Source organism: Rhizobium pantanalense (genome assembly GCF_030182525.1).
In the GTDB taxonomy this organism is placed as follows: domain Bacteria; phylum Pseudomonadota; class Alphaproteobacteria; order Rhizobiales; family Rhizobiaceae; genus Rhizobium.
Genome location: NZ_JAQJCH010000020.1, coordinates 1 through 57671 on the forward strand (window position 1 = coordinate 1; position 57671 = coordinate 57671).

General features: G+C 60.1%; 49 protein-coding genes and 1 pseudogene (1 of these 50 running past the window's edge). 24 read left to right on the forward strand and 26 right to left on the reverse strand.

The window, feature by feature from the left end; all coding sequences use genetic code 11:
• The 7 genes and pseudogenes from PH558_RS32415 to PH558_RS32445 form a co-directional block, all read left to right on the forward strand.
• Positions 1-107, forward strand: a pseudogene (locus PH558_RS32415) (bifunctional methylenetetrahydrofolate dehydrogenase/methenyltetrahydrofolate cyclohydrolase); the annotation flags it as partial.
• A 113-nt stretch (positions 108-220) separates the two neighbouring features.
• Positions 221-1354, forward strand: coding sequence for an aminomethyl transferase family protein (locus PH558_RS32420; protein ID WP_285208336.1), 1134 nt, complete (start codon positions 221-223; stop codon positions 1352-1354).
• A gap of 10 nt (positions 1355-1364) precedes the next feature.
• Entirely contained in the window at positions 1365-1970 is a 606-nt protein-coding gene (locus tag PH558_RS32425) for a dimethylamine monooxygenase subunit DmmA family protein (protein ID WP_285208337.1), read from the forward strand.
• The gene (locus tag PH558_RS32430) at positions 1967-2932 is read left to right on the forward strand and encodes a PDR/VanB family oxidoreductase (protein WP_285208338.1); all 966 of its coding nucleotides are present in this window, start codon (positions 1967-1969) and stop codon (positions 2930-2932) included. The genes PH558_RS32425 and PH558_RS32430 overlap by 4 nt, the downstream gene beginning before the upstream one ends.
• Positions 2933-2961: 29 nt before the next feature.
• Positions 2962-4002, forward strand: a complete 1041-nt coding sequence (locus PH558_RS32435) for a heme-dependent oxidative N-demethylase family protein (RefSeq protein WP_113408598.1) — start codon at positions 2962-2964, stop codon at positions 4000-4002.
• A gap of 67 nt (positions 4003-4069) precedes the next feature.
• Positions 4070-5407, forward strand: a complete 1338-nt coding sequence (locus PH558_RS32440) for an NAD(P)-binding domain-containing protein (RefSeq protein ID WP_285208339.1) — start codon at positions 4070-4072, stop codon at positions 5405-5407.
• A gap of 116 nt (positions 5408-5523) precedes the next feature.
• The gene (locus PH558_RS32445) at positions 5524-6123 is read left to right on the forward strand and encodes a methyl-accepting chemotaxis protein (RefSeq protein ID WP_285208340.1); all 600 of its coding nucleotides are present in this window, start codon (positions 5524-5526) and stop codon (positions 6121-6123) included.
• On the opposite strand, the gene PH558_RS32450 is transcribed toward PH558_RS32445, so the two are convergent.
• The gene (locus PH558_RS32450; RefSeq protein ID WP_285208341.1) at positions 6120-8489 is read right to left on the reverse strand and encodes a trimethylamine N-oxide demethylase; all 2370 of its coding nucleotides are present in this window, start codon (positions 8487-8489) and stop codon (positions 6120-6122) included. The genes PH558_RS32445 and PH558_RS32450 overlap by 4 nt on opposite strands.
• 242 nt (positions 8490-8731) lie before the next feature.
• On the opposite strand from PH558_RS32450, the gene PH558_RS32455 reads away from it, so the two are divergent.
• Positions 8732-10516 carry a trimethylamine N-oxide permease gene (locus tag PH558_RS32455; RefSeq protein WP_285208342.1) on the forward strand — a complete coding sequence of 595 codons (1785 nt, stop codon included), beginning with the start codon at positions 8732-8734 and terminating at the stop codon, positions 10514-10516.
• Positions 10517-10609: 93 nt separating this feature from the next.
• Here PH558_RS32455 and PH558_RS32460 read toward each other — a convergent pair whose 3' ends face one another.
• The gene (locus PH558_RS32460; RefSeq protein ID WP_095438582.1) at positions 10610-12061 is read right to left on the reverse strand and encodes an MFS transporter; all 1452 of its coding nucleotides are present in this window, start codon (positions 12059-12061) and stop codon (positions 10610-10612) included.
• A 113-nt stretch (positions 12062-12174) separates the two neighbouring features.
• Between PH558_RS32460 and PH558_RS32465 the strand changes: the two genes are divergently transcribed.
• The 3 genes from PH558_RS32465 (at position 12175) to PH558_RS32475 (ending at position 14498) form a co-directional block, all read left to right on the forward strand.
• Positions 12175-13050 carry a helix-turn-helix transcriptional regulator gene (locus PH558_RS32465; RefSeq protein WP_285208343.1) on the forward strand — a complete coding sequence of 292 codons (876 nt, stop codon included), beginning with the start codon at positions 12175-12177 and terminating at the stop codon, positions 13048-13050.
• 366 nt (positions 13051-13416) lie between these two features.
• On the forward strand, positions 13417-13662 hold the full coding sequence (locus PH558_RS32470; RefSeq protein WP_285208344.1) for a hypothetical protein: 246 nt from the start codon (positions 13417-13419) through the stop codon (positions 13660-13662).
• Between the two features lie 98 nt (positions 13663-13760).
• Positions 13761-14498 (forward strand): molybdate ABC transporter substrate-binding protein, encoded by a 738-nt coding sequence (locus PH558_RS32475; RefSeq protein WP_285208345.1) that lies wholly within the window; start codon positions 13761-13763, stop codon positions 14496-14498.
• Positions 14499-14521: 23 nt separating this feature from the next.
• Here the strand turns inward: PH558_RS32475 and PH558_RS32480 are convergent, their stop codons facing one another.
• Entirely contained in the window at positions 14522-15412 is an 891-nt protein-coding gene (locus tag PH558_RS32480) for a LysR family transcriptional regulator (protein ID WP_285208346.1), read from the reverse strand.
• A gap of 173 nt (positions 15413-15585) precedes the next feature.
• Between PH558_RS32480 and PH558_RS32485 the strand changes: the two genes are divergently transcribed.
• Together PH558_RS32485 and PH558_RS32490 are read left to right on the forward strand one after the other, a co-directional pair.
• Positions 15586-16362: a class I SAM-dependent methyltransferase gene (locus PH558_RS32485; RefSeq protein ID WP_285208347.1), complete on the forward strand. Its 777-nt coding sequence runs from the start codon at positions 15586-15588 to the stop codon at positions 16360-16362.
• 10 nt (positions 16363-16372) lie between these two features.
• Positions 16373-17017 (forward strand): pyridoxine/pyridoxamine 5'-phosphate oxidase, encoded by a 645-nt coding sequence (locus tag PH558_RS32490; RefSeq protein WP_285208348.1) that lies wholly within the window; start codon positions 16373-16375, stop codon positions 17015-17017.
• Positions 17018-17110: 93 nt separating this feature from the next.
• Here the strand turns inward: PH558_RS32490 and dinB are convergent, their stop codons facing one another.
• Positions 17111-18208 carry a DNA polymerase IV gene (gene dinB, locus PH558_RS32495; protein ID WP_285208349.1) on the reverse strand — a complete coding sequence of 366 codons (1098 nt, stop codon included), beginning with the start codon at positions 18206-18208 and terminating at the stop codon, positions 17111-17113.
• A gap of 382 nt (positions 18209-18590) precedes the next feature.
• On the opposite strand from dinB, the gene PH558_RS32500 reads away from it, so the two are divergent.
• Complete coding sequence (locus PH558_RS32500) at positions 18591-18914, forward strand: hypothetical protein (RefSeq protein WP_285208350.1); 324 nt, start codon at positions 18591-18593, stop codon at positions 18912-18914.
• A gap of 38 nt (positions 18915-18952) precedes the next feature.
• Here PH558_RS32500 and PH558_RS32505 read toward each other — a convergent pair whose 3' ends face one another.
• From PH558_RS32505 to PH558_RS32535, 7 genes are all read right to left on the reverse strand, one after another.
• Positions 18953-19513 carry a GNAT family N-acetyltransferase gene (locus tag PH558_RS32505; protein WP_095438591.1) on the reverse strand — a complete coding sequence of 187 codons (561 nt, stop codon included), beginning with the start codon at positions 19511-19513 and terminating at the stop codon, positions 18953-18955.
• A 22-nt stretch (positions 19514-19535) separates the two neighbouring features.
• Entirely contained in the window at positions 19536-21893 is a 2358-nt protein-coding gene (locus PH558_RS32510) for an Orn/Lys/Arg family decarboxylase (RefSeq protein WP_285208351.1), read from the reverse strand.
• 166 nt (positions 21894-22059) lie between these two features.
• Positions 22060-23412, reverse strand: coding sequence for an NCS2 family permease (locus PH558_RS32515; RefSeq protein WP_285208352.1), 1353 nt, complete (start codon positions 23410-23412; stop codon positions 22060-22062).
• 45 nt (positions 23413-23457) lie between these two features.
• The gene (locus PH558_RS32520; RefSeq protein ID WP_285208353.1) at positions 23458-25236 is read right to left on the reverse strand and encodes an adenine deaminase; all 1779 of its coding nucleotides are present in this window, start codon (positions 25234-25236) and stop codon (positions 23458-23460) included.
• On the reverse strand, positions 25226-26224 hold the full coding sequence (locus tag PH558_RS32525) for a LacI family DNA-binding transcriptional regulator (RefSeq protein WP_285208354.1): 999 nt from the start codon (positions 26222-26224) through the stop codon (positions 25226-25228). The genes PH558_RS32520 and PH558_RS32525 overlap by 11 nt, the downstream gene beginning before the upstream one ends.
• A gap of 382 nt (positions 26225-26606) precedes the next feature.
• Positions 26607-28439, reverse strand: coding sequence for an ABC transporter ATP-binding protein (locus PH558_RS32530; protein ID WP_285208355.1), 1833 nt, complete (start codon positions 28437-28439; stop codon positions 26607-26609).
• A gap of 32 nt (positions 28440-28471) precedes the next feature.
• Positions 28472-29668 carry an aminotransferase class V-fold PLP-dependent enzyme gene (locus PH558_RS32535; RefSeq protein WP_095438597.1) on the reverse strand — a complete coding sequence of 399 codons (1197 nt, stop codon included), beginning with the start codon at positions 29666-29668 and terminating at the stop codon, positions 28472-28474.
• Between the two features lie 92 nt (positions 29669-29760).
• On the opposite strand from PH558_RS32535, the gene PH558_RS32540 reads away from it, so the two are divergent.
• Positions 29761-30594, forward strand: coding sequence for an IclR family transcriptional regulator (locus PH558_RS32540; protein WP_113408582.1), 834 nt, complete (start codon positions 29761-29763; stop codon positions 30592-30594).
• 67 nt (positions 30595-30661) lie between these two features.
• Here PH558_RS32540 and PH558_RS32545 read toward each other — a convergent pair whose 3' ends face one another.
• From PH558_RS32545 to PH558_RS32565, 5 genes are all read right to left on the reverse strand, one after another.
• A complete protein-coding gene (locus PH558_RS32545; RefSeq protein ID WP_483314220.1) occupies positions 30662-31174 on the reverse strand; it encodes a RidA family protein in 513 nt (170 codons plus the stop codon).
• Positions 31175-31192: 18 nt separating this feature from the next.
• The gene (locus tag PH558_RS32550; protein WP_113408580.1) at positions 31193-32401 is read right to left on the reverse strand and encodes an amidohydrolase/deacetylase family metallohydrolase; all 1209 of its coding nucleotides are present in this window, start codon (positions 32399-32401) and stop codon (positions 31193-31195) included.
• The gene (locus PH558_RS32555; RefSeq protein ID WP_285208357.1) at positions 32402-33280 is read right to left on the reverse strand and encodes an ABC transporter permease; all 879 of its coding nucleotides are present in this window, start codon (positions 33278-33280) and stop codon (positions 32402-32404) included.
• Positions 33280-34221: an ABC transporter permease gene (locus tag PH558_RS32560; RefSeq protein ID WP_285208358.1), complete on the reverse strand. Its 942-nt coding sequence runs from the start codon at positions 34219-34221 to the stop codon at positions 33280-33282. Before PH558_RS32560 ends, PH558_RS32555 begins: the two co-directional genes overlap by 1 nt.
• A gap of 81 nt (positions 34222-34302) precedes the next feature.
• Complete coding sequence (locus PH558_RS32565) at positions 34303-35829, reverse strand: ABC transporter substrate-binding protein (protein ID WP_113408578.1); 1527 nt, start codon at positions 35827-35829, stop codon at positions 34303-34305.
• Between the two features lie 178 nt (positions 35830-36007).
• Here PH558_RS32565 and PH558_RS32570 point away from each other — a divergent pair, with 178 nt between their 5' ends.
• Positions 36008-38428 (forward strand): glucan 1,4-alpha-glucosidase, encoded by a 2421-nt coding sequence (locus PH558_RS32570; protein WP_285208359.1) that lies wholly within the window; start codon positions 36008-36010, stop codon positions 38426-38428.
• 39 nt (positions 38429-38467) lie between these two features.
• Complete coding sequence (locus PH558_RS32575) at positions 38468-39208, forward strand: ROK family protein (protein ID WP_285208360.1); 741 nt, start codon at positions 38468-38470, stop codon at positions 39206-39208.
• A 92-nt stretch (positions 39209-39300) separates the two neighbouring features.
• On the opposite strand, the gene PH558_RS32580 is transcribed toward PH558_RS32575, so the two are convergent.
• Positions 39301-40218 (reverse strand): LysR family transcriptional regulator, encoded by a 918-nt coding sequence (locus tag PH558_RS32580; RefSeq protein ID WP_285208361.1) that lies wholly within the window; start codon positions 40216-40218, stop codon positions 39301-39303.
• 103 nt (positions 40219-40321) lie between these two features.
• On the opposite strand from PH558_RS32580, the gene PH558_RS32585 reads away from it, so the two are divergent.
• The 5 genes from PH558_RS32585 (at position 40322) to PH558_RS32605 (ending at position 44652) form a co-directional block, all read left to right on the forward strand.
• Positions 40322-40888: a chromate transporter gene (locus PH558_RS32585; protein WP_095438606.1), complete on the forward strand. Its 567-nt coding sequence runs from the start codon at positions 40322-40324 to the stop codon at positions 40886-40888.
• A complete protein-coding gene (locus PH558_RS32590) occupies positions 40885-41415 on the forward strand; it encodes a chromate transporter (protein ID WP_285208362.1) in 531 nt (176 codons plus the stop codon). The genes PH558_RS32585 and PH558_RS32590 overlap by 4 nt, the downstream gene beginning before the upstream one ends.
• A 264-nt stretch (positions 41416-41679) precedes the next feature.
• Entirely contained in the window at positions 41680-42576 is an 897-nt protein-coding gene (locus PH558_RS32595) for a sensor domain-containing diguanylate cyclase (protein ID WP_285208378.1), read from the forward strand.
• A 165-nt stretch (positions 42577-42741) separates the two neighbouring features.
• Entirely contained in the window at positions 42742-44160 is a 1419-nt protein-coding gene (locus PH558_RS32600; RefSeq protein WP_095438608.1) for an LLM class flavin-dependent oxidoreductase, read from the forward strand.
• Positions 44161-44349: 189 nt separating this feature from the next.
• On the forward strand, positions 44350-44652 hold the full coding sequence (locus PH558_RS32605; protein ID WP_112303620.1) for a hypothetical protein: 303 nt from the start codon (positions 44350-44352) through the stop codon (positions 44650-44652).
• An 80-nt stretch (positions 44653-44732) separates the two neighbouring features.
• On the opposite strand, the gene PH558_RS32610 is transcribed toward PH558_RS32605, so the two are convergent.
• From PH558_RS32610 to PH558_RS32635, 6 genes are all read right to left on the reverse strand, one after another.
• Positions 44733-45314 carry an NAD(P)H-dependent oxidoreductase gene (locus tag PH558_RS32610; RefSeq protein ID WP_285208363.1) on the reverse strand — a complete coding sequence of 194 codons (582 nt, stop codon included), beginning with the start codon at positions 45312-45314 and terminating at the stop codon, positions 44733-44735.
• Complete coding sequence (locus PH558_RS32615) at positions 45311-46720, reverse strand: FAD-binding oxidoreductase (protein WP_285208364.1); 1410 nt, start codon at positions 46718-46720, stop codon at positions 45311-45313. Before PH558_RS32615 ends, PH558_RS32610 begins: the two co-directional genes overlap by 4 nt.
• Before the next feature lies 1 nt (position 46721).
• The gene (locus tag PH558_RS32620; RefSeq protein WP_285208365.1) at positions 46722-48035 is read right to left on the reverse strand and encodes a cytosine deaminase; all 1314 of its coding nucleotides are present in this window, start codon (positions 48033-48035) and stop codon (positions 46722-46724) included.
• Positions 48035-48901, reverse strand: a complete 867-nt coding sequence (locus PH558_RS32625; RefSeq protein ID WP_285208366.1) for an ABC transporter permease — start codon at positions 48899-48901, stop codon at positions 48035-48037. Before PH558_RS32625 ends, PH558_RS32620 begins: the two co-directional genes overlap by 1 nt.
• A complete protein-coding gene (locus tag PH558_RS32630) occupies positions 48901-49725 on the reverse strand; it encodes an ABC transporter ATP-binding protein (RefSeq protein WP_285208367.1) in 825 nt (274 codons plus the stop codon). Before PH558_RS32630 ends, PH558_RS32625 begins: the two co-directional genes overlap by 1 nt.
• A gap of 148 nt (positions 49726-49873) precedes the next feature.
• Complete coding sequence (locus PH558_RS32635) at positions 49874-50890, reverse strand: ABC transporter substrate-binding protein (protein WP_095438614.1); 1017 nt, start codon at positions 50888-50890, stop codon at positions 49874-49876.
• A gap of 184 nt (positions 50891-51074) precedes the next feature.
• On the opposite strand from PH558_RS32635, the gene PH558_RS32640 reads away from it, so the two are divergent.
• A complete protein-coding gene (locus PH558_RS32640; protein WP_285208368.1) occupies positions 51075-52043 on the forward strand; it encodes a LysR family transcriptional regulator in 969 nt (322 codons plus the stop codon).
• On the opposite strand, the gene PH558_RS32645 is transcribed toward PH558_RS32640, so the two are convergent.
• The 3 genes from PH558_RS32645 to PH558_RS32655 form a co-directional block, all read right to left on the reverse strand.
• Positions 52031-52828, reverse strand: coding sequence for a creatininase family protein (locus PH558_RS32645; RefSeq protein ID WP_285208369.1), 798 nt, complete (start codon positions 52826-52828; stop codon positions 52031-52033). The genes PH558_RS32640 and PH558_RS32645 overlap by 13 nt on opposite strands.
• A gap of 223 nt (positions 52829-53051) precedes the next feature.
• The gene (locus PH558_RS32650) at positions 53052-53975 is read right to left on the reverse strand and encodes a response regulator transcription factor (protein WP_113407040.1); all 924 of its coding nucleotides are present in this window, start codon (positions 53973-53975) and stop codon (positions 53052-53054) included.
• Positions 53968-57357 (reverse strand): hybrid sensor histidine kinase/response regulator, encoded by a 3390-nt coding sequence (locus PH558_RS32655; protein ID WP_285208370.1) that lies wholly within the window; start codon positions 57355-57357, stop codon positions 53968-53970. Before PH558_RS32655 ends, PH558_RS32650 begins: the two co-directional genes overlap by 8 nt.
• Positions 57358-57586: 229 nt before the next feature.
• Here PH558_RS32655 and urtA point away from each other — a divergent pair, with 229 nt between their 5' ends.
• Positions 57587-57671, forward strand: partial view of an urea ABC transporter substrate-binding protein gene (gene urtA / locus PH558_RS32660; RefSeq protein WP_069613978.1) — the 5' portion only. The gene runs 1205 nt beyond the window's last position; 85 of the gene's 1290 nt are visible here — the first part of the coding sequence; its start codon is at positions 57587-57589; the stop codon falls past the right edge of the window.

The following is a 57671-nucleotide window of genomic DNA, read 5'->3' on the forward strand; positions in this document are numbered from 1 at the left end:
TCACGCCGGTTCCGGGCGGTGTCGGGCCGATGACGATCGCCATGCTGATGGCCAATACCGTCATTGCCGCTTATCGCGCCGCGAGTAAGAAGCCGCCGAGGTGTTAGAGCGAAACACCATCCGGATGGCCAAGAAAAACCCTTCGGATCGGCTTGCCAAGGCGCGAAAGACGATTATAGTCAGGAAATAAATATTCCGTAGAAGAAAAAGAGGGAACGAAATGGCATTATCATGGCGTTTCTCCGCGTTGGCGGACCGGCACCGTGCTCTCGGATCGAAACTCGAGGACTGGAGCGGCATGGGAACCGCCTGGACTTACGATAAGGACATGTCGCAGGAGCATGTCGCGATCCGTACCAAGGCCGGCATCATGGACGTTTCCGGCCTCAAGAAGGTGCATCTGGTCGGACCGCACGCCATTGCCGTGCTCGACTATATCACCACCCGCGACATGTCGAAGATCTATCCCGGCCGCTCGGTTTACGCCGCGATGCTGAACGATCGCGGCTACTTCACCGACGACTGCATCGTCTACCGCACCGGTCCAAATTCCTGGATGCTGGTGCATGGCTCAGGCTCCGGCCACGAGGAAGTGCTCAAGCAGGCGGCCGGCCGCAACTGCGCTGTCCTCTTCGACGACGATCTGCACGATCTGTCGCTGCAAGGCCCGGTCGCCGTCGATTATCTCGCAAAATATGTGCCTGGGATCCGCGATCTTAAATATTTCCATCACATGCAGACGACGCTGTTCGGCGCGCCTGTGATGATCTCGCGCACAGGCTATACCGGCGAGCGCGGTTATGAGATCTTCGTGCGCGGCCAGGATGCGCCAATGGTTTGGGACCGCATCGTCGCGGAAGGCGGGGAGATGGGGATCATCCCCTGCTGCTTCAGCGTTCTCGACATGCTGCGCGTTGAAAGCTATCTGCTCTTTTATCCCTACGATAACTCGCAGATGTACCCCTTCGCCGACCAGCCGCCCGGCGATAGCCTTTGGGAACTCGGCCTCGATTTCACCGTCAGCCCCGGCAAGACCGGCTTCCGCGGTGCCGAGGAACATGCGCGCCTCAAGGGCAAGGAGCGCTTCAAGATCTTCGGTATGCTCATCGATGCCGACGGTCCGGCCGATCTCGGCGACGAGGTGTATTATGAGGGCAAAAAGGTCGGCGTCATCACTTGCCCCTGCTATTCGACACTGACGAAGAAATCGATGGCGATCGCCCGCCTCGATGTCGACAAGGCCGTGCAGGGCACGAAGCTCGAAGTGCGCGGCAAGAGCCTGAAGGCGAGCGCGATTGCCCATACGCTGCCGTTCGATGACCCGGAAAAGAAGAAGAGGACGGCCATCGGTTAAGGAGGCGCTCATGCTTGTCGAAGGCATCAAGAGCCGACCGGTCTACAAGGGTCTCTCCATCCAGCCGCATGCCCGACGGCATCTCTTCGCGCTGGAAGGTGAGGGGGCCAATGCCCTCCTCGACCAGATGGTCGGGCTTGACGATACCATCCTGTCGCGCAGCGAAATCCTCTATGTCGCGCGCGGCTCACGGGGCAGGGACCATGACGAGACCCTGCGCGGGCTCGGCAGCGACATGTTCTTCACGGTGCCGACGATTGCGACATTGCTCTTCCGTCTGAAGGGTTCGCTTGCAACGGCAAATATGGGCACGCGGCTTTATATCGCCGGCACCGAGGGCTTTATCGGCCAGGCGATGATGGTGGCGCTCGACTACGGCATGGATCACGCCTCGATCATCACGGAGCATCGCGGCTCGCTTGCAAGACGGGTGCAATGCGTCCACTGCAAGGGCATCACTGACGATGTCACGCATAGTCCTTTTGCCTGCAGCCATTGCGGGCTTCCGCTATTGGTGCGCGACCACTATTCGCGCCGGCTCGGCGCCTTCCAGGGGGTCAACATCGATGCGGAAGAGCCGGGCACGGCGCCTGATCCCGAGGAGTTGTTCCTGTGAGCGGTGGTACGGAAATTCCGGTTCGTGTCGCGAAGGTGACGCCCGTTGCCGATCGCATCAAGCGCTTCCGCTTCGAGCGTCTCGATGGCACGCCGATGCCTTATTTTTCCGGCGGCGCCCATGTCATCGTCTCGATGAACGACGAGGGTCATGTTCGTCGCAATGCCTATTCGCTGATGTCGCCGCCGCATGATTGCTCGGCCTATGAGATCAGCGTGCTGCGCGTCGAGGAGTCGCGCGGCGGTTCCGCCTTCATGCATGAGAAGGTGCGGGAGGGCGATGAGCTCAAGGTCAGCTATCCCGTCAATCTTTTCCAGCCGGACTGGCGCGGGCGCAAGCATCTGCTGATTGCCGGCGGCATCGGCATCACGCCCTTCATCGCGATGATGCAGCAGTTCTCGCGCGAGGGCGCGAATTTCGAGCTACATTATGCCGTGCGTTCGATCGATCGCGGCGCCTATTGCCGGGAACTTGTCGAGCAATATGGCTCGCAGCGCGTGAAGATCTATTGCGACGCCGATCGCAATTTCATGCCCGTCGCACGTCTGCTCGAAAGCCAGCCGCTCGGCACGCATCTCTATGTCTGCGGCCCGGCCGGCATGATCGACGGCGTGTTGAAGACGGGCATCGAGGCCGGCTGGCCGGAACAGAACCTGCATTCCGAACGCTTCCTGTCGTCGCAGCCCGGCAAGCCCTTCTCCATCATGCTGACGCGGTCGGGCAAGACCGTTCACGTCGGCCATCACGAGAGCATGCTGGAGGCGATCGAGGCAGCGGGTGTCGATGCGCCCTTCCTCTGTCGCGGCGGCGCCTGCGGGCAGTGCGAGACGGGTGTTGCCGTCTGCGCCGGCAAGCTTCTGCACAATGACGTCTATCTGAGCGATGAAGAAAAAGCCTCCGGCCGAAAGGTGATGATCTGCGTCTCCCGCTTCGAGGGAAGCGCGCTGCATCTCGACCTCTAAGCATCCGGCCGATATCCAGGAGAATGGGCATGGCAATCGCCTTCAAGCAGGAAACGTTTCGGGACGACTTTACCTATCGCAACAGTCCGGAAAACATCCGGCGTTTTCCGTTCCCCTTCGATCGCGACGAATACATGTATTCAGTCAACATGGAGCCGCATGTGAAAGGGCGGAAGAACACGGTCTACGAAAGTCTGATCGACGTCGACGAGCACTATGTCGCCGAGATGCATGACCGGGCTCTGGTGCTGAAGGAAGATCCCTTACGCTATCAGGCGCTGCCGCACATGATGACAGCGCAATGGGACACGCTGGAACTGCTGATGGAAGAGCAGGCGGCCGGCTATCCCGAGCATTTCACGCTCACCAAGAACGGCGACCGGTGGCGCTGGATCAATAGGCCGCTCGGCATAGATGACACCTTCACCTTCGGCGATGCGTCGACGTTGCCTTACGAACCCTTCGAATACATCACCCGACAGGCACAGGGCGATTTCTGCATCGTCGACCAGCGCGATGGCAATCTCTGGATGGATGCCGGCATGGTGACGACCCAGGCCGATTGGTCGCTCGATTTCGATATCGGCATGAACTTCATGGAGTGGCACGGGCCGGTGCCGCTTGCCCACCAGATCGGCGTCTTCGACCGTGCGCTGAAGTTCCTCCTGAACCTGCAGCAGGGCAAGCCGACCCGCCGTTTCAACTGGACGATGACGATCAATCCACGCCTCGATACCAGCCCCGAAAACTACCCGAAATGGGGTCCGGATCGCACCACGGTTACACCGGAAAATGTTGGCGAGAAGGTGCATCTTCGCGTCGAGCTGCAGAGCCTGTGGCGCCTGCCGCGCTCCAACGCCATTCTCTTCGTCATCCGCTGCTATTTGATGAACATGAATGAGCTCGTCACAGTGCCGAAATGGGCGCGCCGTTTCCCGCGTGTGCTGAAGACCCTGCCGCCTGAGCTCATCGACTATAAGGGCCTGACGCGCTTCCGCCAGACCACGATCGACTGGCTGTCGAAATATGACGACGGCGCCCCGACCAGTCCCGGCATTTTTCCGGATTGATGCCGACACGGCGCGAAACGACTGCATGCCATAAAAACTTCGATACAATCGAGAAGGGGAATGCCACATGACACGAGTTGCCGTTATCGGTGCCGGCCCTTCGGGCCTTGCCCAGTTGAGGGCCTTTCAATCGGCCGCAAAGAAGGGTGCTGATATCCCGGAAGTCGTCTGCTTCGAAAAGCAGGCGGATTGGGGCGGCCTCTGGAACTACACCTGGCGTACGGGCCTCGATGAATATGGCGAGCCTGTCCATGGCAGCATGTATCGCTATCTCTGGTCGAACGGCCCGAAGGAGTGCCTGGAATTCGCCGACTATTCCTTCGAGGAGCATTTTGGCAAGCCGATCGCCTCCTATCCGCCGCGTGCCGTGCTTTGGGACTATATCAAGGGCCGCGTCGAGAAAGCCGATGTGCGCAAATGGGTACGTTTCAGCACGCCCGTGCGCATGGTGCGCTTCGATGAAGAGACGAAGAAGTTCACGGTAACCGCGCATGATCGGCCTCAGGACCGGATGTATGACGAGGTGTTCGACTATGTCGTCGTTGCCTCGGGTCATTTCTCGACGCCGAACGTGCCCTATTTCGAAGGGGTGAAGACCTTCAACGGCCGCGTGCTGCATGCCCACGATTTTCGCGACGCGCTGGAATTCAAAGGCAAGGATGTGCTGATCGTTGGCCACAGCTATTCGGCCGAGGATATCGGTTCGCAATGCTGGAAATACGGGGCGAAATCTGTCACGACGAGTTATCGCTCCAAGCCGATGGGCTTTAAATGGCCCGAGAATTTCGAGGAGCGGCCGCTGTTGACGCGTCTTGAAAACAAGACGGCCTACTTCCTCGACGGCTCATCGAAGGATGTCGACGCGCTGATCCTCTGCACAGGCTATCAGCACCATTTCCCCTTCCTGCCTGACGAGCTGCGGCTAAAGACTGCTAACCGCCTCTGGGCCGACCATCTCTACAAGGGCGTGATCTTCGACAAGAATCCGCAGCTCTTCTATATCGGCATGCAGGACCAGTTCTACACCTTCAACATGTTCGACGTTCAGGCCTGGTGGGCGCGCGATGTCATCATGGGCCGCATCAAGCTGCCACCGGAAGCAGAGCTGCAGGCAAACTTCGACCAGTGGCGTGCCCGCGAGGAGACGCTTGAGGATGCCGAACAGATGATCTGGTACCAGGGCGATTATGTGAAGGAGCTGCTCGCCGAGACCGATTATCCGAGCTTCGACATCGAAGGGACTAACAAGACCTTCATGGAGTGGGAGCATCACAAGGCGGAAAACATCATGGGCTTCCGTGACCACGCTTACCGTTCGCTGATGACCGGTACCATGTCGCCGACACATCACACACCCTGGGTCGACGCGCTTGACGATTCGATGGAGGAATATCTGCGCAATTGATCCGCGATCATTTCCCCAACTAACCGGCAAGGGAGGCGGAGAGCAGCCTTTGCCGGATTTTTATGCGTTGAGACGAAACGAGTTCATCCGCAACCTTCTCTTCGGGCATGGCTTCCATGGATTTTCAGACAAGCGTTCTTGGCCGTATGGCGGGTTTTCTCTATCGCTGCCGGGCGGACGAAAACTATACGATGCTTAAGATGACCGACGGCATCGAGCGCATCTTCGGCTATCCCGCCGATGAGATCATCGGCAACCGCGCGCGAACCTTTACTTCGATCATGTGCGAAGACGATATTCCGCTCATGGATGAGCTTGTCGGCAAGGCTCTGGAAAGCCGCACCGACTGGACGATGGAGTATCGCATCCGTCATCGCGACGGCCATTTCCTCTGGGTAACGGAGACCGGCGGCGGTGTCTGGGACGAGACCGGGGAGCTTCTTTATCTCGAAGGCAGTATCCTGAATATTGAATCGCTCTACCAGCGCCTCGACGAGCAGACCGCGGATATGCGGATCACGGCATCGAAGACCAACGAAATTCTGCAGTCGCTGCGCTACCTGAAGCTGCTTGCCGTCAATGCCGGCATCGAGGCTGCAAGAGCAGGCACGGCCGGATCAGGTTTTGCGGTCCTGGCGGCAGAGATGCGTACGCTTGCCAATTCCTCGGAAGAGGCGGCACGCGCAATCTCGGCCGCGCAGAAGAAGTCGGATTAGGATCGCGGCCGCGTCTTCTGCGGATCGTAGTGAGAAAGCGGCACGATGACAGCCGGAAGCCGCTTTTGCTGACCGTCCAGCTTGCCGATCTCGACCTTGATTCCAACAGCCGCATGCGTGACGTCGACACGGGCGAGCGCGATGGTTTTGCCGAGGATCGGTGAACGGGTGGCGCTGGTGACCACGCCGATCTGCGCGCGGCCGATATGGATGCAATCGCCATGTCCGACAGCCTCGTTGGCCTCGATATCAAGTCCGACCATCAGATGCCGTGGGTTTTCCTTTCGCCTGACCAACGCCTCGCGCCCGACGAAATCGTCCTGCTTGGATTTCAGCGGAACGGTGAAGCCGATGCCGGCCTCGAAGGGATCGGTCTGATCGTCGAATTCGTGATGGGCAAAGACCAGGCCCGCCTCGATGCGCACCATGTCCAGCGCCTCCAGGCCCATCGGCTTCAGACCATAGGGCTCGCCGGCTTTCCAGACCGCATCGAAGACGGTGGCCGCATCTTTCGGATGGCAGAAGATCTCGTAGCCGAGCTCGCCGGTATAGCCGGTGCGAGAGACGACGACCGGTGCTCCCTCGAAATGGCCGATGCGGCCGACAGTGAAGCGGAACCATTCCAACTCGCCGATCGTCGGCTGACGCGGCGCCGTCCAGATGATCTCCTTGAGGATATCGCGGCTCTTCGGGCCTTGCAGGGCGATATTGTGCATCTGATCGGTGGAGGAGCGCACCCAGGCCTTGAAGCTTTTCTTCTCCGCCTGCTCGCGCAGCCAGATGCCGCTATAGTCGTCACCGCCGATCCAGCGAAAATTCTTGTCTGCGAGGCGGAACAGCGTGCCGTCGTCGATCATGCCGCCATGTTCGTAGCACATGGCGGAATAGACGACCTGGCCGGTCGAGAGCTTGCGCACGTCCCGCGTCAGGCAATATTGCAGCAATTCCTCGGCATCCGGTCCTGTCACCTCGAACTTGCGCAGCGGCGAGAGGTCGATGACCACGGCGCGTTCACGGCAGGCCCAGTATTCCTCGACCGACCCTTCCGAGGAGAAGCGGTTCGGCAGCCAGAAGCCGCGATATTCGGTGTAGTCGCGCGTCAGGGCGGAGAGGCGCGGGTGAAACGCGGTTTCCCGCGTCAGTTCGGGATCGGCGTCTGGGGTCATGCGATAGGCCACCGCTCGTGTGAATTTTTCTTTGCCGGAAAAGGTGCGCACGTGGATATCGGTCGGGTCCCAGCCATTGGCCGCGTCGATGTCATCGGGACAAGATGAGGAGACACAGACAAGATCCGTCAGGGCGCGCATCAGGACGTAATCGCCGGGCCTGGACCAGGGCTCGTCGAGATAGAGCTGGTTATTGTGATCGACATTGGTGTTGTAGAAGTAGTTGAGCGCCTCCCAACCCTTTCGGCCGGCAATTCCATAGGGAGCGAGCGCCGCGTTGAAATTGTCGGTGCAGTTCACGTGACCGGGATAGCCCATGTCGTCATAGTAGCGGGAGTTGCAGGCCGTTGCGAAGGCGTCGTGGCGGCCAACCGTGTCCTGCACGATTTCCACCAGCGGCTCGAAATCACGGTCGAAGGCCTTGGAGGGAAGGCCGGGAGCCGGATAGCTGCGGCCGAGCAGGGTGCGGGTTACGGTTGAATCGAGCGCAAGGTCGAGGCCTTTGTCGACCTTGCGGGCGGAGAAGGCCTGGAAGTCGGTGCATTGCCGGCCGTAGACGTCGATGATCTGAATATATTCGCCGGCGCGGACGAAATAGGCCGAAGCGGTCGCTGCCTTGACGCGGATGTCTTCGATCGGATCGGCGAGCGGTTCGGGGAGTGCGGAAGCATAGTCTCGCAGGATCGTCGTGCGGCGTATTCTGAGCTCGATGGGCGTTGCCGTATCCTGCGTCTCGGGCGACATGGCCGTTCCCGGCGCACAGGCGATCAGCAGGCCCTTGGTCGCGATGGTGAAATCCGCGGTGTTGCCCGCCGGTGACGACGCCCCGAAGATACGAAGTGCTGCTGCGGATGCCAGATCGGCGCCTCGGCGCTCAAGCGCCGCCCTGACGCGAGCCGCACTTTCATCCCTCGAGGCAAGAATGGCTTTAAGACCTGTCGCTTCGCCGGTGAACGCCGACCCCAATCCTGCGGATTGAAAACGGCCCCTCTCGTCAAGGAAGGTCAGCTCGCAGATCTGGCCACCTTCGCTATCCGTCACCGAAACCCGGTCACCGGGCTCGACGCGTACGATCAGCGACCCACCGCCCTTGCAGCGATAACGCTCAGTGTCCGGCGGCAGCGCTGGAATGCCCGGATAGCGGATAATGCTCGCTGAGACGGGCCGTATTCCGGCGGTTGACGGATGGAGATCTCGCATAGAGCCCTCTCGGGAAATGAGGCGTGTCGGACACCGGAATCATGCTGACAAAATGCCGTCTGAAAGTAAAGGGATATTGACTAAAAAGAAAATATCTTCACTATGCATAAAGGGCATGCATCTGGAAATCCGCGCGCAGACTCGGCTCATGAAAACCTCCAGCAAGCCCCGCAACGCCATGGGAGGCACGTTCAGGGAGACGTACGAGAGATACGTCCGGAACAAAATGGGGAATATCACCAATGACTGACATCGTGGACGCCGGCGCTCCCGCCGGCACCGAAGGTAAGCTTATACGCGCGCTGGATTGGAAGGGCGCGTTCTGGGTGGCTGCGGGCGTGCCGCCGCTTGTTCTCTTCTCCATAGGCGGCATCGCCGGCACGACAGGCAAGCTTGCCTTCGTCGTGTGGATCATCTCGATGATCATGGGTTTCCTGCAGTCTTTCACCTATGCCGAAATTGCCGGCATGTTCGGCAACAAATCCGGCGGCGCCTCGGTCTATGGTGCGACCGCCTGGCTGCGCTATTCGAAATTCATCGCGCCGCTTTCGGTCTGGTGCAACTGGTTCGCCTGGTCGCCGGTGCTGTCTCTCGGCTGCGCCATCGCGGCCGGTTATATCCTCAATGCCTTCTTTCCCATCCCCGCGGCGGATTCACAGGCTGTGCTGAGCTGGATCAGCGCCCATGCGGCGTCGATCACCGCCGATAGCCCGCGTGTTGCCGAATACATCGCGGCCCATGCCGGTACATCGCCCGACGATGCGGTGAAAGCGCTACTCAGCGCTGATGGCGTTGCAGCTTTTACGCCGCCCATCCGCAACTGGTCTCTCGTCAGCTTCAACATTCCTTTCCTCGCGACCGCCAATATCAACGCTACCTTCTTCATCGGCGGCATCCTGATGCTGATCATTTTTGCGATCCAGCATCGCGGCATCTCCGAGACGGCCAGCGTGCAGAAGTGGCTCGCGATTATCGTGCTCGTGCCGCTTCTGATCATCGGCATCTATCCGATCGTCAGCGGCCAAATCCTCTCCGCCAACGTGACCGGCCTGCTGCCGCCGACAGCTGCCTATGCTGCGACCGACGGCAGCTGGAGCAATGGCGGCTGGACGCTTTTCCTCGGCGGTCTCTATATTGCCGCCTGGTCGACCTACGGTTTCGAAACTGCGGTTTGCTATACGCGCGAACTGAAGAACCCGAAGACGGATACCTTCAAGGCAATCTTCTACTCGGGCCTTGCCTGCTGCATTTTCTTCTTCCTTGTGCCCTTTGCATTCCAGGGCGTGCTCGGTCATGCCGGCATGCTGGCGCCTGGTATCGTTGATGGCACCGGCGTCGGTGAAGCGCTCGGCGGCCTGATCGGTGCCGGCCGTGTCGTCACACAGCTGCTCGTCGTCCTGATGATCCTTGCGCTGTTCCTGGCGATCATGACGGCAATGGCAGGTTCCTCGCGCACCCTCTATCAAGGCTCGAAGGATGGCTGGCTGCCGAAATATCTCGACCATGTGAACGAGAACGGCGCGCCGACGAGAGCGATGTGGACGGACTTTGCCTTCAATCTCTTTCTTCTCGCCATTGCGTCGGACACGAGCGGCTATTTCTTCGTGCTTGCGGTCTCCAACGTCGGATACATCATCTTCAATTTCCTTAACCTCAATTCGGGCTGGATACACCGCATGGACTCCGGCCATGTCGAGCGTCCGTGGAAGGCGCCGTCCTGGCTCATCGGTCTCAATACCGTCCTAGCTTTCGTCAATGCGCTTTTCCTGGGCGCGGGTGCCAAGGTCTGGGGCTATGCCAATGCGCTCTGGATCGGCTTTGCCTTTGCGGCTCTTATCCTGCCGGTCTTTGCCTACAGGCACTATGTTCGCGATGGCGGCAAGTTCCCGGCCGGCGCCATGGATGATCTCGGTCTGGTCGGCCAGGATCTGGGTGTCAGGAAGGCGGGTATTCTACCCTATCTGGCGCTTGCCGGCGGCCTCGCCATCGTGCTGATCGCCAATTGGTTCTTCCAGCTGCCGGCATAACGGTATCTAGTCGAAGACGAGGTTCATGCTTGCAAGTCCGGCCTGGTCACAGGCCGGACTTCGCTATGGCATCAACTTATCTGGAACTTCCTATCATTCGGGCGCGACGATGAGGGCGTCGTCGATCTCGACTTCTTCAGGTCGGCGGCGCTGCCGTGCCAGCCGCAGAAGCGTGGCCGCCAGGAGAATGGCCATCAGCCCGAGCTCGACGGCGATCGCCGTGACCCCGGCGGAGAGATAGGCGCTGGAATATTGCAGTACCTGGGCAAATACCGCCCCGAGGATTGCCGGTCCCAGACCTAATGACACCTGTTGCATCGTGGCGAGCATGGCGCTGCCGGCGCCAGCATGTTCATGCGGCACGTCCGCCAGCCCCAACCGGTAGAAGCTGTTGACGATGAGCGCCTGGCCGAAACCGATCAGCACTGTGGACGGAATGAGGTTGAGGACGCCTGGTTGCGGCCAGACCGTCTCGAGCGTCACGATGAGCAGCGCCAGCCCGCTCATCTGGATCACGCAGCCCGTTGCCAGCATGAGTTCACGCCGTATGTTTGCAAGGCGAGGCGTCACGAAAGCGGCCGAGACGAAATAGGAGCCGCCGAGCGCGATCAAGGCATTGCCTGACTGCAGCGGTGTCAGCCCGGCGCCCGCCTGTAAGGTAAGGGCGAAGACGAACATGAAACCGCTCCAGCAGGTGAAGAAGAGTATGGCGATCAGCCCTCCGAAGCGCATGCTGGAGATGCGCGTGAGCGACGGCGGCAAGATCGGGAAGGCTCCACGCGCCTCCTTGCCACGCTCGATGCGCCAAAGGAGTGCCACCAGCGGCAGGATCGGCACGAAGCCGAGCAGGCAAAGCCAGTTCCAGTGGAGCGACGGGCCGAGCGCGGTCGGCAGCAAGACCGAGAGCGTCAGCAGCGCCAGCGTGATCATGCCCGACCAGTCGACCGGAACCCTGCCTTGGCCACGCGTTTCTGGAACATGTCGCCACACGCTGAGCAGGATCAGGATGCAGACCGGCAGATTGATGAGGAAGATACTGCGCCAGCCGGAGCCGGCAATATCAGCCGAGATCAGGAAGCCGCCGAGAACCTGGCCGACGATGAAAGCGATGCCGCCGATCGCGCTATAGAGCGAGACGGCGCGGGCGTGATCGCGTCCGGTCAGGCTGACATGGATGGTCGCCAGTACCTGCGGGACCATGAGTGCGGCCGCAATTCCCTGCAGGGCGCGGGCAACGATGAGGAAGGCGACTGACGTCGCCACCCCGCATAGCAGGGAGGCGAGGCAGAACAATAGGACGGCCAGGCCGAACATGCGACGGCGGCCGAAATTGTCGCCGAGGCGCGCACCCATGGCCAGGCAGACGGCAAAGGCGACGCCATAGGCGGCGACGAAAAGTTCAAGTTCCGTTTCGCCGGCGTGCAGCGAGGCGGAGATGGCGGCAAGGCCGACATTGATGATGGAAAAATCGAGTTGCAGCAGCAATTGCCCGGCCAGCAGGATCAGCAGGCCGAACTGCCCGAGCCGGATTGGTGCGGAAGACATGGGGGACCTCAAAGTATTTTCAAAACTGAGTCCACAGCGTTTTACACCCATGTTAAACTGGTACAAGATACCTGTTTAGACTGGTATAAAAAGTATCAGGCTGGAGAATGGAAATGCACGGCACGCTCGATATCGTTCCCAATCAGATGCTTTCGCGGGCACAGGAACTCGGCGAGATGTTGCGAAGGCGGCGTGAATCCCTCGACCCGCAAAAATTGGGACTGGGCCGAGCAGGACGAATTCGTACACCCGGATTGCGGCGGGAAGAAGTGGCGTCGCGCGCCGATATCGGCATTACCTGGTACACCAAGCTGGAGCAGGGTCGCCCGATCCGCGTGTCGCCGCGCGTTCTTCTCTCCGTCGCGCATGCTTTGGAATTCAACGAAGTCGAGACGGAACACCTGTTCAGACTGGCCAATCTGCCGGTTCCGCCCCGGCTCGAAAATCCCCGCGTCTGCGAGCCGCTCACCAAGGCCAGCCAGCGCATTCTCGATCATCTCTGTCCCTACCCGGCTCTTATCCAGACGAAACGCTACAATATACGCGGCTTCAACGAGGCCTATCGCCGTCTCGTCGGCGTCGATCTCGATGCCGTCACGCCCGAGGACCGGAACTGCATCTATCTGTCCCTCGTCAATCCTGCCTGGCGCGCAAGCCAGGCCGATCCCGACGAGATGCTGGCCAATATGGCCGCGCTGTTTCGTGCCTCCATGGCCGAGCATCTCGACGATCCAAGCTGGGAGCGGCAATTGGAACGCTATATGAGCGCTTCCGATCAATTCCGCATCGTCTGGGATCGCTATCAGCTCAAGGGCATCGAGAATACCGTGAAGCGTTTCCGCCTGGCGGATGGTACGATCCTGCCGCTGCAATCCAACAATTGGTGGGCAAGCCCCAGCAATGACGACCGCATGATCGTCTATACACCCGTCGACGAAGCCGGGGCGGAGAGGCTGAGCGCGATGATGAAGCGCAGGCGGGCTTGCTGAGCGGTAAAACCGGCAGAACCCCAAAGGATCACCACGAACGAACTGGCGGCAACTTCCGCCCGTTCGTCGGGCATTGCGCGTTCCGGCACTGTCAAAAATGGACGTAGGCTTTAAACGGCAGCATGCCTAACGCGCCGGCAGCAGACATAAGCAATGGCCGGTTTGGCTGGCGGTTTGCCGTCAAGGATCGCCCATCGCGCGGAGTTGAAGTAACGGACTGCATAGTATCGGAGTGGTTTCACTTGCAAGAGCGAGTCCATCCGTGATGTCGCAGTATCAGTGGTCCTCGAAGGAGGCAGGATGTAACGCTTTCGCAACCTTATAGGAGGCAGCCTATCGCAGAAGCAAGTCACCACACTCCAGAAGGTGCTGGACAACGTCACCAGTCAGCCCTGGTTCGATAACAACGAGCATTGCCGTAACGTGCTGGCCGGGCGGCTGACTTTTCTCATAAAAGTTGGAATAGAAAACACCGCGCATCTTCAAACCATCGGTGTTTGCTGGGCGGTTAATGACTTCAACCGCGATGTGATGAAAACGAATCGAAGGAAGCCGGCAGAGATAACGGGGATAGGGAAGGGCGAGCAGCTTCGGCTTGAGGATTACCGGTAGTGTTCGCATCCCGAGGCCGACGTCAACGGACGTCTCGGCAAATTTCGATCTCCCGCCGCAGAGCACGATTTCATCTGAGACAGAAAAGGAAATCGAGCGTGAGCAATGCAGTTCAAGTCTTGTCGGCCGGCAGCCTGCGTCATGCTTTTCCGGCGATCATTGGCGCCTTTGGACGAGAATTCGGCATTGGCATCTCGCTGACGCTCGGACCCGCGGGGCTGCTGCGGGAAACGATCGAGGCAGGCATTAGTTTCGATCTTTTTGCCTCCGCCAATATGGCGCATCCGCGGCGGCTTGTTTCTATGGGTCTTGCAGAAGATGCGGTCTGCTTTGCCCGCAATCGGCTCTGTGTGCTCTCGCGTGCCGAGCTTGGCCTGACGACGGAGAATTTTCTCGCGGTGCTGGCCGATCCCGCCGTGAGGATTGGTACCTCCACGCCAGGCGACGATCCGGGCGGCGATTATGCTTTCGAGGTCTTCGACAAGATCGAAGCACGGTATCCGGGCAAGGGTGCGGCGATCAGGTCGCGGTCGCAGCAGTTGGTAGGTGGCCGCCATTCGTTGCCGACGCCAGCGGGCAAGGGCGGCGGCTATCTGATTACCGACGGCGTCGTCGATCTGATGATGAGCTATTCTTCGAACGCGCGTCTTCTGGCAGGAGATGCGGCTTTCAGCGTCATCGACATACCCGACGAATTTCAGCCGCTTATCGAATACGGCATGGCAATTCATAAGGGCGCTGATGATGAAACCAGGTGTCTGCGGGACTTCCTGTTATCGGAGACCGGGCAGGAGATCCTCAGCAAAGCTGGGTTTTCTCCGGTCGGTTCGTCTTGAAGGCCAACGGTGGCCATAGTCGTTCAGCCAGTGGGAGGCTTGCTGGAGCGCCCGTAGGCCTCTGCTTCGCTCTGCAACCATTCGCAGAAAAGAACGGATTTTCGGTTCCGGCGGGCTCGGCGCAGCGCCACATATTCGTGGCCACTTTCCAGAAAGCCATATGGCGCCATCAGCCGGCCGAAACGAATGTCGTCGCTGACATAGGGCCACGGGGCGACGCAGACGCCAAGGCCGGCACTGGCAGCCTCCAGCATGAAGTAAAAATGCTCGTATTCGACGCGTGGTCCGGCGGCGACCGATCTTTCCGAACGGGCAAGCCAGTCGCCCCATGCGCGCAGCCTTGTGCGCGTATGAAGCTGGGGCAGGCCGTCGAACTCGGGCGTCGACGCGGCAAAGAGCGACGGCGCCAGCACCGCGCCGGTTTGCTCCGGAAACAGGAAAATCACATCGGCGCCGGAAGGCCATGGCGCGATTCCGACGCGGATCGCCACATCGAAGCCGTCGCGGCTGAAATCGACGGGTTTCGACGAGGCCGACAAGCGCACTTCTATGTTGGGGTATTTCGCCTGAAACCGATAGAGACGAGGAATGAGCCAGCGCATTGTAAAGGTGCCGGGGCAGGAGACGTCGAGCTGACCGTCTTCGGTGTCGGCTACGGTTCGCACCGACAGATCCATCTGGTCGAATGCGCCCGTCAGCCCGGTCAGCAGGGTCATTCCGCCTTCGGTCAGTCTCAGCCGGTTTTTCGGCCCTTCGAACAAGGGAACGCCAAGTAACTCCTCCAGATGCTGGATCTGCCGGCTGACGGCGCTATGCGTCACATTGAGCTCGTCTGCGGCAAGCGTCATGCGGCCGAGCCGGCCGGCCGCTTCGAAGGCACGCAATGCGTTCAGGGAGGGTAACCGTCTGGCCATGTGCATTTTCCGAACATTGACTGTTCGAACATATCGTTTTTCTTCGGTAAAAATAACGTGTTTTTTTGACATCGAGAGAAATGGACAGCGCATTCATCGAACAATGACGCGACGATGCAATGGCATTTTCACGTCTGGCGAAGCTTTGTCCGACGAAGCAACGGAGACATGAAGTGCAAGGCAGATATCAGGACGGCAGTGCGGGCGATGCGGATTACGGCGTGATCGGATCGGGCTATACCAATTATCGCCAGCCGGACCCCCATATAGCCGAATTCATCCGTGCCGCTCTCGGCGATGCGAAAACTGTGTTGAATGCCGGTGCCGGCGCTGGTTCCTATGAGCCCGTCGACCGGCAGGTGACGGCCATCGAGCCGTCGGCCTCCATGCGCGCCCAACGGCCAGCGCATCTCCCGGTCGCGATTGACGGAACGGCGGAACATCTTCCTTTTGCCGATCGGAGTTTCGACGCGGCAATGGCGACCTTCACGGTGCATCAATGGTCTGATCTCGACCGAGGGCTTGCCGAGATGCGGCGCGTCACCCGCGGACCCGTCCTGGTGTTGAGCTGTGATCCGCATCTGCTGGAACGGTCGTGGCTACACACCTATGCACCTGAAATGATTGCGGTCGAGGCACGACGTTATCCGGAGATGGACAGGATCGCGACCGCACTCGGCGGCAATGTAGAGATCAAGGCGGTGCCGATCCCGCTGAATTGCCTCGATGGTTTCGGTGAGGCCTATTATGGCAGGCCGGAACGAATGCTTGATCCCGGCGCGCGGCTTGCCAATTCGGCATGGAGCTTTGTCGATGCCTCCATTGGCGAGCGTTTTGTCGCCGAGCTCGGTCGCGATCTCACCGACGGATCCTGGGATCGCCATTATGGTGCCCTCCGCACGCAGCCATTCTTCGAAGGCTCGCTGCGGCTTATCATCGCCAGACCATGAGGAGAGTGCCGTGAGAGACGAATTGCGCATACTCAAGTCCCTGGCCGGGCCGTTTCCCTCGTTCGAGGCGGATCTGACACCCGACAATCCGCGAGATCTGTTTTCCGACTGGCTGCGGGATGCCATCGAGGCTGATATCAAGGAGCCACATGCCATGGTGCTTTCCACGATCGACGAGGATGGCGCACCGGATGCTCGTGTTCTCATTCTGAAGAACCTTGACCAGCGTGGCTGGCACTTCGCAACAACAGGCAGCGGGCCGAAAGGCCGGCAGATCGCCGCCAATCCCTCTGTGTCACTCACCTTCTACTGGCCGCAGCTCGGGCGGCAGGTGCGGCTGCGCGGCATGGCGTTTCAGGCCGAGGCGCATGAGCGCTATGCCGATTTCCGTGCACGCGCGCCGGGCGCCAAGGCCATTGCCCTGACCGAGCGACAGAGCGAGGTTCTGGGGTCGTTGCAGGAGCTTGATGACGCATTGGCACTGCAGCATCGGCGGTTGCGGGACGAGCCCGATCTTGTCGCTGCAAATTGGGCGGTTTTCATCGTTATGCCGCATGAGGTTGAATTCTGGCAGGGTGACGCCGAGCGCCGTCACCATCGCTTGCGATACCGGCGTGAAAAGGCAGGCTGGCTGAAGGAGCGGCTCTGGCCTTGATGATTTTTCGCTTTGACGGCCGCGGTTGTCCGTTTCCGTTGCTTTGGGTGGAAAGATTAGACCGCCATTGTGACCGCTGAGGATCAGCATCCTTCAGATGCCGAGATCGAGCTGGGGCTGTAAGCTCCCGTCGCCGGCCTCTTCGTTCGTCAAAGACGAAAGCGTGATGCCGAGCAGCCGGATCGGCCGCGTAAACGGGTGGACGCTTGCCAGAAGCGCCGACGCTGTCTCGAGGACAGCGCCAGCGTCTGCGACCGGCAGCGAGCTTGTCCGACTGCGTGTCGCCTGGGTGAAGTCCGAATATTTGATCTTCACGGTCACCGTCTTGGCGCTGAAACCGCCTGTTTCGCAGTAGCGCCAGACCTTCTGCGCAAGCGGCCGCAGCTCCGCCGTCGCCAGCTCGAGATCGTCGATATCCTCGACGAACGTATCCTCTGCGCCTATGGATTTGCGGATCCGGTCGGGCTTCACCTGGCGTTCGTCGATGCCGCGGGCAATGCCGTAGAAATAGGGGCCGGCCTTTCCGAAATGCTCCTGCAGGAAGGCGAGGGATTTCGACTTCAAGTCCAGCCCGTTTTCGATCCCGTATTTGTGCATGCGCTCGGCCGTCGCCGGCCCGACGCCGTGGAACTTCTTGACAGGAAGCGTTTCGACGAAGGCGGGTCCGTTCTTCGGCGTAATGACGGCCTGGCCGTTGGGCTTGTTGAGGTCGCTTGCCATTTTGGCGAGGAACTTGTTGTAGGAAATACCGGCCGAGGCGTTGAGGCCGGTGACCTGCTTGATCTTGGCCCGGATCTCCAGCGCGATCTCGGTGGCGATTTTCATTCCCTTGTGGTTCTGGGTAACATCGAGATAGGCTTCGTCAAGCGACAGCGGCTCGATCATCGACGTATATTCGGCAAAGATCTCGCGGATCTGCTGCGACACCGCCCTGTAGACATCGAAGCGTGGCGGCACGAAAATCAGGTCCGGACATTTGCGTTTTGCCGTGACCGAAGGCATCGCCGAGTGAACGCCAAAGGCGCGGGCTTCATAGCTTGCGGCCGCCACGACGCCGCGTGCCGCCGACCCTCCGACCGCAAGCGGCTTGCCACGCAGCTCCGGATTGTCTCGCTGCTCGACGGATGCATAGAATGCATCCATATCCACATGGATGATCTTCCGGACAGGCTTTGCGTTGGCGTCGTTCATGGCGACCTCGGTCATCATGCAGATTTAAGCATGGACCCTTCAATTGCAGAATCTGAAACAAATACAGAACATATCATCCCTGATGATGATATCAAACCAGCTCCGTTGCCGTGCAGGAGAGACGAGGGCAAATCGCTCCGCGACAGTCATTCGCAAGTGCCACCTTGAGATGCCTTCGAGGCTTCTTATCTCTTGTCCGTCCCCCAATACGGAGCCTCAAGATGGGCCAGATCGCAACTGAACCACTTTCCGACCTGCTGATGGAGATCCTCCCGCCCGAGCGTGACGAGGAATCCCGAGCCGATGGCACGGCATGCCTGTGCTGTCGAAGGCTGCGATCGGCACGAAAGATGGATGAGGACGGCTGCGGCATATGTGACGAATGCCTGGCGCCATGACGGACGCCACGCCGCAGCTGCCGCCCGCCGAATTGTCGGACTTCGAAGCTGCGCTTGCAAAGCTGTCTGACGGCTATTCGGAGGAGTGCTTTCGAGGTCGCCCCTGGGGTGTGACGGTCAAGCGATCGGCTGACGGGAAACGGATCTGGCTCTATGGCGAGGAGCTTGGCGGGACCGATATCGTCAGCTTCAATCTCTATGTACTTTCCGGAACAGGCCTCACTCTCAAGCCCTGCGAAATGTCCTCGTCGAAGGTCATAGATTTCGTTTTAGGCTTCATGCCGGCTCCAATGCAGCAGCCTGTATAAGCCAGCAGCTTTGCCGGCCGGCAACAACCCCTTCTGCTTCAGCGGGTGGAGAGCGGCGGCGGAGGTGGCTGCGTGGTGGAGCCGGGACCGAGCGAGCGCTGGACCATCACCGTGTCAGCCCAGCGGCCGTAACGATAGGCAACCGCCGGCAGCAGGCCGACGCGAACGAAGCCGAAGCGTTCGTGCAAGGCGAGAGAGGCCGCATTGTCGGCGTCGATATAGCCGATCATCTGCCGGAAACCGGCCGCAGCACAGGCGTCGATCAGCCCGCGCATCAGCAGGCTCCCAACACCTTGACCGACATGGTCGTGATGCACATAGATCGAATGCTTGACGGTGTAGCGATAGGCCGGGCGCTTACGAAACAACACCACATAGGCATAGCCGACAACCTTCTCACCCTCGATCGCAACGACATGCGGGAAGCGTTTGTCCTTCAAATTTTTACGCCGCTCGCGCAGATCGTCCGGCTGCGGTGTGTCGCTATCATCAACTCCGGCCTCGACGCCGCGGTGAATATGGCGGCGATAGATAGCCAGCATGGCATCGACGTCGCTCTCGCGGGAGGGGCGAACGATGATTGTTTTATCCTGCTTCATGTCCGAACCTGAATTTCCAAGCCTATTCCGCGACGACGTAGGTATAGAGCCGGATTTTGCCGGATGCATCGATCTCGCGATAGAGGCCTTGAATCTCCACCTCGAAGCCGGGGAAGGTGTTGAAGCAGGTTTCGAACATTTTGAGATAGTCGATCATGGGCTTTGCCTGTTCCGTCAGGCGCTCGCCGGGCACGATGGTCGCAATCCCCGGAGGATAGACGACGAAGGGTGTCGTCGCGATGCGGCCGGCAATGGCGTCGATCGGCAGATAGTCGACATCGTTGCGAACAAGGCAACGTGCGGCATCATGCGGCGACATGGCGATCGGCGGCAGGTGTTCGGCGGAAAACTGCTTCGTCTGCAGGGCGCTGACATCGGCCTGGCGGAAGAAATTGTGCATTTCAGCGCAGAGATCGCGCAGGCGCACGCCCGCATAGCGGCCGGGACGGCGGCGGTAGAATTCCGGAATTGCCTCTTCCAGCAGCGCATTGTCGTCATGAAGCTTTTTGAACGCGACAAGGCCGCTGATCAGCGTGCCGGCCTTGCTGGCCTCGACACCGGGCGTGAGGAGGAACAGCAGCGAATTCAGGTCGTTCTTTTCCGCGACGATACGGTTTTCGCGCAGATATTGCGCGACCACCGGCGCCGGAATCCCATGCTCGGTGTATTTACCCGTGGCTCGGTCGAAACCGGGGGTAAGCAGGGTGAGCTTGTTGGGATCCGTCATGGCGAAACCCGGCTCCATGCCGGAAAAGCCGTGCCACGCCGCATCGGGCGTCAGGTGCCAGAAGGCGGGATTGGTGGCGAGCTGGTCGGTCGCGACGCTTTCCCACGGCACGTCGTGCACGGCGCCGGGGCTTGACACATCCGGGATCGTGACCCGATCCGGCACGAAGGGCTCGAAGAACCAGCGGCGTTCCGGGCGATGCTCCTTCTCCTCGAATTCGCGGCGCACGGCGCGGATTTTCTTGCGCAGCTCGATGCCGAGCCGGATCGTGTCGTCCCAAAGCACTTCGCCCGAACGGCCCTTCATCATCTGCGCGCCGACGTCCAGCGAGGCAAACAGCGGATAGAAGGGCGAGGTCGAGGCGTGCTGCATGAAGCTTTCGTTGAAGCGACGGTGTTCCACGCGGCGTTTCTGGCCGGTGATGTGCCTATCCTTCATGTGGATCTGCGAGGCCTGCGAGAAGCTTGCCAGCTGCTTATGGGTGGATTGCGTGGCAATGATGCCAGGCGCATCCGGGCCTAGGTCGGAAAGCCCCATGGCGAAGCGCCCGGCATAAAGCGGATGAAACTTCATGAAGCCCGCCCAGGCCTCGTCGAAGAGGATGTAATCGCAGAGATGCCCGATGCGCTTGAGGATCATCTCGGCATTGTGGATGGTGCCATCATAGGTGCATTGCTCCACGACAGCGACGCGGAACGGACGCGGCTTCTTGTAGGCCTCCGGATCCTTCACCAGCGGATGGGTGCGGATGCGCTCGCGCAGCGCGTCCTCGTCCATGGTGGCGAAATCCATCGGACCGATCAGGCCATAGAGATTGCGTCTGGTCGGCAGATAGATCGGAATGCCGCCCGAGATCATCAGGGCGCCGTGATGGGCGGCCTTGTGGTTGTTGCGGTCGAACAGCACGAGATCGCCGTCGGTGACGAGCGCTGAGAGCGCGACCTTGTTTGATGTGGAGGTGCCGTTCAGCACGAAATAGGTCTTCTCGGCGCCGAAAATCTTGGCCGCTTCCTTTTGCGCGGCAAGCGCAGGCCCCTCATGGGTCAGGAGGTCGCCGAGATCGAGCACGGAATTGTCAAGGTCGTCGCGGAAAACCGCTTCGCCCAGATGTTCCATGAAGACACGGCCGATGGGGCTGCGGCTATAGAAGATGCCGCCATTGTGCCCGGGGCAGGTCCAGAGGTGATTGCCCTCTTCGGCGTAATCGACCAGCGCGCCGAAGAAAGGCGTCTTCAGCGTCTCCGCATATTGCTTGAGCCGGCTGATGAGGCTTTTTGCGATGAAGGCCGGCGTTTCTTCCGACAGGAAGACGTAGCCGTCGATGAAATCGAGGACTTCCACCGGCACATCCTCGAAGCGCTTGCGCCGGATCAGCAGGATGATCGGGAATTCGAGGCCGCGCCGGCGCATGAGGTTGATGAGGGAGGCCGTCTTGCCTTCCAGGCCCTTCTTGCCCCAGTCGACCAGCATGCAGCCGATGGCAGCGTCGGTCTGGACGGCGATCTCGGCATCTTCGAGATTGCGCGCGCGCACCACCTCGAAACCAGAGCGTTCGATTTCCTCGACGATCTGATTGTAGCGGGCACCTTCCAGATCCTCATTGTCGAAGGTTGGCGTTGCGAACAGAAAGTTGAAACGTCTGAAATAATCCATATCGATACCCGCTCCTGATTTGGCATGAGGTGTCGAGGTATTTCATGACATGGATGTGACAGAATAGAGGGCGTCCCAAACCGTATCGATGGTCATCGGCGGTCAGGTCGCTGGCCCACAGCTTCATGCCGGATTACGGACGCGGAATTTATGGATTTGTGGCCGCTCAGTGAGCAGCCACGGTCCAGAAATAATAGGCAAGCGGGATGGCGAGAAGGTACATGCCAATGGACACCTGCCTCGCCTCTCCCGACAAGACCTTGACGATGACGTAGAATAGCAGTCCTCCGGCAATACCGGTGCCGAAGCTGTTGGAGACCAGGGTCAGAAGGACCATCATCAGAGCGGAAAGACCGTCGGAGAAATTCTCCAGGTCGACACGCTTCAGCGCGCTGAACATCGACATTCCGACGAGGATCAGGGCGGGTGCGGTGGCCGCGGCCGGGATCATCAGCGCGATCGGGGTAAAAAGCAAAGTGAGCGCGAAAAGGGCTGCCGTTGCCAGCGAAGCAAAGCCGGTGCGTCCGCCGGCTTCCGCGCCGGTGGCGCTCTCGACCAGCGCCGTGGCGGAGGGAATGCCGAGCAGCGGACTGATTGTGGCGGCAATTGAATCGACGAGGAACGGCTTGCCCAGATCCGCCATGTTGCCTTCCTCGTCGACCAGGCCGGCCTTTGCGCCGACAGCGAGCGTCGTGCCCAGGGTCGAGAAGAACTCGGATGCGAAGAAGGCAAAGAGATAGGGGAAATAGTCTATCCTCAGCGCACCAAGGAAATCGAGTTGAAGGCCGATCTCGGAGATGCCATGCGGCGCTCCGAAGAATGCGGCGGGCACCTTGGTGACGCCGAGCGGAATGCCGAGCAGCGTGCTGCCCAGGATGGCCCAGAGGATCGGTCCCGGCACCTTTCGCCCGCGCAGAAAGACAGCGAGGAAGATGCCGAAGACGGCGATGATCGCCTGTCCCGAGTTGAACGAGCCGAGCATGAGCGCGTGGCTCTTGGCGTTGACGTCGACGAGACCGGCATTCTTGAAGCCGAGAAGCGCGATGAACAATCCGATCGCCGCGCCCAGGCCAAGCTTGATCTGGGCTGGAACCATACGGGCGATGACCTGACGCACGCCAAGCACCGTCAGCAGAACGAAGATGACGCTCGACCAGAAGGAAATCGCAAGGCCCGTCTGCCAGGGAATATGCTCCACGGCGGCCATCGTCGGCCCCACCAGAACCGAGCCGCCGATGCCCGGCCCCACCACGAAGGGCATATTGGCATAGAGCGCCATGAACAGGGTCGCACCGATGATGACGAGAATGGTTGCCGTCGTTGCGGCGGCGCGGTCGATGCCACCGGCGGAAAGCAGGGAAGGGATCACGACAAGAAGATAGGCCGCCGCCAGGAAGGACGTCATCCCGGCAATGATTTCCGTCTTCGTATTGGTCTTACGCTCGCCCATGCGAAAATGGGTCTTCCACCGCGGCTCTGACGTATCACCCTGTTGCCCGACATTCGTATTTGAGGCCATTGTCTATATCTCCTAAGTCGGCAAATACCGCCGTGCGGGCTGACCTCAGTTTTGGCTTGCAGCCAGAAGCGGTCTGATGTCCTGAGTGGTTCCGTCGGTCAGCCCGAGATCGGTGACATGCGGGCCGGGGTTGCAGGCAAGGCTTGCCCCGACGACCGCCTTGAAGGTGCGAATGGGCGGCATCCAGTCGGCGATTGCATCGGCCGCGGCACGCAGCCTGGCGAAATCGTTGGCCACCTCCTTTGCGGGCGCATCCGACAGCAAGCCGCAGACGGGCAGGGGAAGCACTGCCGTCACCTTGCCATCGGCCGCCGTTGCCATGCCGCCGCCCGCCTCGATGGCGGCATTGGCTGCCGCAGCCATATCTGCGGGGTCGCGGCCGAAGACTATGAGATTATGGCTGTCATGTGATATCGTCGTCGCCAAAGCACCACGCCAATGGCCCCAGTCTTCCAGGATGCCGATGACGGGTGTCGGCTCTTTTCTTCCGTGGCGGTGAATAACAGCCATCAGCAGCATATTGTCAGGCAGAACGAGCTTGTCGTTTTCGACTTTGACGATTGCCTCTCCCCATTTCGTGAATCGTGGGCTGACAATCGTGTTGACGCGAGCATCAGTCATGCCCGGCAGCTCGATCTCGAAATCGGCGGCGGAAAGCTTCTCGAGCCTTACGGTGTCGCGATAGGCATCCGAGGGCATGCACTCGCTGGCTCCAACGAGGCTGCCGCTTCTTGCGACCTCCCGTCCCGATGCAAAGACACGGTCAACCGCAATCTTTTCGAGATCGGAGAGGATGACGATGTCGGCGCGGCGGCCGGGTGCCACCAATCCCAGATCATAGCGGTTCAGCCACATGGCGGCGTTGAGCGTAGCGGCGCGGATGGCATCGATCGGCTTCATTCCATAGCCGATCAGACGCCTGAGAACGGATGACATCGCTCCCTCATTCACGAGGTCGTCGGGGAAGACGTCATCGGTGCAGATCGTCAGCGTTTGCGGCAGATGCGGCAGCTTTTTCAGCACTTCGACGACGCCGGGCAGGACATAGTCGTGGGAACCGCGCAACTCGATGGTAAGGCCAGCCCGCAATTTCGCTAGCAAGTCCTCGCCCGAAGTAAGCTCGTGATCGGATTGGATGCCTGCGGCAACAAAGGCCTGCAATTCCGCGCCTTCGAGGCCGCGGGCATGGCCGCAGACGCGCTTGCCGCTCGCAAGTCCGGCTTCAAGGATGCCGCGCATCGGCTCGCTACGCTCAAGAACGCCGCGCATGTTCATCACTTCGGCGACACCGGAAATCTCCGGCCAGCTGAGCATGGTCGCCATTTCGCCTGAGCGGAACTCTGCGCCGGCAAGCTCAAGGCCAGGTGCCGAGGGGACACAGGAGGGCGCCAGGGTCAGGAAGCGCAGCGGCAATTGCCGTGTTTCTTCGAGCGCCCATCGAATGCCGTCGAGGCCGGCGACGTTGCCGATTTCATGCGGATCCCAGCAGACCGTCGTCGTGCCCTGGGGAACGACCGTTTCCGCGTATCGCCGTGGCGTCACCATCGAGCTTTCGACGTGCATATGCGTGTCGATAAATCCGGGCGCAATAAAGCGTCCTGAAGCGTCGATGGTCTGCTTTGAGTCCTTCCTTGTCCCCGATGCATGGACGCTTGCGATCAAGGGGCCGACAAGGCCGATATCGGCCGGCCTCATTTCCGAGGTTGCGACATTGACGAGCGTTCCGCCGCCAATCAGCACATCGAACGGCTCAAGACCCAATGCCGCCCGGACGGCGCGATCGCGCAGCTCGGGTGAATGGAGGTCGTGGGGTTCATTCGGCATGTCTGCCTCCCTTGGCAAAGGCGGATGGGCGCGCGGTGGATTGCCGCAAGACGAGTTCCGTCGGGAATATTCCGCTGGTCTCGGTTTCTCCGGCAACGAAGGCGAGCGCATGGTTTGCGACGGCTTCCAAGTCCTGCCGAACGGTCGTGAGCGGCGGAGAGACGATTTGAGCCCACATCAGATCATCAAAGCCGGTGAGCGACATGTCTTCCGGAATGTTGCAGCCTCTGTCTTTGACGGCAATGGCAAAGCCAATGGCGAGGGCGTCATAGGCGGCGGCGCAAGCTGTAAAGTGCTGTAGATCAAGCTCGCGGCCGAGAGCGCTGCCAGCTTCGAACGTCGCATCGCTGTGTCGCAATGCCGGTTCGACGGCGGCCTGCCGGAAGATTTCGCGCATTCCCTCGACGCGCTCGCGTGCCACCAGCGAATTCTCTGGGCCGGCGAGGATAATAAGCCGGTCATGACCAAGCTCGAGCAGATGGCGGGCGATGAGACGTCCACCCCCGCGGTGGTCGCTGGCGGCGACATTGCCGATCGTGGCAACGCTGTCGATGACGGCGACCGGCACTGGGACGTCCGTGGGTGCAATCGTCGTGCCGCGCGTCGGTATCACGATCAGCGCATCGACGCCGCGGGCGACCATGGTTCTGATTTCGAATTCCTGCTGTAGCGGCTCACCCTGACTGTCGCCAATCAGAACGGCAAGACCGCGCCGCTTGGCGGCTCGTTCGATGGCCTGTGCAAAGGCGGGAAACAAGGGTTGGCCGATATTCGGAACCAGCAGGCCGATCGTATTGCTCTTGCCAGTGCGTAGAGCCCGGGCCGCATGGTCAGGCACATAGCCGAGCCTATCCGCTTCCAGGCGAATCTGCTCCGCAAGGGCTGGCGACACCCGCCCCGTGCCGCGCAGGGCATTCGAGACCGTTGCCGTGGAGACACCCAGCTTGGTGGCGATTTCCCGAATCGAAGAAGGGCGTGTCTGGCTCATCCAAGAGCGCGCTCCGGTTTCTTTGATTAAACGATTAATCAAAGCAGTGTGCGTTTGCAAGGGCGTCCCGTTGCGTAGCAGGGCTATCGCATATGGACGGATGAGCACCGGAAGTTCCTTCTCCCCGGCGGGGAGAAGGTGGCCCGAAGGGTCGGATGAGGGGGCTGCCGGTTTGAATAGAGAGATTTTCGTGCTCTTGGCAGGCACCCCCTCATCCGCCTGACGGCACCTTCTCCCCGAGGGGAGAAGGCGGACGCGGCAACGACGTCATTTCATACGCGATAGCAGCCCTGCGTTGCGCAGGGGAAAGTAAGCTCCTGCAATGCCGGCGCCTGCTGCAGTTGCGGACGATGTGGCCGCTCAGCCTATCTGAATTGAAGTGTCAGACGGCAACCAGATGACTTGGAGAGACGGTTCGATACTCGCGCGGCTTGACGAGATAATCGACGGGCCGGATCGGGCTCTTCAATTCGTCGCTCGTCGCCATGCGCTTTTCGCGTCGGCGACCGGGGTCCGGCACCGGAACGGCGGCCATCAGCTTCTTCGTGTAGTCGTGCTGCGGATTGCCGAAGACGGCGGCACGCGGGCCGATCTCGACGATTTCGCCGAGATACATGACGGCGACGCGATGGCTGACGCGCTCGACCACGGCCATGTCGTGGGAGATGAACAGGAAGGAAAGGTCGAGGCTCTGCTGCAGGTCGAGCATGAGGTTGATGACCTGCGCCTTGATCGACACATCGAGCGCGGACACGCTTTCGTCGGCGACGATCACTTTCGGCTGTAATGCCAGGGCACGGGCGATGCAGATACGCTGGCGCTGGCCGCCGGAGAATTCGTGCGGAAAGCGGCTTGCCATGTCAGGCATCAGGCCCACCTTGCGCAGCATATCGACGACGACCTCTCTTGCCTCCCTTGCCGTTCCCATCCGGTGTTCGAGATAGGGCTCGGCGATCGCCTGACCGACCGTCATGCGCGGATTGAGCGAGGCGAATGGGTCCTGGAAGATCATCTGCACGGATTTGCGCATCTCGCGCATGTCACGCTTGCCAAGAGAGAGCACGTCGTGGCCGTCGACGATGACGGAGCCGGATTGCGGCTCGATCAGCCGCATGATCGCACGCCCCGTTGTCGATTTGCCGCATCCGGATTCGCCGACAAGCGACAATGTTTCGCCGGCAAAGAGATCGAACGAGACGTTTTCGACCGCATGCACCCGGCCTTTGAGCTTTCCGAAGAGACCCGAATGAATGTCGAAGCGCTTGGTGAGGTTTTTCACCTGCAGAACCGGCTTTTCCTTTGCGACCGTATCGGGCACTTCGGCTGGCGTGTCGGATTCTCCCGTTGCCGTATCGACGACGGGGAAGCGCAGTGGCCGGTCATAGGATTGCATCGAACCGAGCACTGGTACAGCCGACAGCAGCGCGCGGGTATAGGGATGCTGGCCGCGATGGAAGATATCGGCCGTCGCGCCTGTCTCCACCTGCTCGCCGCGATACATGACGACCGTGCGATCGGCGATCTCCGCCACCACACCCATGTCATGCGTGATGAACAGGACGGAAGTTCCTTCCTCATCCTGCAGCATCTTGATGAGGTCGAGGATCTGGCCCTGGATCGTGACGTCGAGAGCGGTGGTCGGCTCATCGGCGATCAGCAGCCTCGGCTTCGAGGCGAGCGCCATGGCGATCATGACGCGCTGGCGCATGCCGCCGGAAAAGCGGTGCGGATATTCGTCGAAGCGCGATGCGGCTGAGGGAATGCGGACCTTTTCGAGCAGCCGGATCGTCTCGGCCTTGGCGTCCGCAGTCGACATGTCCCTGTGGCAGAGCAAGGCCTCTGAAATCTGGTCACCGATGGTGAAAAGCGGATTGAGTGACGTCATCGGCTCCTGGAAGATCATCGACACGTCGTTGCCGCGCACCTTGCGCATCTCATGCTCGGGAAGAGAAAGCAGATTGCGGCCGCCAAGCATGATCTTGCCTTCGATGCGGCTTGAATCGCTCTGTAGCAGCCGCATGATCGAGAGCGAGGTGACGCTCTTGCCCGAGCCGCTCTCGCCGACGATCGCCACCGTCTCGCCCGGCGCGACCGAGAAGGAAACATTGCGCACGACAGGTCTCCATGCGCCATCCACCAGGAACGAGGTGGTGAGGTTCTCGACCGAGAGGATGGGTTCGGCGCCCTCTGTGGCCTTTGCCTGCGACGTGCTCATGCTTGCTCCCTTCTTGCAATTCCTGTCACAGCTCAGTCCGGCCAGTTCAGCACGCCGTCGAAGCGATGCCGGCTGCGGTTCTCGATCGGTGTCGCGATGATCTCGTTGGAGGCGCGCGCCTTGTCGAGCTCCTCGGCAAGCCTCGTCGCGACGATCGTCTCCTGGCCGGGATGCAGGTTGCATGGATCGAGATAGAAATAATGATGTTCCACCTCATGATCCCGGACGATGATCGGCGGATTGCCGCGGGCCAGCGCTGCGGCAAGATCCCAGGCGCTGATATGCGCTTCCGGCGCCGAGATGATGATGCGCATGCGATCGAGCGGGTTGTTGGTGGGATCGGGCTCGATCAGGGCAGTGACGCCGGGGCGGCCGTCGAGAGTTCGTTTCCACAGGTTCAAATAGCCGGTCTCGCGTTCGCGGATGCCGGCATGATCTCGCTTTTCCCAGGCCTGCAACGCCGCCATAGTGCCATAGATGCTTTCCTTGCCGACCTTCATGCCGCGGCCAATGCCCATATTCTGCAGGAAGGCGTTTCGCACCAGCTCTTTCTTGCCGGCGACGATGCCGGATGTCGGGCCGCCGAGGAACTTATGCCCGGAATAGAGAGCGATGTCGGCGCCCTGCGCCAGGAAGAGCTTGAGGTCGTACTCCGACGCGGCATCGACGATAACTGGCACGCCCTTGGCATGCGCGATCTCGACGAACTCGGTCAGGTGCAGCAGGCCGTAATCGACCACATGATGGGAGACGACATAGACGGCCGCTGCCGTCTTCTCGCTTATGGCGTTTTCCATGTGGAAGCGATGCGTCGATGTTGCCTGACCGATCAGCACGACCTTGCCGCCGGCAAGGCGGATCGCCTGATCCACGGGGGCGCCGTAGCTCACCACATGGCCCGTCTGCACGATGACTTCGTTCTTGTCCGGTGTGGCATCAGGCAGTCTCTCTATAGCGAGAAGGTTGTTGCCGGTGATGGTGCCGGCGACGGCGAGGCTGATGCCGGAGGAGCAGGATGCCGTCACGAAGCCTGCCTCGCCGCCCGTCAGCCGCGCGATGACGGCGCTTGCCTTGCGCTGGAGGTCGTTGATCTCAACGAATTGCGGCAGGATCGCCGTCATCGCCGCAATGGCTTCGGGCACGACGATCGATGCGCCGAGGCTCGTCATGGTGCCTGATACGTTGATGACGGGCCTCAGGCCGATCTTGCTACGGATATCATCGGACATTCTATCTCTCCAAAGTGACGACTGCCGATTGTCATCGACAGCTATGCCATAGTAATGTAATAGCTTCTCGAAATCTCACGAGGAGCGTTGATTTGGACGCCAAGACCCTACCCGCCGCACCCCCTGAAGGCGCCGATTCCATCGGGGAGGCGGAAACCAAAGGCGCGCGCCGTTCGCGCGTAAGCGGCATCGATCGTGCGCTGCAGGTCATCGATTATCTCTATGAAACCGGCGCGCCGGCTGGCGCCTACGCGATTGCCAAGGCGATCAAGGCGCCTCTTTCGACCGTCTACGTGATCATCGACGATCTGGTCGAAAAGAACATGCTTGGCCGCAACGCCGACGGTTCCGTCTGGCTTGGGGCGCGCCTTTACCATTATGGCCTCGCTTATGCCCGGTCGCTGGATTTCATGAGCGTTGCGACGCGCGAAATGCACGATCTTTGCCGGCAGGCGAGTGAGACGGTGCAAGTCTGCGGTCGCGACGGCGATGCCATGCTGGTGCTGGCGATGGCGGACGGACCGAGCCATTTCCAGGTCGCCTCCCGCGTCGGAACGCGCGTGCCGCTCAACTGGACTGCCTCGGGTCGATTGTTGGTCGGGCATTTGCCCGAAGAGGAAAGGATCGAACTTTTCAAGCACTGTGCCCGCACCTCGCCGACCGGTCGGGCCGAGGTCGATGCCGGCGTGCTTTCTGATGCTGCGGGCAAAGCCTTTGAAGAGCGCTTGTCCATCCAGGTCGCGGAGTCCGATTATGCGGTCGCTTGCATCGCCTCGCCGGTCGTTGACCGGGATGGTCAATGTGTCGCGACCATTTCGATCGTGCTTCCTGAACAGAAAGCCGTTTCCGACGGCGACCATTATGGCGAGCAGGTGCGCGCGGCTGCCGAGCGGATCGAAAAGCTGATGGGCTGGCGCAACCACTGAATTCGTCCTCCTTGGAGCAACTCCAGCAAAAGTGCGACGCAGTTTTGCGTCCGGAATTGCGCAAAAGCTAATCATTGAGCGATACGATCGCTTCGATTTCGACCGTGATGTTGCCGGGAAGCGAACCGAAGCCGACGGCCGAACGGGCATGCTGGCCCGCCTCGCCGAAGACCTCGATGAAGAGGTCAGAGCAGCCATTGATGACGCTCGGATGATCTTCGAAATGCGGCACGGCATTGACCATGCCGAGCAGTTTCACCACCCGCTTCACCCGGGAAAGATCGCCGAGCGCACCGTGCATGACGGCAAGCAGATTGATGCCCGTCAGCCGCGCATGCTGATAGGCCCGGTCGACGCTGACATCACCGCCGACCTTGCCGGAATGGAGGTGGCCGTCTGCTTCCCGCGGTCCTTGACCCGAGAGATAGAGCACGTTCCCTTCGCGAACATGGGTGACGAAATTGGCGATCGGCGGTGGCGGCGGCGGCAGCTCGATGCCGAGCGCCGCCAGTCGCTGGTAAGGTGTTTGCGCTGCTGAAGCGGCCTGTGTTGGGGACGTATTCACGTATGCTCCTGGCATTCAATCTTACTGTTTTGACTACCGCCACGAAAGGCCGTGGCTGTGACGGACAAGTTTGCGGGCGCGGGGAACGTAGCGGCTGGCGGTGATTGCCTCTGCGCCGATCACCGCGTAACGTGGCTCGAACAGCTTCTGAAGGCGCGAGACGTCGCCATTGGAATCGGTCGCCTCGAGGTCCGCATCCACCAGGTCGAAGATGGTGAAATCGGCCCGTTCGCCGACTGACAGCCGGCTGTCCATCGAAAGCTTGATGACCGAGGCCGGCGCATGGGTGACGGCGTCCACCACCTTGTCGAAGGGCATGCCGACCGAGAGCAGCTTGGACATGGTGGTCGCCAGATCCCAGACGGGGAAGTTCATGGAATGCCCATGCAGGTCGGTCGAGATCGAGTAGGGCAGCAAGCCGCGCCTGATCGCCGCTTCCGCGACCTTGAACGAGAAGGACGCGCCTCCATGGCCGATATCGAGCCGGATGCCTTCGCCGGCGCAGCGCTCGGCGAGATTGTAGAGGTCCTCATCCTCCATGATGCTGGAACCGGCCTTGCCGTTGAAGCAGTGCGTGACGACATCGCCCGGTCCGAGAATTTCAAGCACTTCGTCGTAGAGCGCCGGTGGCTCGCCGACATGCACCATCATCGGGACTTTCAGGATCTTGGCGATCTTCTTGCCGAGCTTGACGGGCGTTACCCCCCAGGAACCGGTGATCACATGGCTGGCACGCACCTTGATGCCGACGATGTGCTCGCTGTTCTCGGCATAGCATTCGAGGATGCGGTCGAGGTCGATATCCTTGATATCACGCAGTTCGGGGACGCGATTGCAAGCAACAAGGCCGATCGAACCGAGATTGAGGAAGGCTTTGATGCGTTCTCTGGATGGTTCGATGATATATTCGCGGAAACCATGAAAATTGGCTTCGCCGGCCGAACCCGCATCGACCAGCGTCGTAACGCCGCGCTCGGCGCCGCATTCGGAGGGGCGGATCGAGATGTCAGTGCCGCCATGCCAGATATGGACGTGCAGGTCGATCCAGCCGGGCGAGATCCAGGCGCCCTTGCAGTCGACGCGCTCGACATTGCCGGGAGCGGCAAGCTGGGGGCTGAAAGCGGCGATCTTGCCGTCGGCGCCGATAAGGATGTCGATGATGCCGGCGGCGGTATCGCTGCCGAAAGCCATGGGCTTCACATTGGTGAGGAGGAGCGGCTTGCCCGCTTTTTCACCGGTCATTTACAAGTCCTTTCGAAGTCTTGGATCGAGCATGTCCCGCAGGCCGTCGCCGACCATTTGCAGCGAGAGCACGGAGAGGATGATGGCAAAGCCCGGGAAGTAGGTCATCCAGTCGGCTTGGCCGATATATTGGCGGCCGGCGGCGATCATGGTCCCCCAGGTCGGAATTTCGGGGCTGACGCCGAGGCCGAGAAACGAGAGCCCGGCTTCGGCCAGCATGGCACTGGCGAAGAGAAACGACCCCTGCACCAGGATCGGCGACAGGAGGTTTCTAAGCACATGCCGCGTCATGATGTGGAACGTCGAGATGCCGAGAGCCTTAGCCGCCTCGACGTAAGGGAGCTCGCGGATGACAAGCGTCGAGGCGCGGACGATGCGGGCCAGCCGCGGTGCGTACACGATCGACAGCGCGACGATGACTGTCGTCAGCGACGGGCCGAGGGCTGCGACCAGCGCGATGGCAAGCAGGATATCGGGAAATGCCATCATCGCGTCGATGAGGCGGGCGATCGGCGTGTCGAGCCTTTGGAAGAAGCCGGCGAGCAGGCCGAGGGTAACGCCGATCGCCGCCGATAATGCCACAACGGCGGCTCCGACGAGCAGCGACAATCGTCCGGCATAGATGGTGCGCGAAAAGATATCGCGGCCGAACTCGTCGGTGCCGAACCAGTAGATCCCGTTTGGGGGCTTCAGTCGGTTGACGATCGAGAGCTTCGAGGGCGAATAGGGCGCGATCCACGGAGCGAGGATGGCAAGCACCACGAAGATCGTCAGCACGATCAGGCCGGCGGCGACGGTCTTGCGCTTCAGAAGCCGGCGAAGGAACTTGCTTCGTTTGCTCTGCGCCTGTTTGGGTGTGTCGGTTGCGATATCGGCCATCAGTAGCGTACCCTCGGATCAACCAGCAGGTAGAGCATGTCGATCGCAAAATTGATCAGCACGTAAAGGCCGGCGATCACGAGCAAGGCCCCCTGGATCACCGGATAGTCGCGGCGCAGCACCGCCGAGACGACGAGGCTTCCGACGCCTGGCAGGCCAAAGACGGTCTCGGTGACGACAGCGCCGGAAATCAGGACTGCGGCCGTCAGCCCCAGAACGGTCAGGATTGGAATGAGCGCGTTCTTCAGCGCATGTTTGAGAACGACGCGGCGCTCGATCAGCCCTTTGGCGCGGGCGGTGCGGATATAGTCGTCCCCGAGCACGTCGAGCATCGATGCGCGGGTGAAGCGCAGGATCAGCGCCGAGGAGACCAGACCGAGTGCTACGGCCGGCAGCGTTAGATGATACATGCGATCCAGGAAGCTTGCGCCTGGCCCGCCGTAGCCGGACACCGGGAACACTCCCAGGCGCACCGCGAAGACCTGCATCAGGATGAGGCCAAGCCAGAAGCTTGGAATGCTTGCAGCCAGCATGCCGATCGCCATCGAAGCCTGATCGACGAGCGATCCCCGCCGATAGGCGGCATAGATGCCGATCGGCAGCGCGATGACGCCAGCGATGAGGAGCGAAAATAGCGTCAGGAAAAAGGTCGGCTCGGCGCGTTCAAGAAGCGCGGAGGAAACCGGAATATTGAGGAAGATCGATTGGCCGAGATCGCCCTTCAGCAACTGCCCGACATAGAACAGGTATTGGACGACGATGGACTGGTCGAGGCCAAGCCGGGTTCGCAGTTCGGCAATATCCTGCGCGGTCGCATCCGGGCCGAGCATGACGGCGGCCGGATCGCCGGGGGTCACGCGCACGATCACGAAAACGATCGTGACGACGAGAAACATCACGACGATCATGCCCGCAAGACGTTGAAGGATGTATCGTATCATTGCGTCGGTTCCCGGGTCCGCAGACGGACAGGATCGGTAATGGGCGCCGGCCGCAACCGGCGCCCGAGCGCCTTGGGAGGCTTATTTCTTGATCGACGCGTTCCAGAAGTAGGGCCACGGCGCGGGGTCGACGCCCTGAAGCTTGGTGGAGATCGCTGCAACGGCGTTGAAATCGCCGATCTTCATCATGGGAGCTTCGTCATAGATGGTCTTTTGGACGTTCGCCCAAAGTTCGATGCGCTTTTTCGGATCGACCTCCGTGTTGAATGCGTCGATCGCGGCCTTGCTTGTCGGCGTGGTCCACCAGCCGGGCGAGCTTGGCGACAGCGTGCCGATCAGCGCCGGTTCCGGCAGGAAGGGGCTGTGGCTGATATAGATGTCCCACAGCGCCTTGTCGGCACGGCGCTGGGTCAGCGTCGCCCAGTCGACCACCTGAAGGTCCACCGTAAAGCCTGCCTGTTTCAGATATTCGGCGGCGACCTGCGCCATCTTGTAATGGAATTCGTACTGGCGGCTCGTCAGGATACGGATCGGTTCGCCCTTGTAGCCCGCAGCCTTGGCGGCCGCAGCCGCGCCTTCCGGATCGGCGACATTGTAATTCCCTTTGACGCCGGCATCCGTGCTCCAGGTGAAGGGGGCAGGGTACATGTTGCCGTCGACCGTATAGAAATTCGTGCTTCCAAAAGCGGCCGCCAGCATGTCCTCCATGCTGAGTGCTTGACGGATCGCCTTGCGGATCGCGACATTCTTCGTGATGCCGTCGGCGGTGTTGAAGACGAAGACCGGATAGCCGAACGGCTTGAGAAGCAACGGTTGGGTCGCCGAAGCGGATTTCAGCTTGTCGAAGGATTCGACCGGGAGGCTGTCGATATAGTCATACTGGCCGGAAATGGCCGCCTCCACGCGGGTATTGGCGTCGGGCACCGGGACGAAGCGGATTTCGTCGAGATATTGATGCCGGGCACCACCGTAACCGTTGCTTTCCCCATCGCGCGGCCTGTAGCCGTCGAAGCGCACCAGCTGGATATACTGGTCGGGCTTGCGCTCCTTCAGCATATAGGGACCGGTGCCGATGAAGTCGGTCATCGTATCCGCCTGCTTGCTGGCCGGAATGATGATGGCGGCGGAGTTGTTGAAGGCAAGCAGCGAGGTAAGGGGCGCGTAGGGCTGCTTCAGCTTGATGAGGACGGTCGCCGGATCCTGGGCGGTAATGGATTCGATGAAGCCGCCCGCCTGCTTGCCGCGCGACGCCAGCTTGATCCAACGGTTGAGCGAAGCGACCACATCATTGGAGGTCATGACGCTGCCGTCATGGAACTTGATGCTGGTCCTGAGCTTGATCGTGTAGGTTTTGCCGTCGGCGCTGATTTCGGGCAGGCTCTCGGCAAGAAGCGGCGTGACGTTCCAGCCCTTGTCGAACGTATAGAGCGTTTCGAAGATATGTTGGGTGACGATACCGACGAGATCGGCGGTGGAGGTCATGGGATCGAGCGTCGGCGGCTCGCCGATCGTAGCGACATTAATAACGCCACCTTTTTCCTGAGCCATCAGCAGCGAGGGCGCCGCAACCAAAGCAGCCGCAATTAGGAATCCGAGTCTGAACTTCATCGATACACTCCCAATTATGTTCCACAATTATGTTATATAGAATTTTATAACAGAATACAGAACGAGTGGAGGCTGTCAATGGCAGTAAAACCTGGGTGTATCGGCTTGAATGCGCATAGGTTCCGTCTTGCCGAAACATTTTGCCGGGAGCAGATTGCAGCGACAGAGGAGATAGTGCATGGCGCCTTACGATGCTTCCGGCCCCAGCGTGAACGGTATCGAACCTCGCTGGACGTCCAGTGCAAAGAGCGGAGTCGGCACAGCCCTTTCGCCAGCCTGCCGCATCTGGTTCACTCTCAGCCACGGCATCCTGAACGAAATCTATTATCCCCGCGTCGACAGCGCCTGTACCCGCGACATCGGATTGCTCGTCACAGGTCTCGACGGTTATTTTTCTGATGAAAAGCGCGATACGGAAAGCGTCGTCACTACGGTCGAGGATGGCGTTCCGGCCTATCGGTTGATCAATACCGCAATCGATGGCCGTTATCGGATCATCAAGCGCATCATCGTCGATCCGATGCGCAGCAGCTTGCTCCAGCAGATATCATTCGAGCCGCTTGAGGGAACGATCCACGATTATCGCCTCTACCTGCTGGCCGCTCCGCATCTGGTCAACGCCGGTTACGGCAATACCGGATGGGTGGAAGACTATAAGGGCACGCCGATGCTTTTTGCGACGGGCACAGGCGGCGTCTCTCTTGCGCTTGCCGTCAGCGGCGGTTGGCGGACGGCATCTGCCGGCTATGTCGGCATTTCCGACGGATGGCAGCAATTGCAGAAAGAGGCCCGATTGGACCCGGCCTTCGCGCATGCCGCCGACGGCAACGTCGCACTGACCGGCGAGATCGATCTCACTGGTGGCAGCGACACTGTCACCGTATCGCTCGGTTTTGGAAGTCACGCCAAGGAAGCTGGCTACAATGCCCTTGCCAGTCTGCAGGCCGGTTATGAGAATGCGGAGCGCAGCTACGTCTCCGACTGGCGAACATGGCAAGACGGATTGCTGGCTTTGGATGAACCGAGAGCACCGCCGCCCGAAGTCAATCGCTATCGGATATCGACAGCCGTTTTGGCAACGCACCGGCCTCTTTCTTTCGAGGGGCCGGCCGTTGCTTCTCTCTCCATTCCCTGGGGTTTTGCCAAGGGCGATGAAGACCTCGGCGGCTATCATCTGGTATGGCCGCGTGATCTGGTCGAGACCGCTGGCGGCTTCCTAGCTGCGGGCGCCTCGCAGGATGCGCTGCGCATCCTGGCCTATCTGCGCGTGATCCAGGAAGAGGATGGGCATTGGCCGCAGAATTGCTGGCTGGACGGCGAGCCTTACTGGACCGGTATACAGATGGATGAATGCGCTTTCCCGATCCTGCTTGCCGATGCGCTGCGCCGCGAAGGAACCCTCACGGGCGATCTGCTACTGTCCTACGTGCCGATGGTCGAAAGCGCGGCGCGCTATGTCGTGGTCAACGGTCCCGTTACCGGTGAGGATCGTTGGGAGGAGGATGGCGGCTTTTCTCCCTTCACGCTGGCGGTTGAGATCGCTGCGCTATTGGCGGCGGCTGATATTCTGGAAATCGCCGGCCAAATGCACAATGCGGATTATCTGCGACAGACCGCGGATGCCTGGAACGATCAGATCGAGCGCTGGACCTATGTCAGCAGCGATGCGGAAAGCGCCACTCTGGGGGTGAAGGGCTATTATGTCCGCATTGCGCCGCCTGAGATCGCCGACGGAAGCTCGCCCGCCGATGGTTTCGTGCCGATCAAAAATAGGCCACCTGCTGAATCCTTCCTGCCGACCGCTCGAGTCGTCAGTCCCGATGCCCTGGCGCTGGTCCGGTTCGGATTGCGAGCCGCCGACGATCCTCGCATCCTCGACACCGTCAGGGTGATTGATTCCCAGCTCAAATGCGACCTGCCGCAAGGGCCGCTATGGTATCGCTATACCGGCGACGGCTATGGTGAGCATGAAGATGGCGGCCCGTTCGACGGCACGGGCATTGGGCGGCCATGGCCGTTGCTTGCAGGCGAACGCGCCCATTATGAGCTTGCGGCCGGCCGACCGGATGTAGCTCTTGAGTTGCTCAAGACACTCGAGCAGTCCGCCGGTCAAGGCGGATTGCTGCCGGAACAGGTGTGGGACCAGCCCGATGTGCCGGAGCGAGGGCTTGTCCTCGGAAAACCCTCCGGCAGCGCCATGCCGCTCGTCTGGGCTCATGCGGAGCATATCAAGCTCCTGCGCTCGCTGAGAGACGGCGTTGTTTTCGACATGCTGCCGCAGGGTGCCGAGCGTTACGTGACAAACAAGGTGACGGCACCCTTCGTGCCGTGGCGTTTCAACAACAAGCTGTCGCAGCTTGCCATCGGCAAGCGCTTGCGGATTGAGGTCATGGCGCGGGCGATCATTCGCTGGAGTTTCGACGGTTGGGCCAGCGTCACCGATACCGAAACGAACCAGAACGGCTTCGGCATACATGTTGGCGAGCTTTCATGCGAACGCCTGCCCAAAGGCGGGTCGATTGCCTTTACCTTTTACTGGCCTGACGCCGATCATTGGGAAGGAGAGGATTTCTCCGTCTCGGTCGTTGAAGCGCCATAGTAGGATTTGTGCCGTCGCGGATAGAGAGTGTGAACGAATATGAGTCAGGCATTAGAGAGCCGCAAAACGAACGTAAAACTGAAGAAAGCCGTCGCACCAGCTGCGACGGAAGAGCTTGTCGTCTTGGCGATCGATCTCGGCGGTTCGCATGTCAAAATGCGCCTCAGCTCCGGCAGCGAGCGCCGGGCGGCCGTCTCGGGGCCCGCAATGTCGGCGAAACAGATGGTCCAGGCCGTCAAGGACTTGACGAGTGATTGGCAATACGACGTTATCGGCATGGGATATCCAGGCCCGGTTTCCAACAATAAACCCGCCATGGAACCGCACAATCTGGGAAGTGGCTGGCAGGATTTCGACTTTTCCGCCGCTTTCGGCAAGCCGGTCAAGCTTGTCAATGACGCCGTGATGCAGGCAATCGGCAACTACAAAGATGGCAATATGCTGTTTCTCGGCCTCGGCACCGGATTGGGTTCGGCGATGATTGCCAATCACGTTTGCCTGCCCATGGAGCTCGCTCATCTGCCCTACAAGAAGCGGGGTACCTTCGAAGACTTCATCGGCGAGCGTGGCCTTAAAAAATACGGCAAGAAAAAATGGCGGCAGTCGGTCGAGGATATCGTCGAAAGATTGAAGGCGGCCTTGCTGCCGCATGAAATAGTCATCGGCGGTGGCAATGCCGAAAAGCTCAAGGAGCTGCCTCCCGGCTGCCGTATCAGCGAGAACGAAAATGCGATTCTCGGAGGATTTCGCCTTTGGAAGGATGGGACTTTGAGCTTCTAGGCGGCACCTGTGTGCTCGAATGCGGTGACATGAGGATCAGTCCTAGGTCGCTCGATCTTTGTGAACACCAGCAGATAACCGGCTTAATTTTTCTATTTCAACGAGGTTTTCTCGTGCTGAACAATATCGGCAAATAGCTGCAGCGCACCGCTTGGCTGCTCATCTTTTCGCGCGAGATAAAGCGGCGCCACGAGATTGGCACCCGGGTCGAGCCTTAGATAGGTGATGCCATTCGTCTCCAGCTGCGCGATCGATCCTGGAATGATGGAGATTCCCAGGCCGGCGGCGACCAGACTGAGCGTCGACAGCAGACGGGGAGCTTCATGCCGTATTTTCGGGCTGAAGCCCGCACCAAGGCAGGCCGCTATGATGCTGTCATATAGCCCCGGTCCCGACGGACGGCGGTAAAGTATGAAAGCTTCGTTTGCGAGCTCCGACAATCGAATGCGCCGAGGCTTCTCTCCTTTCGCTATCACCAGGGGATGACGATCTGGAAGAGCGACCAGCATCTCTTCATCGAGAATCCGGGAAATCACCAGGCCGCCCGACTGTGCAACGGGAGAGCGCACGAGCGCGACGTCGAGAAGGCCGGAATGCAGCATGGCGATCAAATCGGGCGTACTGGCTTCCTCAAGCTTGAGCGCGACATCCGGCGACGCCTCGCCGAGCGAGCGGACGGCTGAGCTGACCAGCGGATGAAAGGCCGCTGAACTGGTAAAGCCGATGGCGAGGCTTCCCTCCTCCCCGCGGGCGTTGCGTCTCGTCGCCTCTAGCGCAAGATCGACATCGTTGAGGATGGTCCTGGCTCTCTCTACGAACGTCCGCCCCGCATCCGTCAGCTCGACACCTCTCGGCAGGCGTTTGAAGAGCGAGGCTCCAACGATCGCCTCCAGCTTGGCTATCTGCTGGCTGAGCGGTGGCTGCTGGATGCCGAGCCTTTCGGCAGCGCGGGTCATATGGGCCTCATCGGCAACGGTTACGGCATAACGGAGGTGTCGAAGTTCGATCATGGCATATCTCAAACATATGAATGATGTTAAATCCATATATTGGACGCATAATCGGTAAAAGCCTATTTTGACGGTCTATTCGACATAAGACACAGGCCACGATATGGACGCTATTTCTCATTCCAATGCTGCTCAACGCGAAGGACCAGCGGTCGCGGAGCTCTTTTTCGGCTTTTTCAAACTCGGCCTCATTGGTTTTGGCGGGGTTCTGCCGCTCGCACGCCGCATGGTGGTCGAGGATCGCAAGTGGTTGACTGGGGAGGAGTTCACCGAACTGCTCGGGCTCTGCCAGTTCCTGCCGGGCGGCAATATCATCAATATGGCGGTTGCGATCGGCTCCAAGTTTCAAGGCGTGGCGGGGGCTTTCTCGGCTCTTCTCGGCCTCATTGTCGCGCCGACGGCGATCGTGATCGGCCTTGGCGTCGTGTACGATCAGTTCAACAGCGATCCACGCATCCAGCACATGTTTGCAGGCCTTGCGGCGGCCGCGGCCGGTCTGCTGATCTCAATGGCCGTCAAGATCGTCCTGCCATTGCGCCGCAGGCCTGTCGCCCTGGTCATCGCGGCCATTTGCTTTGCCGCCATCGCCATCATCGGGCTGCCTTTGCTGCCGACCATGCTGGTTCTTGCGCCCCTCAGCATTATCGCCACCTGGAAGCTTGAAGCATGACCACGACCCTGCTTTCTCTCGCAATCATTTTCACCCAGCTTTCGCTGCTGGCTTTCGGTGGCGGCAATTCCATTCTCCCCGAAATGCATCGGCAGGTCGTCGATGTGCAGCATTGGATGACGGCGCAGGAATTCGGTGCGCTGTTCGCCTTGGCCCAGGCGGCTCCCGGTCCTAATCTGATGGTCGTGCCGCTGGTCGGCTGGCACGTTGCCGGATGGGCTGGAATGCTGGTGACTTCGGTGGCAAAGTTCGGTCCTTCTTCGGTCCTGACTTATCTGGTGCTCCATCTGTGGAACCGCTTCAAGGACAGGCCGTGGCGAAGGATCGTCCAGGCGGGATTGGTGCCGATGACCGCCGGGCTCGTCACCGCCAGCGCGGCCGTCATCACCGAAGCATCAACCCAGGGCTGGATTCTGGCGGTCATAGCGGCAGTCGGCGCACTTGTCCTTTCGACGACGCGCGTCCATCCGCTCATCGTTCTGGGCATCGGCGCGTTGATCGGGTTAAGCGGTATTGGCCAGGTGTGAGCCGGAGTCGTCGAGTATCTGGTTTGAGGCGGAACACCCTTCTTGCCCTTGAAGCCGGTCTCCAAATCGGGCCGCTGACATCAATGATAATCGCAGCGCTCTTGCATTTGGAAACCAATATGCAAACAATCCATGTCATCATTCAACTGGGAAAGATCACCGGCGATAAAGCTGGTGAGGTCCTTTTGATCAGCTGGTGAGGCCCCGGTGTCCTGCGATGGAAATGGAATACTTGATCCCCAGGCAATCGCCTCCCGCCAGTTCATGCATTTGCGTGAATTGTTTGATCGATCGTTCAAGGCAGCTCGCATCGGTGTATGGGAATGCAGCCTGCCCGACCAGACGCTCAGCTGGACGGATATGGTCTATGAGCTCTTCGATCTCGCGCCGCAAACGCCGTTGACGAGGGAAGAGATCCTTAAACTTTATACCCCGGAGACCAGAAAACGTCTCACTGAGGTGCGCGAGAAAGCAATTCGCACCGGCGAGGGCTTCAGCCTGGATGCACAGATCATTACCGCAAGGGGCAATCACCGGTGGATCAGAATAACCGCCTGTGTCGAGTTTGCGAACGGAGCCGCCACCAGAATTTTCGGGATGAAACAGGATGTCACCGCCGAAAAGACGATGGTCGAGCAGCTTCGTCAACTGGCCGAATATGACATGCTCACAGGGCTGACGTCTCGCACCAGATTTGAAACATTCTTCAACGAAATATGTGCAGCCGAGGGGCGAACCGGCAGAGCGCTCCTGCTGGTGGATCTTGATGGCTTCAAGTCCGTGAACGATACTCTCGGGCATCAGGCGGGGGATGATTGCCTCAAAGCGGCAGGGCGCAGGCTTTCGCGTGCGGTCCCAAAGGCCAACATGGTGGCGCGAATTGGCGGGGACGAGTTTGCCGTCATCCACGAATGTCTCTCGATCGAGCATCTTGCAAAAATTGCTGACCGCGTTGTCAGGGGATTGAACTGGACCGTCTCCACGCCGGCAAAGACCATCCGTATTGCGACCTCCGTTGGCGCGGCGATAATCGTGCCCGGCCATTCTTCCAAGGACATATTTGCGAAAGCGGATCGTGGCTTGTACGAAGCGAAGTCGTCAGGCAAGAATGGCTTCCGGATCGCGCCACCGACATGGTCTGCATACAACGCTGCTCTTTAGATCACGCCTGCCAATCGCTCACCAATCCAAGCATCGAATGGCGAATTGCTGGCGAGCGACGAGGAAAAATATTTCTCCATAGAGTACATAGACATTATGTAATTACTTTTCGAACAGCATTGCCGCCCCTAGCTTGATCGCCGGTCTAATTCGTCCGGAGCTGACATGACAAGGCATATTCGATTCAATGCGTTCGACATGAATTGCGTCGCGCATCAGTCCCCCGGACTATGGAGGCATCCGCACGATAAGTCGTGGAAATACAAGGATTTGGACTACTGGCAGGATCTAGCGCGGACACTGGAACGCGGCATTTTCGACGGCATATTCATCGCCGACGTCATCGGCTATTACGATGTCTACAAGGGCTCGAACTACCATGCGATCGAGCAGGCCGCGCAGATACCGGTCAATGATCCGATCCAGCTCGCCGCGCCGATCGCGCTCGCGACCGAACATCTCGGCATAGGAATAACCGCCTCCACCTCTTTCGAACATCCCTATACTTTTGCCCGCCGGCTCGCCACCGCCGATCATCACACCAAGGGCCGTGTCGGCTGGAATATCGTGACCTCCTATCTGGAGAGCGGCGCGAAGAATATCGGTCAGGGCGGCCTGAAGACCCATGACAATCGTTATGAGGTCGCCGCCGAATATGTGGAGGTCCTCTACAAGCTTTTCGAAGGAAGCTGGGAGGAGGGCGCCGTGCTGCGCGATGCCAAGCGCGGCATTTTCACCGACCCTACCAAGGTCCACGAGATCGGTCACAAGGGCAAGTATTTCGACGTTCCCGGCTACCATCTCTGCGAGCCATCGCCGCAGCGGACGCCCGTGCTTTATCAGGCAGGCGCATCAGGGCCTGGCAAGGCCTTCGCAGCCAGCCATGCCGAATGCGTCTTCGTCGCGGCTCCGACCAAGAGTCTGCTGCGCGCCTATGTCGCCGATATCAGGCAGAGGGCTGCAGCTGCCGGCCGCGATCCACGGAAGGTGCTGATCTATAATCTCACGACGCTGATCATCGCGGAGACCGACGCGAAGGCCCAGCAGCTGTTCGAAGAGTACCAGAGCTACGCGTCCTATGACGGCTCGCTTGTCTTCATGTCCGGCTGGAGTGGCATCGACTTCGGCCAATATGCGCCGACCGACGAGTTGAAGAAGGTCGAGACCAATGCCATCGTCTCGATGATCGAGCATTTCGGCGGTAAAGACCGGGTGTGGACTGTCGAGGAACTCGCCAAATGGGGCGGAATCGGCGGGACCGGGCCGGTATTCGTCGGATCGCCCTCGACTATCGCCGACATCCTGCAGGAATGGGTCGAAGAGACGGATATCGATGGCTTCAACCTGGCCTATGCGGTGACACCCGACAGCTTCGAGGCGGCGGTCGATCTGCTCGTTCCGGAACTACAGAAGCGCGGAGTGTATCCCACCGCCTATCGTCCGGGCACCCTGCGCGAAAAGCTCTTCGGTGAGGGACCTTATCTGCCGGCGACCCATCCAGCCAATGCCTATCGCGATATCGAGGCAGTTAAGCGTCGGGATGCGGAAGTGGCCACACCGTTGCGCCAGTCGGCCGGCGTCTAGGTTTTGCCATATCACCGATTCGGTTGAAGCATGCGCATATTCGGCCCACTTTGACGATGCTCTCAGGGCCGACGAGCCGGATGGATTTCAGAAATATTCCGTGCAATCAGCTATTTAAGGTAGCAATGTGTTAACGTTCTGTTCACCTTAAGATTACTAAGGTTTCCCGATTAAAAGGAAGGAAGCCCAATGAAAAAGATCTTTGTTCTCGCCATGGTTGCTGCAACGCTGGCAGCGCCCTTTGCCAATGCGCAGGAATGGCCCCGTCATCATCGCGATCGTCCCGACGAAGTTCATCGCAAGATGCCGCCGCGGGGACCGGGACGCCCTGGATGGGGGCCATATCGGGGCAAGGACCGTTCGGGTTACTATCACGGCTACAGAGGTTACCACGATCGCCGCCCGGGCTATCGCCGTCACAGCGATGGTCTTTGGTATCCTGCCGCAGCCTTCGCACTTGGCGCCATTATCGGCGGCGCTTTGAACAATTAAAGCGCGTCGCGATCGCTCCGAAATGGTGGGGTCGTCCGTTGGACAGTCGTAGTCATTCCGACCGCTAGAAAAAGCCGCTTTTAAAATCGCTCCATCTCGCGGCCGACCTTCGTCAGAAATTGGCTGCGGGAACCTTCCGTCGAGCGGTTCATGTCGTAATGGGCGAGGAAGACCACCGGGGCGAAAGGCTTGATTTGCGCGCGCAGCACGCGCTTGACGATCTTCTTCGGCGGATTGCCGGCGACGAAGGCGCGGAATGGGTCCGCACCGTAGGTCAAGACCGCTCCGAGCTTGCGGATATGCTGCAGCTTTGAGCGCACCTTGCCGTTGACGAGTTCGAAGGAAACGCCCGGAAGCCAGACCCGATCGAAATAGCCCTTGAGAATGGCCGGAAAGCCGAAGTTCCAGACCGGAGTGACGATCACAAGAGCCTCGGTGCGTTCCAGCCGTTCGACATAGGGCTTCAGCGCCTCGGTATTTTCGGGATAGTCGTGATATATCAGCCGGTCGCGGCGCGAGAGCACGGGATCGAAGCCCTCGGCATAGAGATTGCAGTCGTCGACCTCATGCCCCGCACGTTTCAGGCTCTCGATGGTCTGGCGATGCAGCGCGCCGCCAAAACTTTCCTCGACCGGATGGGAATGAAGGACGAGAACCTTCATGAGGCCTCCATCAGGGCCGCAAGGCCGGGGAAGAGATAGTTCTTGCCGGATTTGAAATCGAAATTCGGGTCGTCCCAGGCGATCATCTTGCCGGGATTGAGCAGACCCTTTGGATCGGTTTCCTTCTTGAAGGCAAGCTGAACCGCATCCGTCTGCTTCATGCCGCCTTCCTCCAGCGTATAGCGGTGCGGATTGAAGATCGGGCAGCCATGATCCTGGTGAATCCTAATGATCTCTTCAAGCCTTGCTTCGGTCGTATAGCGCACCAGCGGCAGGCCCGAGCATTGGATCTGCCCGTCGAATTTGATGAATTCGAGGTGGCCGGGCACCTCGTCGCCGAAGATTTCCACCATCTTCTGAACCTTGGCGACATGATCCGGCCCCGGATACTGCACCTGCAGATAGGTGATGGATGGATCGACCTTCAGGGCGCGCAATGTGGTGTGGTTCCAGGCGAGCTCATAGGCATGCGGTATGCCCTTCATGCTCTCGACCTTGTCGGAGCGGAAGGTGATTTCGCCCCTCTGCTGCATGGTGAAGGCGACGAAAGGGTCCATCGAATGCGGCGCGATCATCAGCGCCACGATCGATTGCCCTTGACGGATATAGGGCTTGTGGCGGGTAAAATAGTCTTGCGGAATGGGGGCTGCGATCGGGGCGATTTCCTTGACCAGAATGCCGTTGCACTTGGCAAGCGCGTCCGAAAAGCGCACGGCATCCATGAAGTCGTCATAGCCGACCAGCACGTCTACCCAATCATAAGCCGGCGCCAAAGGCATTTCGATCTCGGTGATGATGCCGTTGGTGCCATAGGCATGGCTGACCTTGGTCAGGTCCCAGCCGGTGAGATCGAGCGCGCGGGGTTCTGCTTCCATCGTCACGACGCGGAGCCGCAGGATATTTCCGAGATCGCGCAGGCCGCCCCAAGTGATCGATCCGACACCGCCCGAGCCGCCGGCGATGAAGCCGCCGATCGTCGCCGTCTGCGCGGTCGAGGGATGGAAGCGCAGTTCCTGGCCCGAATGGGCCTTGGTCTGACGGTCGAGTTCGGCAATAACGATGCCGGGCTCGCAGACGACGCGGCCGGGATGGATCTCCTTGATTCTGTTCATGGCGGCGAGATTGAGCACGATGCCGCCGGAAAGCGGCATGGCCTGGCCGTAATTGCCGGTGCCGGCGCCGCGCGGCGTGACGGGAACGTCGTGCGCATAGGCGACCTTCAACGTGCGGATCACCTCTTCCTCGGTTTTCGGGGTGACGACGAGATCGGCCGTGACATTGTCGAGCTGGGCCTTGAGGATCGGCGAATACCAGTAGAAGTCACGGCTTTTCTGGCGCACCAGCGCCGGATTGTCTTCGACGGCGATGCCTTCGAGTTCTTTCTTGATGCGCTGGTAATCCGGCATGTCAGGCTCCAATAACGCTGTCGAGTTCACGATAATCCGGCAGGCTGCGATCGATCACCTTGCCCTTGCGAAGGACGACGCGATCGGACTGCGGACGGGAAAGGAATTCGCTCCAGCGCCTGGCGCTGAAAAGCACGAGATCGGCGGGGCTGCCGACGGTGATCCGCCCGATATCCGGGCGGCCAAGTATCTCTGCGGGCGAGGTGGTGATGACCCTGGCGGCCGTATCCAGCGGATGGTCGAGATGCAGGATGCGCACGGCCTCGCGGAACACCTCGACCGGATCGAGATCGCCATAGGCGTAGAAGGGGTCGCGGGTATTGTCGGAGGCGACGGCGGTTGGAACACCGGCTGCGGCAAGCTCGTGCAAAAGGGTGACGCCGCGCCAGCGCGGTGTGCGCCCGGCATGGCGGTCCTGAAGATACATGTTGCACATTGGTAGCGAGACGACGGAGATCCCGGCCTTGGCGACGAGATCGATGGTGGCGCGGGCAATATTCTCGTCCTGCCGGGCAAGCGAGCAGCAGTGGCCGGCGGTCACCTTTCCGGTGAAGCCGTTGCGAAGCACGGCTTCAGCGATCGCCTTCAGCGTCAGCACTTCCCTGTCCTCGGTCTCGTCGACATGCAGATCGATGTCGAGGTCATTGTCGGCAGCAGCGCGGATCAGTTTGTCCAGTTGCGCGTCGATGTGCGGGTTCATTTGTGTGACGCCGCCCATCAAGCCGCCGGCGTCGCGAACGACGCGGAGCAGATCGGCAAAGAAGGCATCGTCCACCATGCTGTCGAGCGGGAAGAGGGCGACGGCCTGCAGCGCGATCTTGTCCTTCCAGGCCTCGCGGACCGAGGCGAAGACCTCGAAAGAGATGCGATGCTGCGGCGCCAAGGAATCGAGGTGGGTGCGGATCAGGCCTGTGCCGTGGGCATAAGCCGAACGTAGCGAGAATTCCATGCGTCTGCGCACGTCGTCGGCCGACCAGTTAGCTTCGCGGTCAGTGCGTACAGCATCGAGCGCACCCATGAAACTGCCGTCCGGGTTCGGCCGTCGTTCCCAGATGTGCCCCTTGTCGAGATGGGTGTGCATGTCGACGAATGTCGGCCAGACCATGCCGTCGCGCATATCCACCCGGGGATATTCGGCTGGCGCGGTTCCAGGCGCGACGATGTCGCTGACAAGGCCATCGGCGACGACGATATCGGCCTTGACCAGGCCCTCGTTCGAGGGCGCCTTAAGGCCGGAGAGCGTCACGGCTGGAACGGTGGCATTGCTCAGCACGAAGCGGGCGGCATTCGGCGGCGACATGAAAGCGTGGGACATCAGTTCTCCCGCTTGAGGCTGCTCTCATGCCAGCGATGCAGGCTCAGCCATGAGATGAAGGAGGTAAAGGCGAAGATGGCGACGCCGAGCGCCGACAGGAGAAGCAAAGCTGCGAAGAGCCGCGGCATGTTCTGGCGGTATTGCGCTTCCAGCAGGCGGAATGCCAGGCCGGAGTTCGGACCGCCCGAGCCGGCGGCGAATTCCGCGACCACCGATGCGATCAGCGACAGGCCGCCGCCGATCCTCAAGCCTGTCATGAAATAAGGCTGGGCGGCGGGCAGCTTCAGATTCAGCAAGGCCTGCCAGCGCGAGGCGCCATAGAGATCGAAGAGGTTGAGCAGGTTATGGTCGACGCTCTTCAATCCCTGCACCATGTTGGAGAGGATCGGAAAGAAGGCGACGAGGAAGCCGCAGATCAGAAGTGCGGCCTCGCGCGTCGGTGCATAGATCAGGATCAGCGGCGCGATCGCGACGATCGGCGTCACCTGCAGGATGACGGCCAGCGGATAGAAGGCGAGTTCGATCCAGCGGGACTGCACGAGGAAGATCGCAAAGCCGACGCCGCCGATCAGCGCCAGGATCAGCGATATGAAGGTGATCTCGGTGGTCACCCACAGAGCCGGCCACAAGATGCCCCAGTCGGAAACGAGCGCCTTGGCGACGGCGATCGGGCTTGGCAGAATATATTGCGGAATGCCGGTGCCGACGACCAGAAGCTGCCAGAGGACAAGAAGGACAAGGACGGTCAGGATCGGCACGAAGATGCCGAACGCGCGTTCTAGATTGCGCTGTCTGACGGCGGCGGTAGCCGGCGCATCGACTGTTTCACCGGAAAGAGTGGCGGGCAGGCTGGTGCTGTCGCTCATCAATGCGCCTCCGGCCAGCCGATGGCCTCGATCAGGGAACGGGACACTTTTTCGCACACCTGCCGATATTCTTCCGACGAACGATAAAGCGGATCGCGCTCGCCGCTGGTTTTCAGCGGAAAATCGCTATGAACGCGGCCCGGCCGTGCCTTCATGACGACGATGCGGTTGGAGAGATAGGCGGATTCGTAGACGGAATGCGTGACGAAGATTACGGTGATGCCGGTCGTCTGCCAGAGGCGCAAAACGTCATCGTTCAGCTTCTGGCGGGTGATTTCATCGAGGGCCGCAAAGGGCTCGTCCATCAAAAGCAGCTTCGGTTTGGTTACCAGAGCGCGAGCGATCGAAACCCGCATCTTCATGCCGCCGGACAATTCGCGCGGATAGGCTTGCGCAAAATCCTGAAGGCCGACGGTTGCCAGCGTCTCCATGATCTGATCGTACGCCGCCGCTTTCGACACACCCCGCAGCTTCAGCGGCAGATGGACATTGCCAAACACAGTCTTCCAGGGAAGCAGCGTCGGCTCCTGGAAGACGAAGCTGATATCGCCCTCCGGCAGACCCTTGGCGTTGATGCGCGAACTGGGCCAATCGATCCTGCCGCTGGAAGCACCGCCAAGGCCTGCGATGATGCGCAAGGCCGTCGACTTACCGCAACCGGACGGGCCGAGCAGGCTGATGAACTCGCCGCTTTCCACATGGAGCGACATGCCCGATAGCGCCAGCGTGCCGTTGGAGAAGACCTTGGAGACCTGTTCCATGACGACGAGCGGCCGCTTGCGTGTCTCGGTTTGAGTGGATTTGGTAGCTTCGGACACTGGCATGGTTTAGCTCTTTGTTGATCCACCCTCCCCTTGAGGGGGAGAGTCGGAGCGAAGCTCCGGGGCGGGGTGATTTGTTGCTATCTCAGGCTATCACCCCCACCCGCCGCTTTGCGGCGACCTCCCCCCCTCAAGGGGGAGGTGCCTAGGCTTACTTCTTCAGCGACATGCCGATGCCCTTGCAGACGAACTGCGTGTCGAAGGCCTTCTTGTAATCGATGTCGGCATCGAAAAGCTTGATCTGCACCATCTCGTCGAAGAACTTCTTGTAGTGGGCTTCGGTGATGCAGCCGATGCCTTTGTCGAGTGCATCGCCGGATTCCACGATGCCATATTCCTTCATCTTGGCGATAGAATAAGCGATCTGGCCATCCGTCATATCGGGATTGTCCTTCTTGATCAGCTCGTTGGCCGCCTTATTGTCGCCGTAGAGGTAGTTGTACCAGCCCTCGATCGAGGCATTGACGAAGCGTTGCACGAGATCGGGGTTCTTGTCGACCAATGCCTTCTGCGCGGTGATCATCGTCGAATAAGGCGAATAGCCAGCGTCGGCGATCAGGAAGACTTTCGGCTTCCAGCCGGCCTGCTTTTCGATCTCATAGGGTTCCGAGGTCACGTAGCCCTGCTGTGCGGACTGTTTGTCTGCCAGGAATGGCGCCGGGCTGAAATTATAGGGCTTGAACTGTTCGTCCTTGAAGCCCGGGAAGTTGGCCTTCATCCACTCGAAATAGGTGATGTAGCCGTCCTTGCTCAGGAAAAGCGTCGGCAGCTTGGCAAGATCCTCGAATTTTTCCACGCCGGCATCCGGATGGGCGATCAGCACCTGCGGGTCCTTCTGAAAGATGGCCGCGACATCCACGATCGGAATGCCCTGCTTGACCGCATCGATCTCCTGCTGCGGGCCGCCCATATAGAAATCCAGCTTGCCGGAGATCAGCAATGCCGAATTGGCCGCATTGGGGCCGCCCTGGACGATCGTGACATCAAGACCGTATTTCTTGTAGGTGCCGTCGGCGACCGCCTGGTAGAAGCCGCCGTGCTCGGCCTGTGCAAGCCAGTTCGTGCCATAGCTGACTTTGTCGAGCGCATTTGCAGGTTCGGCGGCCATGATCGCGGCGGCAAGCCCCATGGCGGCAAAGAATGTTTTTGTCTTCAAGGCTTTATACATGGCTGACTGTTCCCCTTATCTGCCATGGGACGTCGTGGTTGGCGCCCATTTCCTGCATTTGAGCGGTTGCTTTGCTCTTTGAAAAGCATCAAAATTCGTGCGCATTGATGCCTTTTCGGCATCTGTTCCCGGGTCTGTGCCTAAATTGTGCGGTCTGGGCAAAAATTAAGCAATGGGGACACGCATGCTGCACTCGCGCCGGCTTCTCTATATCAATGAAATCGCCCGCTGCGGCTCGATCCGCAAGGCTGCCGCGCGCCTCAACGTGGCCTCATCGGCGATCAATCGTCAGATTCTGGCGCTGGAGGAGGAAATGGGAGCGCCGCTCTTCGAGCGCCTGCCGCGTGGCCTGCGGCTGACGGCGGCCGGCGAGCTCTGTATCGAGCACATTCGCGAGGTATTGAAAAATTACGAGCGGCTGGAGGGGCGCATTCGCAGCCTCAAGATGCAGCAGGCGGGTAAGGTTCGTATCGTCGCCACCGTGGGTCTGGCGTCAGGTCCGCTGCCCGAGATCATCGCGCGCTTTCTTTCCGAGCATCCCAGGGTCTTCGTCCAGCTGCGCAACGATGCCGGATCGACGACGATGGCGCCGGTCGTCTCGGGGGAAGTTGATCTCGGACTTGGCTTCAACATTCCGGCCATGCCGGGCATTCGCTCCCTTGCCAATTTCGACATACCGATCGGCGTCGTCCTGCCGCCCGGCCATCCGCTGATCGGGCCCGGGCCTATCAATCTCGCCGATGTCGTAGAGGAGCGGCTATTGCTTGCGCAGCCCGGGACGAGCCTGCGCGAGGTCATCAATCTGATGCTGGCGCGCCTTTCCGTGCAGGTCGAACCGGTGCTGGAGAGCAATGCGTCGGAAATGTTGAAGCAGCTGGTAAAATGCGGAGCAGGGCTGACATTGCTCAATCCGCTCGATGTGCTGACGGAGTGTCGCCGGGGAGAGCTGGTCTTCCGGCCGATCGCCGAGCCGCATTCGCGGCCTCAACCGATGAAACTCATCGCCCGCGCGCGAGCACCGCTCGATGCCGCCACCAGCCTTTTCGTCGAATATCTGCTTGCTGAATTGGCGGGGATCGTCGAGGAGCTGCAGGCGAAGGGACATATCATCCCGCCCTCTGAGCGACGCCGCGCGGACGCCTATTTCGAATAGAGGTTGGCAAGCGGGTAGTCGCGCAGATCCCGCAGCATCTCGATGAAGCCTGCGATCTCATGGCTGCAGATGAGTGCGCCCTTGTCCGCCGTGCCATTGGCCGCATTACCGACCACACCGTTCGGATTGAGATCATGCGCGATCCAGGCGAGCGAATGCGGCGGCAAGGGCTGCAGATATTTCGAATGCTCCGTCATCCATTCCGCCTTGGAGGCGAAATTCTCAGCCTTTTCCATCCGGACCAGATCAGGCCGGAAATGCAGCATGAGCGAGGTCTCGACGTCGCCGCCATGGATGCCAAAGCGCTGCTCGTGCTCGTCGATCATACCATCAGGCGTACCGAAGCGCGTCCATTGCGTGGCGACCACGGCCATCTGGTAACGCACGCGCAGTTCGCGCGCGACGATGCTCATGATATCCACATTTCCGCCGTGGGAATTGACGATCACCATTTTGCGGATGCCTGCTTCAGCGACCTTCGCGCCGATCGCGGTCCAGACCGGGATCAGCAACTCTGCGCTCAGCGACAGCGTGCCGGGGCCGTAGACGTGTTCGTTGGCCTTGCCGATCTCCTGCAGCGGGAGGACCAGGAAATCGAGATCGTCCGGACGCCGGACCTTCAACTCGGCCAGCATGCCCTCGGCGATCGCGACATCCGTGGCAATCGGCAGATGTGGACCGTGTTGCTCCGTTGAGGCGATCGGCAGGATCGCGATGGTGGTATCGGGCGAGAGACCGGCGAAATCATAGGTGTTGAGTTCATTCCAATAGAAGGGCTTCGTCATTGCCATGTCCTCTCGTCAGCGCCTGGTCACTCAACGGATACGGCAAGGATGGTAACGGTGGAAAGCATCAATTTGCGCCCGTGCCGCTGCCTTTTTGCGTACGCCTGGAACGACAGCGGCATTTGCCAATCGAGGACCGATCAGGCCCGAAACTCGGATGGCCTCTTGATTGCTCCATCATTACGAAATTCCTCCACCTGTGCGTTGCAGATGAGGATTGACCTCACGGCCGATGCAGGACATGCGCGGCCTTCACTGCCGCAGATGCGCGGTTCTCGACACCGAGCTTCACATAGATTTGTTCCAGATGCTTGTTCACCGTGCGGGCCGAAAGGCCGAGGATCTCGCCGATGTCGCGGTTCGACTTGCCCTTGGCAAGCCATAGCAGCACCTCGGATTCGCGCTGCGTCAACGCAAAGCTCTGACGCAAGGTCTCGTCATCGGCGCTCTGATTGCTCGCCGTCAGGCGAAAGAGATATTCCTCGGCGCCGATGGCGCCGAGGAAGGTGAATTGCAACGCGGCCTGACGGCCATTGCTGATGGAAAGAAGATTGTCGCGTGCCGGGCCGAGCCGTTCGCGCTCGAGCATGAAGGCGGCGATGTGTTTGGATGCCAGTTCGAGGCCGTCGTCACTACCGGTGGCGGCGTTGATCAGGCGGGTTGCCTGCGGGGTAGACCAATGGATGGCGCCGTTGCCCTTCACGGCGAGGAGATGGCGTCCCGCAGCGTCGAGCGCCACCCTGGCGCTCTGGGCGGAGCGGGCATTGCGCAGGTGAACGCGGATGCGGGCACGCAGCTCGTCGACATTGATCGGCTTGGTCAGATAATCCACGCCGCCCGATTCGAGCGCATGCACCACATGTTCGGTTTCGGTGAGCCCGGTCATGAAGACGACAGGAATCTGGGCAACGCCTGCATTGGCTTTCAGCCGGCGGCAGGTCTCGAAACCATCCATTGCCGGCATGACGGCATCGAGCAGGATGAGATCGGGCGTGATGCGCTCGACGATGTTGAGCGCCGCCGAGCCCGAGGTGGCAATCAGCACGGAGAAGCCGGACTGCTCGAGCGCATCTGTCAGGAAGCCGAGCGCCTCCGGTGAATCATCCACCAGCAAGACTATGTCGCGGGGAAGGGCGGGCTCAGCCAATCTGTTCTACCTTTTCGATGTCGAAGCTGCGCAACACGTTTAGAAAACCATCGAGATCGAAAGCCTGGACATGCGCACGTAAGGTGTCGGCGAAGGGTTTGTTTTCCTCCAGCTTGGCGAGATCCGCAAGCTTTGCCTCTATGCCTCTGATATAGCCGATCTCGCCGAGTCGTTTGAGCTCGCGGACATGCTCAATGCCAGGGCTCTTCAACGGCGGTGGCGGCTTTGATGCAACCGGCGCCGATGCATCGGCATAAATCCATTGCAGCCCGAGATGCAGCGCGAGTTTGTCGCGAAGCTGGCGGATGTCGACCGGTTTGGAGATGGCGTCATTATGGCTGTCGTCGCTGTCGGTCGCCGCGGCGGCATCGCCGATATTGGCCGACAGCATCAGGATCGGCGCGGTCTGGCCGTTCTCTCTAAGCCGGGAGACAAGCTGCCAGCCATTCATGCCCGGCATGGAGATATCGACCAGGAACAGATCCGGCTTGATGCCCTCGATCAGCGTCAGGCAGTCCGGCCCGCCGGCGGCGGTGAGCACGATGAAATCGAGTGGCGACAGGATCTCGCGCATCAGCTCGCGGTGATCTTCATTGTCGTCGACGACAACGATGGTGCGACGCGGCCCTTCGTAACCCGTAATACGCTGCTCCTGAGCCGGCGGTTTCATCGGCCGGATCACGGCCGATAGCATCAGGCGCACCCGAAAGGTCGAGCCGACGTCTTTTTCGCTTGTGACAGAAATCTCGCCGCCGAGCGTATTCGTCAGCAGCTGGGTGATTGTGAGACCAAGGCCAAGCCCCGGCATGGGTCTGACGCTGTCGGCCTCGCCGCGCTGGAAGGGCTCGTAGATACGCGTGATATCTTTCGCCGCAATGCCGCGGCCGGTGTCCGAAACCGTGAAGGTCGCGACCTGGTTTCTGTAGCCCACCTCGAAGCGGACGGTGCCTGCATCGGTGAACTTGATGGCGTTGGAGAGCAGGTTGACGAGGATCTGCCGCAGCCGTTTCTCGTCGGTGCGGACATAGTCGGGCAGTGCGGCGGAACGTTCATGGATGAAGCTTAACCCTTTGGCCTGCGCCTGAGGCTGGAACATGTCGACGATCTGGTCGAGGAAGTCGTGAATATTAATCTCGTTGGAATAGACCTGCAGACGGCCGGCCTCGATCTTGGAAATATCCAGCAGCCCGTCGATCAGACCCGACAGATGCTCGGCGCTGCGCCGGATGACCTTCAGCGAGGATTGCCGGGGTGCCGGAATGGTCTCGTCGCGCTCCAGAATTTGCGCATAGCCGAGCACGGCATTGAGCGGCGTGCGCAATTCGTGGCTTAAGCCGACCACGTAGCGGCTCTTGGCGCGGTTTGCCGCCTCTGCTGCCTCCTTGGCGCCCTGCAGAGCGGCATCCGTCTTCTTGTGGGCGGCAATTTCCTTCAAGAGCAGCGTGTTCTGACGCGAGGATTCCTCTTCGGCGACAACGCGGCTGTCATGGGCAAGCACATAGAACCAGCACGCGACGCCGGCGATGACGGCAAAGACGAAGAAGACGATGAGGATCGTGCGGTCGACCACGGCGGCGGTCTCGGGAGAGGCTGCGCCCACCTGATGCGCGATCATTGCTAGAATAGCGCCCATGGCGGTCAGCGCCACGGCGACGGCAATGCCGTAGCGGCCGAGGCGCGTAGCGAGCTTGGCGACGATACTTTCCGGCAGCAAGGTCTTTGCGACCGTGCCAACCTGCGTATTGAGCCGAGCCTTCGGCTTGCACATGTCATGGCAGCGGCTGTCGAGTGAACAGCAGAGCGAGCAGATCGGCGCGGCATAGGCCGGACACCATGCCATGTCCTCCGGCTCGAAGGGGTGTTCGCAGACCGAACAGGTGATGGTGCTTAGATTCTTCCAGCTCTGGCGCGGCTTGCGGGCGAGATAGTATTTGCCCTTGGTGATCCAGGCGATGGCAGGCGAAGCGATGAGCGCGACGATCAGGGTGATATAGGGCGCAAGCGATGCGGCAATCGAACCGAAAGCGCCGAAATGCGTGATGAGAGCGATGGTTGCCGAAAGCGCCATGGCGCCGAGGCCGACCGGATTGATGTCGTAGAGATGCGCGCGTTTGAACTCAATGCCAGGAGGAGCCAGCCCGAGCGGCTTGTTGATGAAAAGATCGGCGGAGACGGTGCAGAGCCAGGCCATGGCGATGATCGAGAAGATGCCAAGCGTCTCCTCCAGCAGCCGGTAGATGCCAAGCTCCATCAACAAGAGCGCGATGGCGACGTTAAAGACCAGCCAGATAACGCGGCCTGGATGGCTGTGCGTCAGCCGCGAAAAGAAGTTCGACCAGGCGAGCGAGCCGGCATAGGCGTTCATGACGTTGATCTTCAGCTGCGAGACCATCACGAAGGCGGCCATCAACAGCAATGCTGCGTTGTGCCATGGGATCATGTAGCCAAAGGCGGTCAGATACATCTGCGCGGGATCGGCGGCGCGGTCGGCCGGCACGCCTGACGTCAGCGTCAGGACGACGAGGAAAGAGCCGGCCAGCAGCTTCGGCGCCCCGATGATGACCCATCCGGGTCCGGCGAGGAAGATGGCCAGGCGATGGCGCCATTTGCGGTGACCTTCCGGCGGCAGGAAGCGCAGGAAATCGGCCTGTTCGCCGATCTGCGACATCAGCGCCAGGATGACGGCGGAAGCCGCGCCGAACTCCACCAGATCGAAAGGAGCGGCGTTACCCGGCGCGCTTGCGGGATGGTGAATGCCGGCAAAGGCCCGCCAGAGGTCGAATTTTTCCCAATCGGCAAAGGCGATGAAAACGAAGGGCAGGATGTTGAGAACGATCCAGAAGGGCTGCGTCAGCAGCTGAAACCGGCTGATGAGACGCACGCCGTGGGTGACGAGCGGGATCACCATGAGGGCGCTGATGATGTAACCGATCCACACGGGTATGCCGAGCGTCAACTCCAGTGCCCCGGACATGATCGAGGCTTCGATCGCAAACAGCATGAAGGTGAAGCTGGCATAGATCAGCGAGGTGATGGTCGAGCCGATATAGCCGAAGCTTGCGCCGCGCGTCAGAAGATCGATGTCGACGCCATGACGGATCGCATATCGGCTGATAGGCAGGCCGACGGCGAGCATGGCGAGGCTTGCGACGATGATGGCGTAGAAGGCGTTGGTGGTGCCGTAGGAGAGCGTGATCGTGCCGCCGATCGCCTCCAACGCCAGAAAGGAAATGGCACCGATCGCGGTTTGCGAGATGCGTTGCGAGGAAAACTGGCGAGCGCTCTTGGCGGTGAAACGCAAGGCATAGTCTTCCAGCGTCTGGTTTGCGACCCAGCGATTATATTCGCGTCTTACCGGAATGATGCGTTGCCGCGCAGCCATGCTTACCCTTCAGCAGTCCCGCCATCGTCATCTTGGCAGCCGGAAGACGTCGTAACATGGATCGATATCGCGCTTAAGGGCATCGGAGTGCCTAAAGCTGCACATTTCGCCCCGGCGCCTACGTCATTTTACGTATGTGGTTTCCCGAAGGAGCGCCGGATAGTCGCGGAAGGCAGCGGCTAATCCTTGTTTACCGGCCGTTGCGGCAGACAAAAGAGGGGAACCACGGATGAAATTCAAGACTCTCGTCTCCGGCGCGCTGCTCGGCGCCATCATGTCCACCACAGCATTCCACGGCGCTTTCGCAGCCGACG

Coding starts and splice junctions, on each gene's coding strand:
- PH558_RS32420 (WP_285208336.1), top strand. CDS start 221: ATGGCATTATCATGGCGTTTCTCCGCGTTGGCGGACCGGCACCGTGCT.
- PH558_RS32425 (WP_285208337.1), top strand. CDS start 1,365: ATGCTTGTCGAAGGCATCAAGAGCCGACCGGTCTACAAGGGTCTCTCC.
- PH558_RS32435 (WP_113408598.1), top strand. CDS start 2,962: ATGGCAATCGCCTTCAAGCAGGAAACGTTTCGGGACGACTTTACCTAT.
- PH558_RS32440 (WP_285208339.1), top strand. CDS start 4,070: ATGACACGAGTTGCCGTTATCGGTGCCGGCCCTTCGGGCCTTGCCCAG.
- PH558_RS32445 (WP_285208340.1), top strand. CDS start 5,524: ATGGATTTTCAGACAAGCGTTCTTGGCCGTATGGCGGGTTTTCTCTAT.
- PH558_RS32450 (WP_285208341.1), bottom strand. CDS start 8,489: ATGCGAGATCTCCATCCGTCAACCGCCGGAATACGGCCCGTCTCAGCG.
- PH558_RS32455 (WP_285208342.1), top strand. CDS start 8,732: ATGACTGACATCGTGGACGCCGGCGCTCCCGCCGGCACCGAAGGTAAG.
- PH558_RS32460 (WP_095438582.1), bottom strand. CDS start 12,061: ATGTCTTCCGCACCAATCCGGCTCGGGCAGTTCGGCCTGCTGATCCTG.
- PH558_RS32465 (WP_285208343.1), top strand. CDS start 12,175: ATGCACGGCACGCTCGATATCGTTCCCAATCAGATGCTTTCGCGGGCA.
- PH558_RS32480 (WP_285208346.1), bottom strand. CDS start 15,412: ATGGCCAGACGGTTACCCTCCCTGAACGCATTGCGTGCCTTCGAAGCG.
- dinB (WP_285208349.1), bottom strand. CDS start 18,208: ATGAACGACGCCAACGCAAAGCCTGTCCGGAAGATCATCCATGTGGAT.
- PH558_RS32500 (WP_285208350.1), top strand. CDS start 18,591: ATGCCTGGCGCCATGACGGACGCCACGCCGCAGCTGCCGCCCGCCGAA.
- PH558_RS32505 (WP_095438591.1), bottom strand. CDS start 19,513: ATGAAGCAGGATAAAACAATCATCGTTCGCCCCTCCCGCGAGAGCGAC.
- PH558_RS32510 (WP_285208351.1), bottom strand. CDS start 21,893: ATGGATTATTTCAGACGTTTCAACTTTCTGTTCGCAACGCCAACCTTC.
- PH558_RS32515 (WP_285208352.1), bottom strand. CDS start 23,412: ATGGCCTCAAATACGAATGTCGGGCAACAGGGTGATACGTCAGAGCCG.
- PH558_RS32520 (WP_285208353.1), bottom strand. CDS start 25,236: ATGCCGAATGAACCCCACGACCTCCATTCACCCGAGCTGCGCGATCGC.
- PH558_RS32525 (WP_285208354.1), bottom strand. CDS start 26,224: ATGAGCCAGACACGCCCTTCTTCGATTCGGGAAATCGCCACCAAGCTG.
- PH558_RS32530 (WP_285208355.1), bottom strand. CDS start 28,439: ATGAGCACGTCGCAGGCAAAGGCCACAGAGGGCGCCGAACCCATCCTC.
- PH558_RS32535 (WP_095438597.1), bottom strand. CDS start 29,668: ATGTCCGATGATATCCGTAGCAAGATCGGCCTGAGGCCCGTCATCAAC.
- PH558_RS32545 (WP_483314220.1), bottom strand. CDS start 31,174: ATGCCAGGAGCATACGTGAATACGTCCCCAACACAGGCCGCTTCAGCA.
- PH558_RS32550 (WP_113408580.1), bottom strand. CDS start 32,401: ATGACCGGTGAAAAAGCGGGCAAGCCGCTCCTCCTCACCAATGTGAAG.
- PH558_RS32555 (WP_285208357.1), bottom strand. CDS start 33,280: ATGGCCGATATCGCAACCGACACACCCAAACAGGCGCAGAGCAAACGA.
- PH558_RS32560 (WP_285208358.1), bottom strand. CDS start 34,221: ATGATACGATACATCCTTCAACGTCTTGCGGGCATGATCGTCGTGATG.
- PH558_RS32565 (WP_113408578.1), bottom strand. CDS start 35,829: ATGAAGTTCAGACTCGGATTCCTAATTGCGGCTGCTTTGGTTGCGGCG.
- PH558_RS32570 (WP_285208359.1), top strand. CDS start 36,008: ATGGCGCCTTACGATGCTTCCGGCCCCAGCGTGAACGGTATCGAACCT.
- PH558_RS32575 (WP_285208360.1), top strand. CDS start 38,468: ATGAGTCAGGCATTAGAGAGCCGCAAAACGAACGTAAAACTGAAGAAA.
- PH558_RS32580 (WP_285208361.1), bottom strand. CDS start 40,218: ATGATCGAACTTCGACACCTCCGTTATGCCGTAACCGTTGCCGATGAG.
- PH558_RS32585 (WP_095438606.1), top strand. CDS start 40,322: ATGGACGCTATTTCTCATTCCAATGCTGCTCAACGCGAAGGACCAGCG.
- PH558_RS32590 (WP_285208362.1), top strand. CDS start 40,885: ATGACCACGACCCTGCTTTCTCTCGCAATCATTTTCACCCAGCTTTCG.
- PH558_RS32595 (WP_285208378.1), top strand. CDS start 41,680: ATGCATTTGCGTGAATTGTTTGATCGATCGTTCAAGGCAGCTCGCATC.
- PH558_RS32600 (WP_095438608.1), top strand. CDS start 42,742: ATGACAAGGCATATTCGATTCAATGCGTTCGACATGAATTGCGTCGCG.
- PH558_RS32605 (WP_112303620.1), top strand. CDS start 44,350: ATGAAAAAGATCTTTGTTCTCGCCATGGTTGCTGCAACGCTGGCAGCG.
- PH558_RS32610 (WP_285208363.1), bottom strand. CDS start 45,314: ATGAAGGTTCTCGTCCTTCATTCCCATCCGGTCGAGGAAAGTTTTGGC.
- PH558_RS32615 (WP_285208364.1), bottom strand. CDS start 46,720: ATGCCGGATTACCAGCGCATCAAGAAAGAACTCGAAGGCATCGCCGTC.
- PH558_RS32620 (WP_285208365.1), bottom strand. CDS start 48,035: ATGTCCCACGCTTTCATGTCGCCGCCGAATGCCGCCCGCTTCGTGCTG.
- PH558_RS32625 (WP_285208366.1), bottom strand. CDS start 48,901: ATGAGCGACAGCACCAGCCTGCCCGCCACTCTTTCCGGTGAAACAGTC.
- PH558_RS32630 (WP_285208367.1), bottom strand. CDS start 49,725: ATGCCAGTGTCCGAAGCTACCAAATCCACTCAAACCGAGACACGCAAG.
- PH558_RS32635 (WP_095438614.1), bottom strand. CDS start 50,890: ATGTATAAAGCCTTGAAGACAAAAACATTCTTTGCCGCCATGGGGCTT.
- PH558_RS32640 (WP_285208368.1), top strand. CDS start 51,075: ATGCTGCACTCGCGCCGGCTTCTCTATATCAATGAAATCGCCCGCTGC.
- PH558_RS32645 (WP_285208369.1), bottom strand. CDS start 52,828: ATGACGAAGCCCTTCTATTGGAATGAACTCAACACCTATGATTTCGCC.
- PH558_RS32655 (WP_285208370.1), bottom strand. CDS start 57,357: ATGGCTGCGCGGCAACGCATCATTCCGGTAAGACGCGAATATAATCGC.